56 protein-coding genes, 2 tRNA genes and 1 pseudogene (1 of these 59 cut by a window edge) are annotated in these 55,363 nt (G+C 70.5%); 35 read left to right on the top strand and 24 right to left on the bottom strand.

Annotated elements, in window-relative coordinates:
- A protein-coding gene (locus IC605_RS21615; protein WP_216328845.1) for a thiamine diphosphokinase crosses the window boundary here: on the top strand, positions 1-22 show its 3' portion. The gene continues 605 nt to the left of window position 1, outside the view; only the last 22 of its 627 coding nucleotides appear in the window; the start codon falls outside the window, past its left edge; the stop codon is at positions 20-22.
- Positions 23-77: 55 nt separating this feature from the next.
- On the opposite strand, the gene IC605_RS21610 is transcribed toward IC605_RS21615, so the two are convergent.
- Positions 78-1,472, bottom strand: coding sequence for an alpha/beta hydrolase family protein (locus IC605_RS21610; RefSeq protein ID WP_216328842.1), 1,395 nt, complete (start codon positions 1,470-1,472; stop codon positions 78-80).
- 440 nt (positions 1,473-1,912) lie between these two features.
- On the opposite strand from IC605_RS21610, the gene IC605_RS21605 reads away from it, so the two are divergent.
- The 4 genes from IC605_RS21605 (at position 1,913) to IC605_RS21590 (ending at position 5,671) form a co-directional block, all read left to right on the top strand.
- Positions 1,913-2,617: a hypothetical protein gene (locus IC605_RS21605; protein WP_216328840.1), complete on the top strand. Its 705-nt coding sequence runs from the start codon at positions 1,913-1,915 to the stop codon at positions 2,615-2,617.
- Between the two features lie 162 nt (positions 2,618-2,779).
- Positions 2,780-4,123, top strand: coding sequence for a glutamate-1-semialdehyde 2,1-aminomutase (gene hemL / locus IC605_RS21600; protein WP_216328838.1), 1,344 nt, complete (start codon positions 2,780-2,782; stop codon positions 4,121-4,123).
- Positions 4,120-4,548, top strand: coding sequence for a CoA-binding protein (locus IC605_RS21595; RefSeq protein WP_216328836.1), 429 nt, complete (start codon positions 4,120-4,122; stop codon positions 4,546-4,548). The genes hemL and IC605_RS21595 overlap by 4 nt, the downstream gene beginning before the upstream one ends.
- 40 nt (positions 4,549-4,588) lie before the next feature.
- Complete coding sequence (locus IC605_RS21590; RefSeq protein WP_216328834.1) at positions 4,589-5,671, top strand: NAD(P)/FAD-dependent oxidoreductase; 1,083 nt, start codon at positions 4,589-4,591, stop codon at positions 5,669-5,671.
- A gap of 131 nt (positions 5,672-5,802) precedes the next feature.
- On the opposite strand, the gene IC605_RS21585 is transcribed toward IC605_RS21590, so the two are convergent.
- Positions 5,803-6,999, bottom strand: a complete 1,197-nt coding sequence (locus tag IC605_RS21585; protein ID WP_216328832.1) for a molybdopterin molybdotransferase MoeA — start codon at positions 6,997-6,999, stop codon at positions 5,803-5,805.
- A 149-nt stretch (positions 7,000-7,148) separates the two neighbouring features.
- On the opposite strand from IC605_RS21585, the gene IC605_RS21580 reads away from it, so the two are divergent.
- Positions 7,149-7,628: an FKBP-type peptidyl-prolyl cis-trans isomerase gene (locus IC605_RS21580; protein ID WP_216328830.1), complete on the top strand. Its 480-nt coding sequence runs from the start codon at positions 7,149-7,151 to the stop codon at positions 7,626-7,628.
- 180 nt (positions 7,629-7,808) lie between these two features.
- Here the strand turns inward: IC605_RS21580 and IC605_RS21575 are convergent, their stop codons facing one another.
- The 3 genes from IC605_RS21575 to IC605_RS21565 form a co-directional block, all read right to left on the bottom strand.
- Positions 7,809-8,600: an FAD binding domain-containing protein gene (locus IC605_RS21575; protein WP_216328828.1), complete on the bottom strand. Its 792-nt coding sequence runs from the start codon at positions 8,598-8,600 to the stop codon at positions 7,809-7,811.
- A gap of 76 nt (positions 8,601-8,676) precedes the next feature.
- Positions 8,677-11,070, bottom strand: coding sequence for a xanthine dehydrogenase family protein molybdopterin-binding subunit (locus tag IC605_RS21570; protein WP_216328826.1), 2,394 nt, complete (start codon positions 11,068-11,070; stop codon positions 8,677-8,679).
- Positions 11,071-11,148: 78 nt separating this feature from the next.
- On the bottom strand, positions 11,149-11,649 hold the full coding sequence (locus IC605_RS21565) for a (2Fe-2S)-binding protein (protein ID WP_216328824.1): 501 nt from the start codon (positions 11,647-11,649) through the stop codon (positions 11,149-11,151).
- 350 nt (positions 11,650-11,999) lie between these two features.
- Between IC605_RS21565 and IC605_RS21560 the strand changes: the two genes are divergently transcribed.
- The 4 genes from IC605_RS21560 (at position 12,000) to IC605_RS21545 (ending at position 17,441) form a co-directional block, all read left to right on the top strand.
- Positions 12,000-13,139 carry an NAD(P)/FAD-dependent oxidoreductase gene (locus tag IC605_RS21560; RefSeq protein WP_216328822.1) on the top strand — a complete coding sequence of 380 codons (1,140 nt, stop codon included), beginning with the start codon at positions 12,000-12,002 and terminating at the stop codon, positions 13,137-13,139.
- A gap of 113 nt (positions 13,140-13,252) precedes the next feature.
- Positions 13,253-13,774: a DUF4388 domain-containing protein gene (locus IC605_RS21555; protein ID WP_216328820.1), complete on the top strand. Its 522-nt coding sequence runs from the start codon at positions 13,253-13,255 to the stop codon at positions 13,772-13,774.
- A 375-nt stretch (positions 13,775-14,149) separates the two neighbouring features.
- Positions 14,150-14,674: an NUDIX hydrolase gene (locus IC605_RS25285; RefSeq protein ID WP_216328818.1), complete on the top strand. Its 525-nt coding sequence runs from the start codon at positions 14,150-14,152 to the stop codon at positions 14,672-14,674.
- Entirely contained in the window at positions 14,667-17,441 is a 2,775-nt protein-coding gene (locus IC605_RS21545; RefSeq protein ID WP_216328816.1) for a valine--tRNA ligase, read from the top strand. The genes IC605_RS25285 and IC605_RS21545 overlap by 8 nt, the downstream gene beginning before the upstream one ends.
- Before the next feature lie 53 nt (positions 17,442-17,494).
- Here the strand turns inward: IC605_RS21545 and IC605_RS21540 are convergent, their stop codons facing one another.
- Entirely contained in the window at positions 17,495-17,851 is a 357-nt protein-coding gene (locus tag IC605_RS21540) for a hypothetical protein (RefSeq protein WP_216328814.1), read from the bottom strand.
- 72 nt (positions 17,852-17,923) lie between these two features.
- On the opposite strand from IC605_RS21540, the pseudogene IC605_RS25620 reads away from it, so the two are divergent.
- Together IC605_RS25620 and IC605_RS21535 are read left to right on the top strand one after the other, a co-directional pair.
- Positions 17,924-18,025: pseudogene (locus IC605_RS25620) on the top strand (AAA family ATPase); the annotation flags it as partial.
- A gap of 202 nt (positions 18,026-18,227) precedes the next feature.
- Positions 18,228-19,628, top strand: a complete 1,401-nt coding sequence (locus IC605_RS21535; protein WP_246581152.1) for a S1C family serine protease — start codon at positions 18,228-18,230, stop codon at positions 19,626-19,628.
- Positions 19,629-19,656: 28 nt separating this feature from the next.
- On the opposite strand, the gene IC605_RS21530 is transcribed toward IC605_RS21535, so the two are convergent.
- A complete protein-coding gene (locus IC605_RS21530) occupies positions 19,657-20,790 on the bottom strand; it encodes a cysteine desulfurase family protein (RefSeq protein ID WP_216328812.1) in 1,134 nt (377 codons plus the stop codon).
- A gap of 159 nt (positions 20,791-20,949) precedes the next feature.
- On the bottom strand, positions 20,950-22,608 hold the full coding sequence (locus tag IC605_RS21525; protein ID WP_216328811.1) for a PASTA domain-containing protein: 1,659 nt from the start codon (positions 22,606-22,608) through the stop codon (positions 20,950-20,952).
- A 225-nt stretch (positions 22,609-22,833) separates the two neighbouring features.
- Between IC605_RS21525 and IC605_RS21520 the strand changes: the two genes are divergently transcribed.
- The gene (locus IC605_RS21520) at positions 22,834-23,055 is read left to right on the top strand and encodes a hypothetical protein (protein WP_216328810.1); all 222 of its coding nucleotides are present in this window, start codon (positions 22,834-22,836) and stop codon (positions 23,053-23,055) included.
- A gap of 10 nt (positions 23,056-23,065) precedes the next feature.
- Here IC605_RS21520 and IC605_RS21515 read toward each other — a convergent pair whose 3' ends face one another.
- The 5 genes from IC605_RS21515 to IC605_RS21495 all read right to left on the bottom strand — a co-directional run bounded on the left by IC605_RS21515 (position 23,066) and on the right by IC605_RS21495 (position 26,889).
- Positions 23,066-23,362: an AzlD domain-containing protein gene (locus IC605_RS21515; RefSeq protein WP_216328809.1), complete on the bottom strand. Its 297-nt coding sequence runs from the start codon at positions 23,360-23,362 to the stop codon at positions 23,066-23,068.
- A complete protein-coding gene (locus IC605_RS21510; protein ID WP_216328808.1) occupies positions 23,359-24,087 on the bottom strand; it encodes an AzlC family ABC transporter permease in 729 nt (242 codons plus the stop codon). Before IC605_RS21510 ends, IC605_RS21515 begins: the two co-directional genes overlap by 4 nt.
- A complete protein-coding gene (locus tag IC605_RS21505; RefSeq protein WP_343216686.1) occupies positions 24,084-24,941 on the bottom strand; it encodes a zinc-binding dehydrogenase in 858 nt (285 codons plus the stop codon). The genes IC605_RS21510 and IC605_RS21505 overlap by 4 nt, the downstream gene beginning before the upstream one ends.
- 53 nt (positions 24,942-24,994) lie before the next feature.
- Positions 24,995-25,690, bottom strand: coding sequence for an amino acid ABC transporter permease (locus tag IC605_RS21500; protein WP_216328806.1), 696 nt, complete (start codon positions 25,688-25,690; stop codon positions 24,995-24,997).
- A 437-nt stretch (positions 25,691-26,127) separates the two neighbouring features.
- Entirely contained in the window at positions 26,128-26,889 is a 762-nt protein-coding gene (locus IC605_RS21495; protein WP_216328805.1) for an ABC transporter substrate-binding protein, read from the bottom strand.
- Between the two features lie 38 nt (positions 26,890-26,927).
- On the opposite strand from IC605_RS21495, the gene IC605_RS21490 reads away from it, so the two are divergent.
- From IC605_RS21490 to IC605_RS21475, 4 genes are read left to right on the top strand one after another with little or no spacing between them, the layout of a single operon-like run.
- Positions 26,928-27,377 (top strand): peroxiredoxin family protein, encoded by a 450-nt coding sequence (locus IC605_RS21490; protein ID WP_216328804.1) that lies wholly within the window; start codon positions 26,928-26,930, stop codon positions 27,375-27,377.
- 3 nt (positions 27,378-27,380) lie between these two features.
- Positions 27,381-28,049 (top strand): hypothetical protein, encoded by a 669-nt coding sequence (locus IC605_RS21485; RefSeq protein WP_343216685.1) that lies wholly within the window; start codon positions 27,381-27,383, stop codon positions 28,047-28,049.
- A gap of 4 nt (positions 28,050-28,053) precedes the next feature.
- Positions 28,054-29,046 (top strand): ADP-ribosylglycohydrolase family protein, encoded by a 993-nt coding sequence (locus tag IC605_RS21480; protein ID WP_216328802.1) that lies wholly within the window; start codon positions 28,054-28,056, stop codon positions 29,044-29,046.
- Positions 29,043-29,609 (top strand): nucleotidyltransferase family protein, encoded by a 567-nt coding sequence (locus IC605_RS21475; RefSeq protein ID WP_216328801.1) that lies wholly within the window; start codon positions 29,043-29,045, stop codon positions 29,607-29,609. Before IC605_RS21480 ends, IC605_RS21475 begins: the two co-directional genes overlap by 4 nt.
- A 426-nt stretch (positions 29,610-30,035) precedes the next feature.
- Here the strand turns inward: IC605_RS21475 and IC605_RS21470 are convergent, their stop codons facing one another.
- Entirely contained in the window at positions 30,036-30,422 is a 387-nt protein-coding gene (locus tag IC605_RS21470; RefSeq protein WP_343216684.1) for a hypothetical protein, read from the bottom strand.
- Between the two features lie 5 nt (positions 30,423-30,427).
- A complete protein-coding gene (locus IC605_RS21465) occupies positions 30,428-30,928 on the bottom strand; it encodes a hypothetical protein (protein ID WP_216328799.1) in 501 nt (166 codons plus the stop codon).
- 80 nt (positions 30,929-31,008) lie between these two features.
- On the opposite strand from IC605_RS21465, the gene IC605_RS21460 reads away from it, so the two are divergent.
- The 5 genes from IC605_RS21460 (at position 31,009) to glmU (ending at position 35,561) form a co-directional block, all read left to right on the top strand.
- Positions 31,009-31,746, top strand: coding sequence for an SDR family oxidoreductase (locus IC605_RS21460; RefSeq protein WP_216328798.1), 738 nt, complete (start codon positions 31,009-31,011; stop codon positions 31,744-31,746).
- Between the two features lie 162 nt (positions 31,747-31,908).
- Complete coding sequence (locus IC605_RS21455; RefSeq protein ID WP_216328797.1) at positions 31,909-32,166, top strand: twin-arginine translocase TatA/TatE family subunit; 258 nt, start codon at positions 31,909-31,911, stop codon at positions 32,164-32,166.
- An 18-nt stretch (positions 32,167-32,184) separates the two neighbouring features.
- Entirely contained in the window at positions 32,185-32,970 is a 786-nt protein-coding gene (gene tatC, locus IC605_RS21450; RefSeq protein WP_216328796.1) for a twin-arginine translocase subunit TatC, read from the top strand.
- A 94-nt stretch (positions 32,971-33,064) separates the two neighbouring features.
- On the top strand, positions 33,065-33,958 hold the full coding sequence (gene lgt / locus IC605_RS21445) for a prolipoprotein diacylglyceryl transferase (protein WP_216328795.1): 894 nt from the start codon (positions 33,065-33,067) through the stop codon (positions 33,956-33,958).
- 157 nt (positions 33,959-34,115) lie between these two features.
- Positions 34,116-35,561, top strand: a complete 1,446-nt coding sequence (gene glmU / locus IC605_RS21440; RefSeq protein WP_216328793.1) for a bifunctional UDP-N-acetylglucosamine diphosphorylase/glucosamine-1-phosphate N-acetyltransferase GlmU — start codon at positions 34,116-34,118, stop codon at positions 35,559-35,561.
- A 99-nt stretch (positions 35,562-35,660) separates the two neighbouring features.
- Here glmU and IC605_RS21435 read toward each other — a convergent pair whose 3' ends face one another.
- The 3 genes from IC605_RS21435 to rnhA all read right to left on the bottom strand — a co-directional run bounded on the left by IC605_RS21435 (position 35,661) and on the right by rnhA (position 38,415).
- Entirely contained in the window at positions 35,661-35,987 is a 327-nt protein-coding gene (locus IC605_RS21435) for a barstar family protein (RefSeq protein ID WP_216328791.1), read from the bottom strand.
- A 74-nt stretch (positions 35,988-36,061) separates the two neighbouring features.
- Positions 36,062-37,435: an MFS transporter gene (locus IC605_RS21430; protein WP_216328789.1), complete on the bottom strand. Its 1,374-nt coding sequence runs from the start codon at positions 37,433-37,435 to the stop codon at positions 36,062-36,064.
- Positions 37,436-37,854: 419 nt separating this feature from the next.
- The gene (gene rnhA, locus IC605_RS21425) at positions 37,855-38,415 is read right to left on the bottom strand and encodes a ribonuclease HI (RefSeq protein ID WP_216328787.1); all 561 of its coding nucleotides are present in this window, start codon (positions 38,413-38,415) and stop codon (positions 37,855-37,857) included.
- A gap of 43 nt (positions 38,416-38,458) precedes the next feature.
- On the opposite strand from rnhA, the gene IC605_RS21420 reads away from it, so the two are divergent.
- From IC605_RS21420 to IC605_RS21360, 13 genes are all read left to right on the top strand, one after another.
- On the top strand, positions 38,459-38,941 hold the full coding sequence (locus IC605_RS21420; RefSeq protein ID WP_216328785.1) for a DUF4870 domain-containing protein: 483 nt from the start codon (positions 38,459-38,461) through the stop codon (positions 38,939-38,941).
- A 79-nt stretch (positions 38,942-39,020) separates the two neighbouring features.
- Positions 39,021-39,776, top strand: coding sequence for a PIG-L deacetylase family protein (locus tag IC605_RS21415; RefSeq protein ID WP_216328783.1), 756 nt, complete (start codon positions 39,021-39,023; stop codon positions 39,774-39,776).
- Positions 39,777-39,862: 86 nt separating this feature from the next.
- Complete coding sequence (locus IC605_RS21410) at positions 39,863-40,414, top strand: SRPBCC family protein (protein WP_216328781.1); 552 nt, start codon at positions 39,863-39,865, stop codon at positions 40,412-40,414.
- A 17-nt stretch (positions 40,415-40,431) separates the two neighbouring features.
- Complete coding sequence (locus IC605_RS21405) at positions 40,432-40,686, top strand: hypothetical protein (protein WP_216328779.1); 255 nt, start codon at positions 40,432-40,434, stop codon at positions 40,684-40,686.
- 151 nt (positions 40,687-40,837) lie between these two features.
- Complete coding sequence (gnd, locus tag IC605_RS21400; RefSeq protein ID WP_216328777.1) at positions 40,838-41,917, top strand: phosphogluconate dehydrogenase (NAD(+)-dependent, decarboxylating); 1,080 nt, start codon at positions 40,838-40,840, stop codon at positions 41,915-41,917.
- The gene (gene zwf, locus IC605_RS21395; RefSeq protein WP_216328775.1) at positions 41,914-43,605 is read left to right on the top strand and encodes a glucose-6-phosphate dehydrogenase; all 1,692 of its coding nucleotides are present in this window, start codon (positions 41,914-41,916) and stop codon (positions 43,603-43,605) included. Before gnd ends, zwf begins: the two co-directional genes overlap by 4 nt.
- 115 nt (positions 43,606-43,720) lie before the next feature.
- Positions 43,721-44,677: a glucose-6-phosphate dehydrogenase assembly protein OpcA gene (locus IC605_RS21390; protein WP_216328773.1), complete on the top strand. Its 957-nt coding sequence runs from the start codon at positions 43,721-43,723 to the stop codon at positions 44,675-44,677.
- A gap of 19 nt (positions 44,678-44,696) precedes the next feature.
- The gene (gene pgl, locus IC605_RS21385) at positions 44,697-45,371 is read left to right on the top strand and encodes a 6-phosphogluconolactonase (RefSeq protein ID WP_216328771.1); all 675 of its coding nucleotides are present in this window, start codon (positions 44,697-44,699) and stop codon (positions 45,369-45,371) included.
- A gap of 201 nt (positions 45,372-45,572) precedes the next feature.
- Positions 45,573-48,356 carry a M16 family metallopeptidase gene (locus IC605_RS21380; RefSeq protein WP_216328769.1) on the top strand — a complete coding sequence of 928 codons (2,784 nt, stop codon included), beginning with the start codon at positions 45,573-45,575 and terminating at the stop codon, positions 48,354-48,356.
- Positions 48,357-48,631: 275 nt separating this feature from the next.
- Positions 48,632-49,735 (top strand): tRNA epoxyqueuosine(34) reductase QueG, encoded by a 1,104-nt coding sequence (queG, locus tag IC605_RS21375; RefSeq protein ID WP_216328767.1) that lies wholly within the window; start codon positions 48,632-48,634, stop codon positions 49,733-49,735.
- A 60-nt stretch (positions 49,736-49,795) separates the two neighbouring features.
- Positions 49,796-50,176 carry a nuclear transport factor 2 family protein gene (locus IC605_RS21370; protein WP_216328765.1) on the top strand — a complete coding sequence of 127 codons (381 nt, stop codon included), beginning with the start codon at positions 49,796-49,798 and terminating at the stop codon, positions 50,174-50,176.
- A gap of 147 nt (positions 50,177-50,323) precedes the next feature.
- Positions 50,324-51,187: a glutaminyl-peptide cyclotransferase gene (locus tag IC605_RS21365; RefSeq protein ID WP_425514236.1), complete on the top strand. Its 864-nt coding sequence runs from the start codon at positions 50,324-50,326 to the stop codon at positions 51,185-51,187.
- Positions 51,188-51,194: 7 nt separating this feature from the next.
- Positions 51,195-51,740, top strand: a complete 546-nt coding sequence (locus tag IC605_RS21360; RefSeq protein ID WP_343216687.1) for a kinase — start codon at positions 51,195-51,197, stop codon at positions 51,738-51,740.
- Positions 51,741-51,746: 6 nt separating this feature from the next.
- Here IC605_RS21360 and tmk read toward each other — a convergent pair whose 3' ends face one another.
- The 6 genes from tmk to IC605_RS21330 form a co-directional block, all read right to left on the bottom strand.
- Positions 51,747-52,376 (bottom strand): dTMP kinase, encoded by a 630-nt coding sequence (gene tmk, locus IC605_RS21355; RefSeq protein WP_216328758.1) that lies wholly within the window; start codon positions 52,374-52,376, stop codon positions 51,747-51,749.
- Positions 52,377-52,476: 100 nt separating this feature from the next.
- Positions 52,477-53,268 (bottom strand): Nif3-like dinuclear metal center hexameric protein, encoded by a 792-nt coding sequence (locus tag IC605_RS21350; RefSeq protein WP_216328756.1) that lies wholly within the window; start codon positions 53,266-53,268, stop codon positions 52,477-52,479.
- Between the two features lie 14 nt (positions 53,269-53,282).
- A complete protein-coding gene (locus IC605_RS21345) occupies positions 53,283-53,681 on the bottom strand; it encodes a VOC family protein (protein ID WP_216328754.1) in 399 nt (132 codons plus the stop codon).
- Positions 53,682-53,769: 88 nt separating this feature from the next.
- Positions 53,770-53,846 (bottom strand) — tRNA-Met (locus tag IC605_RS21340).
- 35 nt (positions 53,847-53,881) lie between these two features.
- Positions 53,882-53,957: transfer RNA gene (locus tag IC605_RS21335), tRNA-Ala, on the bottom strand.
- Positions 53,958-53,994: 37 nt separating this feature from the next.
- Positions 53,995-54,681 carry a TrmB family transcriptional regulator gene (locus IC605_RS21330; protein WP_216328753.1) on the bottom strand — a complete coding sequence of 229 codons (687 nt, stop codon included), beginning with the start codon at positions 54,679-54,681 and terminating at the stop codon, positions 53,995-53,997.
- Positions 54,682-55,363: the final 682 nt, after the last annotated feature.

Raw genomic sequence — 55,363 nt, 5'->3', positions numbered from 1 at the left:
GCTGTGGACCGGGGCCAGATAAGGGCGGAGGGGCCGGAACCGCTCGCCCCTCCGTTCTCTCGATTGCCCGCTGTAGCTCAGGGAGTCGCGGGGCAGGCCTCGACCCCCGCGCGCACCCCGCGCGTGAAGCGGCAGCCGTAGGCCGGGTCGGCGACGACGGCGGGGGTGAGCACGTCGTCCCCGGCGGGCTTCTGCCCGGTCTGCTCCCACCGCACGAGGTCGTTGAACGCCTCGACGATCTCCGGGCCGGTGAAGTCGCAGTGTCCGGGGGCGCGGATGGCCCGCTGGACGAGGCGGTCGCCGTTGCCGCTCGCCTGCGCCGCGAGGCGGTAGAGCTGCTCATGCCGGAAGGGCACATAGAAGTCGCCCAGCGTGTGCAGGGTGAGCACGGGCACGCTGAATTCGCCGTTCACGCGCGGCAGCCAGCGCAGACCGCCCGGGCGGGCCCGGTTGGCCTCCGGGTCAGCCTTCACCCGCAGGATGGAGGCGTTGAAGGCGACCTCGGCGGGGGTGATGTCGCCCGTCGTCCAGCGGTAGGTCACGCCCTCGTTGCCGTAGAGGTTCTTGTTCAGGATGCCGCTCAACGTGCCGTCCGAGCCCCCGGTGCCGAAGACGGCGTTTTGCAGGCTGCCCACCCGGAAGCCCAAGTTGAAGACGGGACGGTCCCCGCCCGTGAGGTTGCGGGCGATCTCGCGCAGCTTGGCCCCCTGCACCGCGTTCTCCTGCCAGAGCGTGCCCGAGGTGCTGTCGAACAGCGCCGCCTTGATGTCGGGCAGCAGCGTCTGGTAGTCACTCTGCGGGAAGGTGCGGGGCCCGAAGCCCGCGAGCTGCGCGGCGGCGAGGGTGTAGTCGCCGAGCCAGCGGAACTCGTACTCCTCGTCCATCACGCCGCACATGGGCAGGGCGGCGGCATAGTTCACCCTGTTGCGCGCGGTGGCGAGCGTTTCCTGCTCCACGGCGGCCCCGGCGACGTGCCCGCCCATCGAGAAGCCCATGATCAGGTACTTGTCCGGCGTCTTGTACTTGCCGCCCGTGAGGCTGCCGAAGGCCAGCGCCAGCGCGTTCGTGTCCTCCACCCCGGCCCGCACGTCGTAGTAGTTGGCCGAGTAGCTGCTCGCCGCCCAGGCGTACCCCTGCGCAATCAGGGCCTGCCGGATGGAGGGCGGATCGACCGTCAGCTCCTTGCCGGTGCCCCGGTAGCCGTGGGTGTACATCACCAGCGTGCCGTTCCAGTTGTCGGGCACCTCGATCAGGTAGCTCGCCGGTCCCTGGATTCCCGCGTGCTGCCCCCTGTAGAGCGTGGCCCCCGCGACGGGGACGGTGGTGGCCTCGACCGGCGTGAAGGTGCGCTCGTCGTGCGCGCGGGTCTCGGCGACCGGGGTGGTCTGGCCGCAGGCGGCGAGCGCGAGCCCGCAGGCGAGGGCGGCCAGCAGGCGGGACGTACGGATCAGGGGGGTGGGGTGGGCGGACATGGGACCTCCAGGGGGTGAGGACACGGGCGTCCACGGGTGGGGGTGGACGGGAGGGAACAGCGGGGCGCCACGGGGCCACACCGTCACAGGCTGAGAAAGGAATGAGCGCCCGTATTTAAGAGCGCCCACCCGGCGCCTGTCAACCGAAGCCCCAGGGCGACCGCAAAATCCGGATGTTGGAAGGAGGGGCCTCGGCTTACCCCGCTGCAAGCAATCGGCTTGGCTGACAGTTCCCCCGAGAGGGGAGCCGGGAACGCTGGGGAGAACCTCTCTGTTGTCACCTCCCCCTGAGGGGATTTGAAAAGCCGCGAAGCAGAGGTGGCCGGAGGGATCGAGCAGGCGGGACACACCTTGCGACCACGCGGCAGTCCTCACCGAGCCCCGCCCGAAACGCGCCTCCGGCCGGGAACCGGGCTCATGCGGGGCCCGTATCCTGGGGCATGAGACGAAGTGGGCCGGGATGCGGATGCTTGGGCTGTGGGGGCGGCACGCTCCTCGTGCTCGCGGTGCTGGGGGCGCTGGCGTGGTTTCTGGTGATCCAGCCCGTGCGGGGCTTCCTCGCCTCGTGGCAGCTCCCCACCACGGCGCAGACGCAGACCCAGACGCCGCAGGGGGACGGCACGGGGGTTCAGGTGCCCAGCCTGCCGGGGAACGGCGACGGCACCACCACGCCGGGCACGGCGCCTGTCCCGCCGGTGAACACGAACGCCCCCGTGACGGCCACCGACATCGGGCGCTTTCTGCGGGTGCGTCAGGACGTGAGCACGGCCCTGGGCGGCAGCTTCACGAATCTCCAGAACGTCTGGACAGACATCCAGAACGGGCAGACGCCGAACATCCTCACCATCGTGAACGTGCTCAGGGACGTGGGGAACAGCATCGGCCGCGCCCGTCAGGCCCAGGCGACCGCCCTGGCCCGCGAGGGCCTGAGTCCCGAGCGATACGCCACCGTCCGCACCACCGTGAACCGCGCCCTGGGCGTGCCCAACATCGACTTCGCCCGCGCCGCCGAGGCCATCCAGGCGGGCCGTCTCCCCGACCTGAACACGACCGTGCAGACCGCCACCCCGCAGGAACGCGCCGTGGTCGAGCCCTACCGCCAGCAACTGACGCAGACGGCGGCGCTGGGGCTCCTGGGGCTGTAGGAGGCGGTCAGCCGTCGGAGGGGGCGGGCCGGGAAGGGCCGCCCTCCGCGTCGGATCGCCGGACCTGGGCCCTCCAAAATTAACGAATTCCCGCTCTCACCGCCCCTTCAACTGTCTTTTCCCTCTCCTCCGCCCTCGTCAGCTTGCCGTAAGGTGACTGGCATGACGACCGAGACCCTTCCTTCAGTGGCGGCCCGCAGCGAGGCGCTCTTCGCGCGGGCGCGGGCGGTGACGCCGGGCGGCGTGAACAGCCCGGTGCGCGCCTTCCGCTCCGTGGGCGGCACCCCGCGCTTCATCCGCGAGGCGCACGGGGCCTCCCTGACCGACGTGGACGGCACCCGGTACGTCGACTACATCGGCTCGTGGGGACCGATGATCCTGGGCCACGATCACCCGGCGGTGCGGGAGGCGATCCTGGAGGCCCTTGCTGGCGGCACGAGCTTCGGCGCCCCCGGCGAGCGCGAGGTGCTGCTGGCGGAGGCGGTCACCCGCCTTACCGGGGCCGAGCGCGTCCGCTTCGTGAACAGCGGCACCGAGGCGACGATGAGCGCCCTGCGGCTGGCGCGCGGCTTCACCGGCCGCAAGTACATCGTCAAGTTCCGGGGCAATTACCACGGCCACGCCGACGGCCTGCTGGTGGAGGCGGGCAGCGGCCTAATGACGAACGCCGAGGGCGGGCTCGGCCAGGCCGCTCCCAGCAGCGCGGGCGTGCCCGAGGAGTACGCCCGGTTGACCCTGGTGAGCGAGTACAACGACCCGGCGGCGCTGAACACCCTGATGCGGGAACGCGGGCACGAGATCGCCGCCGTGATCTTCGAGCCGGTGGTGGGCAACGCGGGCGTCCTGATTCCGACGCCGGAGTTCCTGACGGCCCTGCACCGTGTCCGCGACGCCGGGGCCCTCCTGGTCGCCGACGAGGTGATGACGGGCTTCCGCCTTTCGCTGAACGGGGCAACCGGGATGCTGAGCCTCTCCCCCGACCTCACCTGCTGGGGCAAGGTGATCGGCGGTGGGCTGCCGGTGGGCGCCTACGGCGGGCGGGCGGACGTGATGGACCGCGTGAGCCCCCAGGGGCCCGTCTATCAGGCGGGGACGCTGAGCGGCAATCCGCTGGCGATGGCGGCGGGCCTCGCCACGTTGGGAGTGCTGGAGGCAGACCCGGGGGTATATGACCGGCTGGAGACGTACACCTCGCGGCTCGCGGAGGGGCTGAAGTCTGCCGCCGCCGAGGCGGGCGTACCACTGAGCGTGAACCACATCGGCTCGATGCTGACGGCCTTTCACCAGGACGCGCCGGACGGGTCGGTGAGGACGTACACGGACGCGGCGCGCAGCGACACGGCGGCCTTCGCCCGCTGGTTCCAGGCGATGCTGGCGCGCGGGGTGTACTGGGCGCCTTCGCAGTTCGAGAGCATCTTCGTCGGGGCGGCCCACACCGCGGCGGAGCTGGACCTCACGCTGGAGGCGGCGCGCGCGGCCTACGCGGGGCTGGGGGAGAGGGCATGACGCAGCTTCAGAGCATCCCGGACGTGATCCGCGTCCTCACCGAGAACAGGGTCGTGGCCGTCGTGGGCTTCCACCGCGACCCCATGAAGCCCGCCTATTACGTCCCCGAGTACCTCCACCGCCAGGGCTACACGATCATCCCCGTCAACCCGGCCCTCGCGGGGCGCGGCGAGAGCTTTTTCGGCCACCGGGCGGTCGCCACCCTCGCCGAGATCACCACGCCCGTGGACGTGGTGGAAGTCTTTCGCCGCAGCGACAAGGTGCACGAACATCTTCCGGATATTCTGGGCATGTCTCCCCCGCCCCGCGTGGTGTGGATGCAACAGGGCATCCGCGACGACCGGACGGCGCAGGCCCTCACGGGGCGCGGCATCGACGTGATTCAGGACCGCTGCATGTTGGCGGATCACCGGGCGCTGTTGTGAGGGCCATCAGCGGTCAGCTTTCAGCCGTCAGCCGGGACCCATGAGCCCCGACCTCCTCATCGTCGGGGCGGGGCTCGCGGGGTTGGCGCTGGCGGGGGACGCCGTGCGGGCGGGGATGGATGTGCAGGTGCTCGACAAGTCGCGCGGGGTGAGCGGACGGGCCTCGACGCGGCGGGTCGCGCTGGACGACGGGCGGGAGGCGCGGCTCGACCACGGGGCGCGGTTTTTCACCGCCCGGCAGGAGCGCACCCGCGCGCTGGCGGAGGAGGGCGTGCAAGGCGGCTGGCTGCGGGTGTGGACGCGCTCGGTGAGCGAGTGGCGGGACGGGACCGTGACCACCCCGCCCCCCGAACATCCCCGCTACGTGCCGCCCGCCGGGATGAGTGCGCTGGGACGGCACCTCGCGCGCGGCCTGTCCGTCACGACGGGCGCCGAGGTGACGAGCCTCGAACGTCGGGCGGGCGGTTGGCGGGTCCACACCCGCGACGGGGCGAGCTGGGAGGCGCCGCGTCTCGTCCTCAACCTCCCCGGCCCGCAGGTCGCCCCGCTTCTCGACGATCTGGTCGGCGACGTTCCGGGGCTCGCCGAGGCCGCGCGGGAGGTCGGGCGCGTCCGGTACGACCCCTACTGGGCGACGGGCGCCGTGCTGGAGCGGGATGTGGAGGCCGGGTGGCTCGCCCTGCGGCTCTTCGGCCACCCCGTCCTCGAATGGATCGCGCGTGAACACACCAAGCGGGAGCCGGGGCACCCGCCCGCCCTGATGCTGCACGCCACGCCGGACTGGACGCGGGCGCACCTCGAACGCCGCCCGGAGGAGGTGCGGCCCGAACTGCTGGAAGCGGCGCGCGACGTGCTGGGCGATTTCACGCCCCTCCACGCCTTCGCCCACCGCTGGCGCCACGCCACGCCCACCGAGCGCGCGCCCGGTCCCGCCCACTGGGACCCGGCCCTGCGCATCGGCTGGTGTGGCGACGGGCACACCCCCGACCCCCACGGCCCGAGGGTGGAGGCCGCGCTCCTCAGCGGCTGGGCGCTGGCACGGCGGGTGCTGGGACAGGGGGAGGACGAACGGGAACGCGCGTCCCTTCCTCCACGTACCCCCGAGCAGGAACCCAACCTCTGACGGGAAGGACGGCCTTCGCCTCGGTCCCGGCCTCGCAGTCGGCGGTGCCACGGCCAATCCCGTGACCGGGTTCGGCGTCGGGCTCGCCTTGGCGGTGGCCCTGCGCCGCCGACCGACTTCCGGCCAGACCCTTACAGCAGCACCACGTCCACGTCGTCCCCTGCCTCCACCCGCACCCTCTCGGGCACGACGACGAGGGCGCCCGTGTCGCTCAGTGACCGCAGGACACCGCTGCCCTGCTTGGGGTAGTCGTGCACCTGCCCGCCCTGGATCGTCGCGCGCCAGAAGGCCGTCTTGTCGGGCAGGGTGCGAAAGGGGGTGCCCGCCCGCAGCCGGAGGGTCTGCACGGGCTGCCCGGTCAGCGCGGGCCGCACGATGACGTGGAAGACGACCAGACTGCTCACCGGGTTGCCCGGCAGTCCGAAGACGGGAAGGCCGTTCCAACCCCCCAGGAGGGCCGGGCCACCCGGGCGCATCCGCACCTTCCAAAAGGCCACCCGCCCGTGCTCGATCAGGAGGTCGCGCATGAAGTCGTACCGCCCCATGCTGACCCCGCCGCTCGTGAGGAGCACGTCCGCCCCCCCCGCCCGCGTGATGCTGCCCTGAAGGGCTTCCGGGCTGTCGGGCGCGTGGCCGAGCGGCACGACCTCGCAGCCGCATTCCTCCAGCATGGCGTGCAGGCCGTAGCGGTTGCTGTCGTACACCTGCCCGGGAGACAGCGGCTCGCCGGGCTCGATCACCTCGTCCCCGGTGGAGAGCAGCGCCACCCGCAGGCGGCGGCGGACGGGCACCCGGGCATGGCCGAGCGCGGCGGCGAGCGCCACCCGTGGGGGCGTCAGCACGGCGCCCGCCTCCAGCACCGTCTCGCCTGACCGGAAGTCCCCCCCCTCGGGCCGCACGTCGCCGGGACTGGCGGGCCGGGCGAGGAGAACGTGCTCGTCGCCGTCATCCGTCAGTTGCTCGACGGGGCAGATCGCGTCGGCGCCCGCCGGAAGCGGAGCGCCCGTATAGATGCGGACGCATTCCCCGGAGCCGACCGCCCCCGCGAAGGGGACTCCGGCTCGGCTCTCCCCGACCACCCGCAGCCGGACGGGCGAAGCGGGGGCAGCACCCAGCGTGTCCGCCTCCCGGGCGGCGATGCCGTCGAGGGCACTCTCGGTCGCGCTGGGGTGGCTGACGAGGGCGCACAGGGGCGCGGCGAGCGTGCGGCCCCGGGCCCCGGCGAGCGGCACGTCCTCACGTCCGGGCTCGGGGAGGAGGGCGGCGAGCATCTCCCGCGCCCCCTGCACGCTGACGAACATGGGGAAGTCGGGGCGGTGGGGGGTCATGGGAGCAGGATAGGCCGGGGACGGCCGCCCCCTACCCCCTCCCCACTATTTCGATTCCGTTAAGGCCGATTCTCCGGGAGAGGCCGGGAGGTTACACTCCGGGGGCAAGTCGGCCAGCCTGCGCCGTCCTTCGAGAAACGGAGATCAACATGAACATCACGCAAGACAAGGTTGTCGAACTCGACTACGTGCTCAAGGTAGACGGCGAGGTCGTGGACCAGAGCGAAGCCGGCGAGCCCCTGACCTACCTGCACGGCCACAGCAACATCATCCCCGGCCTGGAGCGGGCGCTGGAGGGCAAGAAGGCCGGAGACAGCCTGCACGTCACCGTCCAGCCGGAAGACGGCTACGGCGAGCGCGACGAGGACAACGTGGAGGACCTCGACCGTGCCGACTTCGACGACGAGGTGGAGGTGGGCGCCACCTACTACGCCCAGGCCGAGGACGGCAGCGTCCTTCCCTTCACGGTGGTCGGTGTCGAGGGCGACACCGTGCAGGTGGACTTCAACCCGCCCCTCGCCGGAATGGTGCTGAACTTCGACGTGACCGTCAAGAACGTCCGCGACGCCACGGGCGAGGAACTGGAGCACGGGCACGCCCACACGGCGGGGATGCACGAGCACGAGTGAGGAGTGAGTGGTTAGGCGTTAGTGGTTAGTGGGAAAAGAGGAAGGTGGGCTCTCCCGGTTGGGGCGGCCCACCTTCCTCTTTTTGCTCCCTCTCCCCTTGCGGGTGACTCGTGGAGCTGCGTAGCAGAGGGTTGGGGAGAGGGGTGGCGAGCAACGCTCGCCCAGCGTCCCTCCTGCCGCCTAAACCCGCGCCGCCGCCCGTGCTGCCAGCACGTCCACCAGATGTGCCCGGTACTCGGGGCTGGCGAAGCGGTCGCCGAGGAGGCCGGATGCATCCACGAGCCCCGTGCCGACGGGCTGGCCGCCGTTCAGCCGCTCCTCCAGGACCGTCAGACGCTGGGCCTTCTCCCCCGCCCCGGTGTACGCGGCCCGAACCTGACCGTCCGCGTGCCGGGCCAGGGCGACGCCCACGATGGCGTAGTGGCTCGCCGGGTGCTTGAACTTCTCGTAGGCGCTCGCCTGGACGCTCCCGGGAATGCGGATGTGCGTCAGCAGTTCGCCGGGCTGCACCGAACTCTCGAACATCCCCACGAACATCTCGTCGGCGGGCACCACACGCTCACCGCCCATCCCCCGGATCACGAACTCCACCCCCAGGGCGAGGGCCGCCGCAGGGTAGTCCGCGCTGGGATCGGCGTGCGCCAAGGAGCCGCCGATGGTGCCCCGGTTGCGGACCATCGGGTCGCCGACGTACCCGGCCACCTCGGGGAAGAGCGGAAGCTGTGAGCGCTGAATCTGCGCGTGCGTGGTCATCGCGCCTACCACGTACATGTCCCCCTCCTCGCGGACGCCGCGCAGCTCCTCGATCCCGAACACGTCGAGCACCGCGGGCGGCTGGGCGAGCCGCAGCTTCATCGCGGGCAGAAGCGAGTGCCCCCCCGCCATCACCTTGAGGTCGGGGTTGGCCGCCATCGCGGCGAGCGCCTCGTCGACGCTGTGGGCCTTCTGGTAGTCGAAGTTGGTTGGGTACATGTTTTCCCTCCGGGAGGGTTGTGGGATGTGGGAAGGGCTCTTTCCTACAACCCACATCCCACACCCCACAACCTCCTCAGTCGTCCGCCGCCTGCCCCATCCCCGCCGTGCGCGCCGCCTGAATAGCCCGCCACACCTTCTCGCTCGTGTAGGGCATGTCGAGGTGCTTGATGCCGCACTCGTGCCACAGGGCGTCCATCACCGCGTTCGCCACGGCGGCGGTGCTGGCAATCGTGCCCGCCTCGCCGATGCCCTTCACGCCCAGGGGGTTGTGGGGGCTGGGAGTCACGGTGTGGTCGATCTTGAAGGCAGGAAGGTCGTCGGCGCGCGGCACGGCGTACTCCATGAAGGTCCCAGCCAGGAAGTTGCCCTCCTCGTCGTAGGCGGCGTCCTCCCAGAGAGCCTGCCCAGCGCCCTGCGCGATGCCGCCGTGGACCTGCCCTTCCGCGATCAGGGGGTTAATCAGCGGCCCGCAGTCGTCCACGCAGCCGTAGCCGCGCAGGTCCACCTTGCCGGTGTCCGTGTCGATCTCGACGACCGCGACGTGGGTGCCGAAGGGGTACACGAAGTTCTTGGGGTCGTAGAAGGCGGTCGCCTCCAGCCCCGGCTCCATGCCTTCCGGCAGGTTGTGGGCGAGGTGGGCCATCAGGGCGATGTCGAAGAAGGTCTTGCTCCTGTCCGGCGCCCCCTTGATGCGGAAGACGCCGCCTTCATGTTCCACGTCCTCCTCGGACGCTTCGAGGAGGTGCGCGGCGATCTTGCGCGCCTTGGCGGTGACCTTTTGCAGGGCCATCTTCAGGGCGCTGCCGCCCACCGCCGCGCTGCGGGAGCCGTAGGTGCCCCACCCGTAGGGCATCCGGCCCGTGTCGCCGTGGATCAGTTCGATGTCGTCGATGGGGATTTGCAGCTCGTCGGCGGCGATCTGCGGAAAGGCCGTCTCGTGCCCCTGCCCGTGGCTGTGCGAGCCGGTGTACAGCTCGACCTTGCCGGTGGGATGCACCCGCACCAGGCTGCTCTCCCACTGCCCCGCCTGTGCCCCGAGCTGGCCGACGAGCGCCGACGGGGCCAGGCCGCACGCCTCCAGGTAAGAGATCACGCCCACACCCAGAATCTTGTTCGTGCCCTTCATCCGATCCTGCTCGGCGCGGAGGTCCTGATAGTTCATCATGTCCAGCGCCATGTCGAGCGCGGGCTCGTAGTTGCCGCTGTCGTACACGAGGGCGACCGGCGTCTGGTACGGGAACTCGTCGGGCTGGATGAAGTTCATCCGCCGGAACTCGGCGGGGTCCATTCCCAGCTCGTGCGCCATCACGTCCACGGTGCGCTCGATCAGGTAGGTCGCTTCGGGACGACCGGCGCCACGGTAGGCGTCCACCGGCACGGTGTTCGTCACCACGCCCGTCACCTTCGCGTGAACGGCGGGGAACTTGTACACCCCGTTGAGCAGCGTCCCGTACAGGTAGGTGGGCACCGCGGGCGCGAAGAGGGTCAGGTACGCACCCAGGTTGGCGACCGTGTTCACCCGCAGGCCGAGCATCTTGCCGTTCTCGTCCACGGCGAGTTCGGCCTCGGACTCGTGGTCGCGGCCCTGCATGTCGCTGACGAAGGACTCGCTGCGGCGGGCGGCCCACTTCACCGGGCGACCGAGCTTCTGCGCGGCCATCAGGACGATGACCTCTTCCTGATACTGGAAGATCTTGGAGCCGAAGCCGCCGCCCACGTCGGGGCTGATCACGCGGAGCTTGTGTTCAGGAATCCCCATCACGAAGGCCGCCAGGATCAGGCGGTGGATGTGCGGGTTCTGTGAGGTCGTGTGCAGCGTGTACTCGCCGCTGGCGGGCGCGAACTGGGCCAGCGAGGCGCGCGGCTCGATGGCGTTGGGCACGAGGCGGTGGTTGCGCAACTTGACCTTGACCGTCTTGTGCGCCCGGTTGAACGCCTCGTTGAGCGCGGTCTCGTCGCCGATCTCCCAGCGGAAGGCCACGTTGCCCGGCACGTCGTCGTGGACCTGCGGGGCGCCTTCCTCCAGCGCGGCACTGCCCAGCGACACGGCGGGCAGCGCCTCGTACTCCACGTCGAGCAGGGCGGCGGCGTCCTCGGCCTGCACCCGCGTCTCGGCGACCACCACCGCCACGATGTCGCCGACGTGGTTGACCTCACCCTGGGCGATGGCGTGGTGGCCCGGCACCTTGAGTTCGGGCAGCAGCCACCCCACCGGGATGCTCCCGATTCCGGCGGCCTTCACGTCGTCGCCCGTGTAGACGGCGACCACGCCCGGCATTCCCTCCACGCCCGACTTGTCGATGTTGCCGATGCGGGCGTGCGCGTAGGGGCTGCGGACCATCGCGGCGTGCAGCATCCCGTGCACCACGAAGTCGTCGGTGTACTGCCCGGCCCCCGTGATGAAGCGCGGGTCCTCCTTGCGCTTGAGGGCCTGGCCCATGTACTTTTCCGGCCTGGATTCAGTCATATGTGTGCCTCCCTTCATTGGAGGTCGAGGAGTCGAGACAACGAAGGTCGCCCAACTTCTCGACCCCTCGACTGCCGTTCAATCGTCCGCCGCCTGCTCCTGCCGCTGCCCCTGGGCCGCACTCATCGCCCCGGCGGCGTGCTGGACCGCCTTGACGATGTTGTGGTAGCCGGTGCAGCGACAGTAGTTGCCTTCGAGGTGATAACGGATCTCTTCCTCGCTGGGGCTGGGGTTGTGCCTCAGCAGTTCGGCGGAGGCCATGATCATGCCGGGGGTGCAAAAGCCGCACTGGAGGCCGTGTTCCGCCCAGAAGCCCGCCTGGAGGGGGTGCAGGTCGGCGGCCGTGCCGATTCCCTCGATGGTGGTCACGTCCAGGCCGTCCGCCTGCACGGCGAGGACGGTGCAGCTCTTGATGGCGTCGCCGCCGAGGTGCACGGTGCAGGCCCCGCACTGGGAGGTGTCGCAGCCCACGTGGGTGCCGGTGAGGGCGAGTTCGTCGCGCAGGAAGTGGACGAGGAGCATCCGGGGCTCCACGTCGCGGGTGTAGGGCTTGCCGTTCACGTTGACGGTCACGTTCATGGGTGGCCTCCGGGGGGCGGGCAGGCGGCGCGGCGGCGAGGCGTCTGCGGCAGGGTGGACCTCGGGAAACGGCCGGCAGAGGGGCGAATGGGCCAGGACCCGTGCGCCGTGGGCGAGCGGGCGGGGCGGACTTGTGTGTACCCCTGCATTCAAGCATGAACCGGGGCCCCACGGTGTGGCCCCGCGTGCGGTTGTTCCCCAGACATCCTCCCCGGATATGAAGGTCGTCTTACAGGTCCGTTGCGCGCGGCGTGTACACTGGAGCCGGACCGGAGGACGCCTCCGGCCGGTTCCTTGGGGTGAGTTCTGCCTTGGAGCCGACTCGTGAATTCATTCACAGGAGTGATCGCATGAAGACCCTGATCCTCGGCGCCGGTTACGCGGGCCTTGCGGCGGCCACCAAAATGAAGCCCCTGCCCGACCTGGAAGCGCTTCTCGTCGAGCAAAACGCCTATCACACCTTCGAGACCCGGCTGCACGAGGCCGCCGCGCACAACACGCCGGTGACCCTGCCGCTCGCTCCGCTGCTGAGGGGCACGGGTGTGCACCTGGAGCAGGCGCAGGTCGAGGGCGTCGATGTGGACGAGAAGGAAGTCACCCTCAAGGACGGGCGGGTCCTGACCTACGACACGCTGGTGGTGGGGCTGGGCTCGGTGACGAACTTCTACCGCATCCCGGGCCTGGCCGAGAACGCCGCCGAACTCAAGCAGCTCACCGACGCGGACGAGATCTACAGCTTCGTCAACCGGGCCTTTGCCAGCGACTACCAGGGCAACCGCGACATCGTGGTGGGCGGCGCGGGCCTGACGGGCGTGGAACTCGTGACCGAACTCGCCCAGCGGGCGGAGGTGCTCAGCCGTGAGCGCGGCCTTCCCCCCTTCCAGATCTACCTCGTGGAGGCCGGGCCCAAGATTTTGCCGATCCTCGACGAGGCCCTGCGCCAGAAGGCGGAGAACACGCTGCGCGAGTACGGCATCCAGATTCTGGTGGGCCACCGCATCATGAGCGCGACCCCCGACAGCGTGACCGTGCAGACGCAAGACGGCGAGCAGAACGTACTCCAGGCGGGCAAGATCATCTGGACGGGCGGCATCCAGGCGCGCGACATCGTGAAGGGCGAGCGGCTGGAAAAGGGCCCCGGCGGGCGCATCGCCGTGGACGAGTACCTGCGCGCCAAGCACTACCCCGACGTGTTCATCATCGGCGACATGGGCCTGGCGCTCAACCAGGAGGGCAAGCCGGTGCCCACCACGGCCCAGCACGCGGGACAGCAGGGCCGCCTGACCGGCAAGAACCTGATGCGGCTGGCGCGCGGCGAGGAGCCCGAGGCCTACGAGCCCACCACCCTGGGCGAGTTCGTAAGCTTAGGCGGCCTGATGGCGGTCGGCTGGATGAAGCTGCCCTGGAACCAGAAGCTCGCCATCACCGGCGGCCTCGCCCACGTGATGAAGCGGGCCTCCGAGTGGCGCTGGCGGGCCAGCATCGACTGAGCCTGGCGCCGAGCGGGAGCCCCGGACCAGCGGCGAGCGTGCCGCGCCCGGGGCTCCCTCCATTGGGCGGGGGCAGACAACCCCCCACCCCCTGGGCTTAAACTGGCCTTCATATGGTTCGCGGTGACCTCGCGGTATTTCCGTTCCTCTCCGTCGTGCAGATGCTGCTCTCCAGCGGGCGGGGCGGGCGGCTGAGCATCGCGCACGCGCGGGGGGGCGAGCTGTGGTTCGAGCCCGGCGAACTCGTCCACGCGCGTGCGGGGGCGCTGGCCGGACAGGACGCCCTCCAACTGCTGAGCAGCCTCGACGCGGGCACCTTCACCTTCGAGCCCGGGGGCACGGCACCCGAGCACACGCTCTCCTTGCGCCGCGACCCGGCCCTGCGCCAGATGATCGGGGAGTCGGACGCCTGGGGGCCCCTGCTGCGGGTCTTTCCCGACTGGGAGCGGCCCCTGCGCTTCACGCCGCGCTGGACGGAGGCCCAGCCCGTCACCCGGGCGCAATACGCCGCGCTGAGCCACGTCTCGGAGGGCCTGCCCCTGCGCGCCGTGCTGGAGCGGGCCGGAGGTTCTCCCCGGGCCACGCTGGAGACCCTGCGTCCCTTCCTCACGGCGGGCCTGATCGAGCTGGGGTGAGGACGGCCCGCCTCCCCGGACGATGCGCCATGTGACGCATCCCTTCCCCGTTCGTCGTCCGTATACTGTGCGCAGCAGTGACCGGGAGGAGTACCCGGAGGGTGCGCCCACAGGGAGGTTCCGCCGCGACTGAGAGCGGGGCCGGGAGGGCCGCCGGGGAAAGTCGCCCGCGAGCTAGGGGGAAGAAGCCGCCCGTTCGGGTGGTGTGTAGACCCCTCCGGGAGCGCCCGTCAACGCGCGTCAGGAGTGCCGCGCCCGCAAACGGGCCGGAACGGCGGTGGTACCGCGGGATCAGAGCAGCAGCCTCGTCTCGTCCGCATTCGGAGCGAAAGTTCCGGCGGACGAGGCGTTTTCGTTTTCCCAGGAGGACAACCGGTGACCCAGCCCCTGCCCCCCCTGATCGGCTCCCCGCTTCCCGCCGAGGAGGCCCGTGCCCTGGCCCGGCATGACGGACTGCGTGAGCGCGTCCTCGCCTACGTCACGCGCGGGACAGGTGCACTGCTGGTCTTCGAACACACCCCCGAAGACCCGGATGCGGGTGTCCAGGTTCCGGCGGGCGGGCTGGAGCCGGGCGAGACTCCCGAACAGGCCGCCCTGCGCGAGACGTGGGAGGAGACGGGCTTGAGCCTGAGCGGCCCGGTTCACCTGGGCTCCTTTCCGTGGTCGAAGGGGAAGCTTGCGGAGGTCTGGCACTTTTTCCACCTGTCGGTCCCGACCACCACCCCGGACGCCTGGGCGCACAGGGTCACACACGGCGAGGACGACGCCGGGCTCACCTTCCTCTGCCGCTTCGCCCCTTTCCACGCCTGCGGCCTGACTCCCGGCGACGGCTATGATGCCGCCCTTCCCAATCTGACCCGGCACCCTCACCTCTTCCCGATGGAGCTTTCCCATGACTGACACGACCTTCGACCCCACCGAGGCGGGCTCCGGCGCCCTCGCCAAGGCCTTCGACCCCGCCGCCATCGAGCCCGCGTGGGCCGCGCGCTGGAGAAGCGAGCCCTTCCGCGCGGACGCGAGCAGCGGCAAGCCGCCCTTCACCATCGTGATTCCGCCGCCCAACGTGACGGGCAACCTGCACCTGGGGCACGCGCTCGACAACACCCTGATCGACACGCTGATCCGCTTCAAACGGATGCAGGGCTTTGAGGCGCTGTATCTGCCGGGCATGGACCACGCGGGCATCAGCACACAGGTGGTCGTGGAAAGGCAATTGAAGAACGAGGGCCTGAGCCGCTTCGACCTGGGGCGCGAGGGCTTCGTGAGCCGCGTCTGGGAGTGGAAGGCACAGTCCGGCGGCATGATCCTCGACCAGCTCACCCGCCTGGGCGTGAGCGTGGACTGGACGCGCGAGAAGTTCACGATGGACGAGGAGTTGAGCAAGGCCGTGCGTGCCCAGTTCGTGCGGCTGTACCACGAGGGGCTGGCCTACCGCGGCGAGCGCATCGTGAACTGGGACCCGGCCTCGCAGACGACCCTCTCCGAGCTGGAAATCGACCGGGAGGTGCGCAAGGGCAAGATGTCCACCCTGAGCTACCGGCTGGAGGACGCCGCCCTCCCCGCCAGCAACGGCGAAAGCGGCGAAATCCGCATCGCCACCGTGCGCCCGGAGACGATCTTCGCGGACCAGGCCATCGCCGTGCATCCCGAGGACGAGCGGTTCCGGCCCCTGATCGGCCAGCGGGCGCGCATCCCTCTCACCGACCGCTTTATCCCCATCATCGCGGATGAGGCGGTGGAGCGGGAGTTCGGCGTGGGCGCCCTGAAGATCACCCCCGCCCACGACCCCACCGACTTCGAGATCGGGGAGCGGCATGGGCTCACGCGGCCCAGCGTGATCGACCTCGACGGCCACCTGACTTCAGACCTCGTGCCCGAACAGTTCAGAGGGATGGAGCGGTTCACAGCCCGCAAGGCTGTGGTGGCGGCGCTGGCCGAGTCGGGCGACCTGATCGAGGAGAAGGACCACGACACCGCCATCGGCCTGAGCGAGCGGACGAAGGTGCCGGTGGAGCCCATCGTGTCCACGCAGTGGTTCGTGACCATGAAGCCGATGGCCGAGCGGGTGCTCGCCGGGCTGGACGCGGGCGAGATTCGCCTTACCCCCGAGCGTTACACCAAGGTCAACCGCGACTGGCTGGAGAACATCCGCGACTGGAATATCAGCCGCCAGCTCTGGTGGGGCCACCAGATTCCCGCGTGGTACGACGACGAGGGCAACGTGTACGTGCCCGACCCGGAAAACCCCGACCTCGACTGCGATCAAGACCCCCGGTACGCCCACCTCAACCTGCGGCGCGACCCGGACGTGTTCGACACCTGGTTTTCCTCCAACCTCTGGCCCTTCTCGACGCTGGGCTGGCCGGACACCGACTGCGAGGACTTCCGCAAGTTCTACCCGACCCAGGTGCTCGTGACCGGGTACGACATCCTGTTCTTCTGGGTGGCGCGGATGGAGATGGCGGGGTATCACTTCACCGGCCAGGCGCCCTTCTCGACGGTGATGCTCCACGGCCTGTACCTCGACGCCAAGGGCCAGAAGATGTCCAAGAGCAAGGGGAACGGCCTCGATCCCCTCGAACTCTTCGACACCTACGGGGTGGACGCCTGCCGCTTCGCCTTCACCAGCCTGTCGACGGGCGGGCAGGACATCCGGCACGACCCCCGCCGCTTCGAGCAGGGACGCAACTTCGCCAACAAGCTCTGGAACGCGGCCCGCTTCGCCCGGCTGCGGCTGGCGGAGGGGGCACCGAACCTCACAGGGGACGACGCCCTCACCCGTTACGTGCGGAGTGCGGTGGAGGCGCCGGACGCGCACGGCAGCGATCCCCTGCGGAGTCGGGACGCCCTCGCCGCGCTTCGCACCCGGCCCGACCTCACCCTCGCCGACCGCTGGATCATCAGCCGCCTGAACGCCGTGACGGCGGAGGTGACGGCCCTCCTTGACGAGTACGACATCGGGGCCGCCATCCGCGCCCTGTACGCTTTTACCTGGGACGAGTTCTGCGACTGGTACATCGAGGCGGCCAAGCCCGCGCTGGCGGAGGGGCATCTCGGCACGCTGGGCACCCTCAAGGCGGTGCTGGAGCACATCCTCAAGCTGCTGCACCCCTTCATGCCCTTCATCACGTCCGAGCTGTACGTGGCGCTGGGACACCGCCGCCAGATCGCGCTCCACTCCTGGCCGCAGCCCGACGAGACCCTGCACGACGCGGAGGCCACCCGCGCCTTCGGCGCCCTGCGCGCCGCCGTGAGCGCCGCCCGCAGCCTCAAGAACGAACTCGGCCTTTCTCCGCAAGACCGCCTGAACGTGGCGGTGGAGGGAGACCTCGCCCCTCTCGTGCATGAGAACGCGCGGGTGGTGGAGGGCATCGCCCGGGTGACGCTGGTGCCGGAGCTTTCGGGCCGCACCCTCAGCGCCGTGGAGGCGGGCGTGACGGTGCGCGCGCCGCTGGAGGGCACGGTGGACGTGCAGGACTGGCTCGCCAAGCAGCGCAAACGCCTCGCCGAGTTCGACAAGCAGATCAAGCAGGCGCAGGGCAAGCTGGGGAACGAGGGCTTCGTGGCCCGCGCCCCCGCCGAGGTGATTGAGGAGGAGCGGCGCCGCGTGGCCGACTTCGGGGCGCAAAAGGAGAGGCTGGAGCAGGTGCTGGCGCAGTTCGCATAGGCCATCCTTCGTGTGCGTGGGCCCCTCTTCCCAAGCAGGAATATGGGGCCCGCTTAGTTCTCCCAGTGCCTTTCGCCCCACAGGGCTTCAGACTCCTGGACGTACAGAGGACGCAGTTCTGTGACCAGCTTTGACGGTGTGAGGATGAAGTAGAACCAGGGCAATCCAGCGACATCCAAAACTGGCTCATAAGGCTCATAAAAGTCCACTGTGCTGTCCGAAAACCAGCGATGACAACGGCCCAGTTCCCAACCACAGCCGCTCTCTTCAACGGATTGCGAGGCACCCAAAGCCTCCTCGCGGCTGCCGTGAATTCCTCTCGTCGTCAGCCAGCCCCTTTCTTCCCAGTTGAAGCAAAACTCACGTGGGCAGATATTCGGATTGGGTTTGCTCTTTGGGTCGTATTGCAAGTCTAAAGTAACGTACCACCTCTCCACCCTCTTCACCTCGCGGGAGCAATCGCACTCCTCTACTTGGAAACCGTGCCTCCCACCTTCCACCTCCTCGTCGGTCTGCCCGGCTCCGGCAAGACCACGCTGATGCGGCGGCTGGAGGCGGAACACGCCGCCTTGTGCCTCAGCCTCGACGAGTGGAGAGGCCCCTCTTCGGCGTGGTCGATGTGGACGGCAAGCGGGCTGAGCCGGACGAGTGGACCCGCTAGTCTGAGCTGCCGAGCAAGGAGGAGCGGGTGGGCGCCGAACCGCAGGGATAGACCCATCTCCCTTTCCGAGCCCTTGCTCAAGGTGCCCTGTCACGTGCCACATCCGGCAGGGGGAATAATTGGTCATGACCGCATCCGAAGGCCACCGGGAACCCCCTGCCCTGCGCCCACCGCGACGGGCGTTGTCCACGGCGCCGCTGCTCGTGCTGCTCGGCCTGATGCTGGGCAGTTGCGACAACAAGACCGGCAACGCCGACACCTCCAGTTCCGCCCAGGAGGGCGCGAGCGCCCCGGCCCAGGGCACGCCGCAGAGCCAGAGCACCGCCCCAGCGGTCACGGCCCCGAGCGAGCCCCGGGCCACGGCTCCGGCGCAGACAGCTCCGGCCCAGGCGGCGCAGGCCCCGGCCGCGTCGGGAGCGGCCACCCCCACCGCCTCCACGGAGCGGATCGACCGGCTGAACTACGAGGAGAACACCATCGAGGTGGTCGAGCAGCGCCAGGACGGGGTGGTGTTCGTCACCCGCTTCGACGCGCCGCAGACGGACCTGCTCTCCAACCCCTTCGGCGGCCAGGCGCCCACCCCGGGCCCGAGCGCGGGCGGGGGCATCGAGCCGACGGGCTCGGGCTCGGGCTTTTTTATCGACGAGCAGGGCTACATCATCACCAACAACCATGTCGTCAGCGGGGCGAGCCGGGTCACCGTGCGCCTGCACGAGAGCCAGCGCGAGTACCCCGCCCGCGTGATCGCCACCGCCCCCGACTACGACCTCGCCCTGCTTCAGGCCCAGAACGTCCCCCAAAACGCCTACGACCCGATGGTCCTGGGCAACAGCGACCAGGTACGGGTCGGCCAGAAGGCCATCGCGATGGGCGCTCCCTTCGGGCTGGAGTTCACCGTCACCCAGGGCATCGTCTCGGCGAAGAACCGGGTGGTGCCCATCGGCGTGAACGACATCCCGCAAAACACCATCCAGACCGACGCGGCGATCAACCCCGGCAACTCGGGCGGGCCGCTGGTGAGCAGCCGGGGCGAGGTGATCGGGGTGAACACCCAGATTCTCTCGCCCGCCGGGGCGGCGACCGGGGTGGGGCAGAGCGCGGGGGTGGGCTTCGCGGTGCCCATCAACGTCGCCAAGGCGATCTTGCCCCGGCTGCGCGCCGGGCGCGAGGTGGGGGCGCCGCGCATCGGGATCGTGGGCTTCCCGCTCCAGGCGCTCAGCCCGCAGGCGCGGCAGGGACTCGACCTTCCCGACAACGGCGTGCTCGTGCAGGAGGTGACCCCGGGCAGCCCGGCGGCCCAGGCGGGGCTGCGGGGCGGCAGCCGCGAGGTGGCGGTGCCGGGCGGCAGCCTGCGGGTGGGCGGGGACATCATCACCCGGATCGGGGACCAGGAGGTCTCCACCGTGCAGGACCTGCAAAGTGCCCTGATCGTCCGCCAGCCCGGCGACAAGGTGACGCTCGCCGTGCGGCGCGGCGGCCAGACCCGCCAGCAGACCCTGACCCTGGCCGAGCCCGGCAAGCCCTGAGGCCGGCGGGGAGGCGCCCGCCGACGCGCTAGGCCCGGCTCCACCCCGCCGCCTGCCCCAGCGCGTCGGCGGCGGCGTCCACCTCGGCCTCCGTGGTCGCCCGCCCGAAGCTGAAGCGCAGCGAGGCGCGGGCGTCCCCCTCGCTCAGGCCGATGGCCGTCAGGACGTGGCTGGGCTGCATCGTCCCGGCGGCGCAGGCACTCCCGGCGCTCACACACACCCCCAGCAGGTCGAGGTTCATCAGGAGTGCCTCGCCGTCCGCCCCGGGAACCGTCACCGAGGCGATCTTGGGGCTGGCACCCTGGGGGTGGTTGACCCGCAGACCGGGGATGCCCGCCGCCCGCGTCAGAAACCGCGCCCGCAGCCCGGTCAGGTGCGCGAAGGTGGCTTCCCGCTCCGCCTCCGCGTGGGTCAGGGCCACCCCCGCCGCGTATACGCCCGCCGTGTTCTGGGTCCCGGCCCGCAGCCCTCCCTCCTGCCCGCCGCCGAGGGTGACGGGGGGCAGGGCCGTTTCGCGCCGCACGTACAGGAAGCCCACCCCACGCGGCCCACCCCACTTGTGGGCGCTGAAGGTGGCGTAACTGACTCCCCAGCCGGGGAGGTCGAGGGGCAGCACCCCGGGCGCCTGCACCGCGTCGGTGTGATAGGGGACGCCCCGCTCCGCCGCCACGGCGCAGAGGGCGGGCGTGTCCTGCACGGTGCCGATCTCGTTGTTCGCGTGGTGGATGGAGACGAGGGCGGTGTCGTCCCGCAGGGCTTCCGTGAGCTGGGCCGGGTCGTAGCGCCCCCGCGCGCCGGGCGTCAGAAAGGTCACGTCCCACCCCTGCGCAGCGAGCCACCGGGCGGGCGCGAGGACGGCGGAGTGCTCGGTGAGGGTGGTGACGAGGTGGCCGGGCCGACCGTGGGCCGCCCGCCACGCCTGGGCCACGCCGAGCAGGACGTGGTTGTCTCCCTCGGTGCCGCCGCCGTTGGCGACCACGGTGCGGGCGTCCACCCGCAGGGCGGCGGCGACGCGGGCACGGCCCTCCTCCAGCCGCTCGCGGGCGGCCTGCCCCGCCGCGTGGACGGAGGCGGGGTTACCGGGCAGCGCGGCAGCCTCGGCGTAGGCGGCGAGGGCCTGCGGCGTCATGGGGTGGGTGGCGGCGTAGTCGAGGTAGATCATGGGGTGGGGGTGGGGGGTGGAGCACACCACCCGGCCTGGGCGGCGGCCCGTCAAGGGAACTGGGACGGACGGAAGGAGGCGTGCGGGTGGCCCTGTCGAGACCCGCCACCCCTCTGACTTCCGGCGGGAGGGGAGGCGGCACCACCCTCCCCACGGCCCCTACGGCGTGACCGTCGTGTACTCCGCCCCGTTTTGCCGGATCACGAACACGGCGTCGCCCGTGACCTGAATGTCGCGCTGCTCGGCGGTGGCGCCCGCGAGCTGGGCGCTGTCGGTGGCGCCCAGAATCTCGCGTTCCCCGTTCGCGTCGCGCACGGCGATGGTGTAAGTCCCGGCGGGAAGGTCACTGGGGAAGACGTAACGGAAGTTCACGGCGCGCCCCTCCCCGGTGGTGCCTTCCCCGGGGGCGGGGAGCGGTGTGGCGGGGATGTTCTCGGGCGCGAGGGGCTCGGCGTCGATCCGCCCGGCGTCCGTGCCGGTCGAAGGTGCGGTGGGTTCACCCGGCACGGCCTCGGGGGTCTCGGGCCGCTGGGGGGTGGGCGGCGGCGGGGGCAGCGGCAGGCCCTCCGCCGGGCGGCTGGGAGCGCTGTAGCGGGCCACGGCGACCGTCAGGGTGACCGGGCTGCCCACCGGAACGCGCACGTAGGGGGCGGGCGTCTGCTCCAGCACGGTGTTCTCGGGGGCGTCGCTCGTGCGCTCCACCACCCGGTTGACGACCAGCCCGGCGGTGCGGGCGTGTTCGCGGGCGGCGTCGAAGGGCATCCCCGTCAGGTCGGCGATCCAGGTGTCCTCGCCGCGCACGCCCGTCGAGACGAGAAGCTGCACGGGCTGGCCGCGTTGCAGGTTCGCGCCCGCCTCGGGCACCTGGGCGACGATCCGGCCCTCCGGCGTGTTCGTGAGCGTGCCGTCCACCCGGTCCACCTGCCCCAGGCTCAGGGACGAGTCGCGCAGCGCCGCGCGGGCCTGGGCCACCGTGAGTTCCTCCAGGCGCGGCACGCTGAGGCTGGGCGGGTTGTTCACGGTCAGGGTCACCAATCGGCCCACCGGAAGCTGGGTGCCCGCCGCCGGGTCCTGCCGGATCACGGCGCCGATGGGCACGTTGTTCGCGTCCCCCAGCGTGTACTCCACCCGGAAGCCCGAGCCCGTGAGGCTCTCGGCGGCGGCCTGGGCGGGCTGACCCGCCACCGCCGCGACCTCGCGCACGGGGGGATTGAGGTAGATCTGCGCGGCCTGGGCCCCCAGGTACGCGGCCCCGCCCAGCAGCAGCAGCCCGGGCACAAAGGAGAGCCAGGCGTCGGGCTGCCGCTGGCGTTTGCGGCGCATCCGCCCCCCGGCCAGGGCGGAGAGGGCCACCTCGCTCAACCGGACGACCTCCTCGGGGGAGCGCCCCTCGGGGGCGGGCCGCAGGTACGCGACGCGGGGCTCGCGGCCCTCGATCACCACGTCCGCGTCGGGCAGGGCGTACCCGTGCTCGGCGAGCCGGGCGGCGAGCGAGCGCACGGCATCGACCGTCTCCTCCTGCTTGACGGGCTGGGTGGCGAAGTCGGCAAGCGGCGTTCCCGCCACCGGCTGCCACACCGCGTAGTAGGCGCCGGGCCGGGCCACCACGTCGGTGAGCCCGGCGGGCTCGATGGCGCGCAGGGCCGAGCGGTAGGCGTGAAAGCCCTGCCGCCCCTCGGGGGTGGACACCTCGAACCACGCGAGGCGGCGGGTCACGCCCGCTCCCGAGCGCACCTCGCTGAGGGTCACGTTGCCCTCCCGCCCGAGTTCGCGGACGACCTCGTACTTTCCGTCGATGACCCCTGCCTGTGCCGTCATTCACCCTCAGGATAGCGCGGCCGGGTGAGGGGGAGGTGTCGGGGTGCAGCTTTCAGCGGTCTGCCGTCAGCTCCCGGTCAGAATGGGAGGGACGCGGCCGGTGCCGGGTCAGATCGTCCCCAGCCTTCTCTCCACCCTGTGCCACGCGAGGCAGATCACCGTCCTTCCTGGCAGGAATCGTTCGCCGTCTGGCGCGAACGGCGGTACCCACCCTGTCCTCCCGAAATGGGGGACGTGGACCTCGTGGGGCTGGACGCGGAGACGGCGGGGCTGCTCCTGCGCCTGACCCGGAGGGAGGGGGTCGCGGACGCGCCGACCCTCCACCTGCTGCGAGAAAGCCAGGGAAGGCTCGCCGGGGTGGTCGGGCGGCTGTCCGGCGAGTGCCGCGAATATTTCGAGGCGTTGGAGGACATCGTTTCCCGGGTATTTGAACAGGGCCGGGTGTAGTCCCTTCCCCTCACAGCCCCAGCAGCCTTGCCGCCCAGTACGCCGCGAAGCCGCCCAGGATGCCCAGCGCGAGGTTGAGGGTGCGCCAGATCAGCAGGCCGCCGACCGCGCAGCCCACCAGACGGCGGGGCCACTCGGGACTGCCGAGCACGTCGGGGACGATCAGGGCCGCGAAGACACTCACGGGCACGAAGCGCAGGAAGGCGAGCCAGAAGGGCGGCAGGCGCAGGCGACCCAGGCTGAGCCCGAGCAGCCGCACCGGGTAGGTGACCGCCCACATCAGCAGGATGACGACCGGGATGCTCACGCGCCCTCCCCTGCCCCGCCGGCCTCCGCCTGCCCTCTCCCGGTGACCAGGAAGGCGCCGAGCAGGGCCCCGCCCACCCCGGCGAGGAGCACGACGAGCCCGCCCGGCAAGACGCGGGACAAGCCCCAGGCGCCCAGACCGGAGAGCAGCGCCACGAGGACGGTCACCCGGTCACGCAACATCGGCACGAGCAGGCCGAGGAAGGCGAGCGGGAAGACCACCCCCACCCCCAGCGCCCCGGGGTCGGGCAGCACCGCATCCGCGAGGGCTCCGGCAAATGTCGCGGCGTTCCACACGACGTACAGGCTGAGTTCGGCACCCAGCAGGAACCCGAAGCTCAGCCCACCCGGCTCCCCCGGCCCGCGCACGACCGCCACCCCGTACGCCTCGTCGGTGAGGAACTGGGCGGCGACCAGCCGCTCTCCCCGCCGCAGGGGAAGCTGCCGCGCGAGGCTCAGGCCGTACAGGACGTGCCGGGCGTTGAGCAAGAAGGTGGTCGCCACGATGCCCCACCCGGAGGCCCCGGCCCCGAAGAGCCCCGCCGCCGCGAACTGCGACGCCCCCGCGAAGACGGTCAGGCTGAGCAGTTGCGTCTCCCAGACACTCAGCCCTGCCGCCCGCGCCGTGACGGCGTACGCGACCGCGAAGGGGATCAGGCCCAGCCACAGCGGCGTCAGGGCCCGGAAGCCGCGCCAGAAGGCGGGTCTGAAGGGGGCCGGGCTCAAGCCTCCCCCCTCCAATCGGCGACGAGCGAGACGGGGCGCGGCGAGATGCCCAGCCCCGCGAACGCGGTGGGGAGATCATCCGGCGTCACGGTGACCTCGAACAACCTCTCCAGCACGGGGTCGGCATGTGTCCACAGCCAACGGGCATAGGCGACGTGATCCTCGCCGTCACTCGACGCCGTGACCGTCAGTTCCCGGGTGTGGAAAGCCGGAGGCAGGGTCAGTGCCCCCCAGTTCCCGTCCGAGAGGACGCAGGCCCGCCCGCCGGGGCGCAGGTGGGAGAGCAGGTCCACGAAAGCCTCCGGGGAGGCGCTGCACTCGAAGCCCACATCGAAGTCATCGCGGCCCACTGTAGCGGGCGGCAGGACTTCCCGCGCCCCGAAGGCCAGGGCCAGCTTACGCCGCGCTGGGTCCGGCTCGGTCACGGTGACCCCGGTGATGCCCCGCCGCGTCAGATTGAAGACGGTCAGCAGTCCCAGCAGGCCCGCTCCGGTCACCAGGACACGCTCGCCGGGGCCAGGAAAAACCTTGCGGACGCCCTTGTGCGTCTCCTCCCCCAGGATCGCGGCGAGGGCCACCCGGTCGGGCACCTCGCCGGGAATGGGCAGGACGTTCTCTTCCCGGTGAACTCCGCCGCTCGCGTGGCCCAGCGTCGTGACCACCCGCGTGCCGAGCGCCAGATCAACGCCCTCCCCCACCGACTCGACCACCCCAAGCGTCTGGTAGCCGAGCGGGCACGGGTACGGCCAGCCGGGAAGGCGGCCCTCCACCACGCCGAGTTCTGACCCCACGCTCACGGCACTCAGGTGCGTGCGGACGAGGACCTCGCCGGGGCCGGGCGGGGGCAGGGTCACCTCCTCCCACCGGAAAACGCGCGGAGCCGTCAGGACGAGGCGGCGCACCCGCATCAGATCACCCGCCGCGCAGGCAACGTCTGCCCGCGGCTCAGGCGCCGCTCCAGCGCGCGCACGAGCCGGGTCAGGGTGAAGGTGAGGACGAAGTACACGGCGGCGAGGACGGCATAGACCTCGAACTGGCGGTAGGTCACCCCCGTGATGTACTTGCCCTGCGCGAAGAGTTCTTGCAAGGTGACGGCGCTGGCGAGGCTGCTCCCCAGGATCAGGCTGACGAACTCGTTCCCGAGCGCGGGCAGCGCCACCCGCCAAGCCTGCGGGAGAATCACGAACCTCAGCGCCTGCGCCCGGCTCAGCCCCAGGCTGCGGGCGGCCTCCACCTGACCGTGCGGCACGCCCGTGAGCCCCCCGCGCACGATCTCGCTCGTGTATGCCGCCGAGTACAGCCCGAGCGCGATCACCGCCGCCGGGAAGCCCTCCAGCGTGACCCCCAGCGCGGGCAACCCGTAGTACACGACGCTCAGGAGCACGATCAGGGGAATCCCGCGCACGACCTCCACATAGGCGTTGCCGAACCCGCCGAGGACGGGCACCCGGAACACCCGCGCCACCCCCAGCGCCGTCCCCAGCACCACCGACACACCGAGCGCGCACAGGCTCACCGCGAGCGTGAGACCCAGGCCGGAGAGCAGGAGCGCCGGGTAATCCCCCGAGATGACGGTGCGGAAGCCGGTCAGGAGGTCGGCCATGCCGGGCCAGTCTAGTGCCGCCACCAAAGAAAAAACCGCCCAGCGAGGGCGGCAGGCAAGTCAGGCGGGGCGCGAGAGGCTCAAACCCAGTTCAGAGCAGCTAGGGGCTGCCCCGATGACCATGCTCCCAAAAGAACCGGAAGACGCTCCAGCCCAGCGAGGAGAGGCCGATCAACTCCTTCCACGGGGTGACCCGCTTTCGTTGCTTCCTGGCTTTCCTGCGTGGCTTGGTGCGCTTTCTGGTATACTTTGTTTGGGACATAAGCATGACCGGGCCGGACACACCCTCTTCCCAGGGCGTCCGGCCACTTCCTTTCCTGGTGAGAGGTTTGGTCGTGGGCTGACGTGACGCCCCAGCGTTCCCCGCGTTGTCATGCTGCCCGCCCATCGCCAGGCGCCCCAAGTCTACTTCAAACCCAACCTCGTGCTTCAAGCGCCTACTTCTGAACGATCCACTTGTTCAGGAGCTTCTGATACTCCCCGCTCGACCGCAGCCGCGCCAGCGTCCGGTTCGCGGCGGCGGCGAGGTCACTGCCCCTGGCGAAGACCATGCCGTAGTCCTCGGCGGCGAGGTCCTGGCCCGCCTGCGCGAACTGGCCCGGCAGCCGCTTCCCGAGGTCGGCGACGGTGGGGGCGTCCCCGATCAATGCGGCGATGCGGCCCGCGCGCACGTCGGCGAGCCCGGCGGCGAAATCGTCGTAGACCTTGAGGGTGGCGCCCTTGGGTTTGAGGACGTCGCCCGCCACGTACTGCCCGGTCGTGTTCGCCTGCACGCCGACCGTCTTGCCCTTCACGTCGCCGGGCCACGCGAACTTGCCCGGGTTGCCGCCCCGGACGATGAAGACCTGCGCGCTGCGGTAGTAGGGCTGGCTGAAGCTCACGACCTTTGCCCGCTCGGGGGTGATCGTGATGCCGCTCATCGCCATGTCCACCCGGCCCGAGGTGACCGCCTGGGGCATCAGGGCGCCGAAGCCCACCGGGCGGACCTCCAGCCGCACCCCGAGGTCTTTCGCCACCGCACGGGCGATGTCGATGTCGAAGCCCTGTACCTCGCCGCCGGGGCCCTTGAACTCGAAGGGGGCGAAGGTGGGGTCAGTGCCCAGCACGAGGACGCCCCTGTTCTTCACGTCGGCGACGGTGGCGGCGAGCGAGGCGGACGACAGGGCCAGGGCCGACAGAAGGACGAAGGCGCGCTTCATGGGCCCAGGATAGGGGCACGGCGGGTAGACTCCTCCGTATGGACTGGCCCGCCCCCGCCGAGTTCGTGCACGGGGGGCCGCTGCCGCCGCCCGGCGAGTGGGAGAGGCCGGGGCTGGTCATGGTTTTCAACCTGGAGTGCCCGGCGTGCGTGTCGCGCGGGCTTCCCTTCCTCAAACGGCTGCACGCCGAGTTCGGCGACCGGGTGGGGTTGATGGCGCTGCACACCAGCCGGGGCCACCGTCTCCTCCCGCGCGAGGATGTGGAACCGACGCTCGCGCGGTTTGCAAAGGACTTCGCCCGGCTCCCCTTCCCCGTCGCCCTCGACGTGAGCGGTGACCTCGCCCGCGCGTGGGGGACGGAGGGCACGCCCCACTGGTTCGCCTTCGCGCCGGGGGGCGAACTCGTCCGCAGCGTGTACGGCAGCCAGGAGAACGCGCAGACGCGGCTGGAATATCTGCTGGAGGAACTGGCAGGGGGCAAGACCTAGCCCGTGCGGCCCTGGATGCTCGAAGCCCCGGCCCTCGACCTGCCGGAAGGGGGGGTGAAGGAGTTTCGCGCGGCTCTGGGCGGGCGGGACCTCTCGCGCCTTCACGCAGCCGCGTCCCGCTGGGCCTTCCTCGCGTGGCTGGCCGGGGAGGGCTGGCTGCTGCACGGCTCTGCGCGGGGCGACCTCACCCTCTTCGAGCCGCGCACGCCGCACGACCTGAGCCCGGACGAGTTCAGCAAGCGCACGGGCGTCTTCGCCACGTCGGACGGCCTGTGGGCGATGATGTACGCCTTGCTCGACCGGGACCGCGTGGCCCGGATGCTGAACGCGGCGGTGCAGGTGCGGGAGGCGGACGGCGGCTGGTCTCCGATGCGCTATTTCCTCTCTCTCGCGCCACGCGACCGGAGCATCACAGACGGGCGCTCCTTCCTCTCCCCCGGCTTCGTGTACGTGCTGCCCAGAGGTGGCTTCGAGCCCATGCCGCCCTACGAGTGGCCCGGGATGGGTGAGGTGCGGGAGCCCCACTGGGTTAGCCCGAACCCCGTCCGGCCCCTCCTGTGCGTTCCCGTCTCGCCCGCCGACTTTCCCCTCCCCGTCCGCACACATGACGCGGCGCGGGTGGACGCACTCTCGCAGCTCGACCCCTGGGGCTTCCCGTGGCTGGAAGAATGAGGGCGTGACCGACCCGCATCTGCACACTCTCCTCTCGCTGACCGCCGCCGACGCGCTGGGGGCCGCGACCGAGTTCAAGACCCCGGGGGCGATCCGCGCCCGCTACGGCGACCACATCACCGACTACCAGCCCGGCAGCGTCTTCGGTTTCGCACCCGGCGAGGGCACCGACGACAGCCAGATGACGGTGGCGACCCTGATCGGCTCTGCGCGGGGGGAGGGGCCGGAGGGCGTCCGGGCTGCCCTGCGCGAGTGGCTGGACGCCGGACCACCCGACGTGGGCAGTCTGACCCGCGCGGCCCTGCGCTACGGAACACTGGACGGCGGCGCCCGGGCCTGGACGGCGAGCGGCTTCGAGAGTGCCGGAAACGGCGGTCTGATGCGCGTTTCCGCCGTGTGGATCGCGGGCTTCACCGGTGGAGCGCTCGCCCACGAGTCGGCGGTGGTCACGGCCCTCACGCACGCGGACGCGCGCTGCATTCACGCCTCCGTGTTCCTGACGGCCTTTCTGGAGGCGCTGCATGGGGGAGCCCCGTACCGGGACGGAGCGGAGGTGGCCCTGGCCGCGATGGACGGCCTCGACGCACGGACCGCCCTGCTCGACGCGGCCATCTTCGGCCTGGGCACCCGCGAAGCCCACGCCGCCTTTCGGGAACGCGACCGCGCCGCCCGGGCCGGGGTCCGCGCCCGCGTCCGCTCGGGACTCGACGGACGCATCACGTCCCAGAGCGGCTTCGTGCTCGACACGCTGGAGGCCGCCGTCGCCCGCGCCCGCGCCGATACCTGGCCCGGCGGCGTCGAGCCCGCCGTCCTGGGTGGAGACGACAGCGACACGGTGGCCTGCGTGGTCGGGGCCATTGTTGGGGCACGCGGCCTGCCCGTTCCCGAACACCTATTACCTCCCCTGCGGCTGGGGCACTCCTGGCCCGGCTGGGAGCGCGGCTGGGCCTGCACCGAGCATTTCCCGGCGGTGGTGGCGGGGGCACGGCGGGCATGACCGAAGGAGAGTTCCTCCAGACCGTGCGGCTCAACCCCGTGAACGCCGCCCTTCTCGCCCGCCTGCCCGACCTCGGTGTTCCTCAAACCCACCTCGTCGCCGGGGCCCTCTTTCAGACCGTCTGGAACGTCCTGGGCGGTCAGCCTGCGAACGCCCATATTCGCGATTACGACGTCTTCTACTGGGACCCCGACCCGAGTTACGAGGCCGAGGACGCCGTGATCCGCCGCGCCGACGGCCTCTTCGCCGACCTGGGCGCCCGGGTCGAGGTCCGCAACCAGGCGAGGGTCCACCTGTGGTTCCCCGAAAAGCACGGCCTCCACCGCCCGCCCCTGCACAGCGCCCGGGAAGGCATCGACCAGTTTCTCGTCGAGTGCACCTGCGTCGGCCTTGACGCGCGGGGCCACCTCTACGCCCCCTTCGGCCTGGACGACCTCGCGGCGGGCCGCCTGCGCCCCAACCCGCGCAACCACACGCCGGGTCTGTACGCGGCCAAGGTGGCGGACTACCGGGCGAGGTGGCCGTGGCTGAGGGAGGTGGAGGAGGGCGGGGAGAACACTTGAACGGAGAAAGCAGCGGGTGTTAAGCATTCGAGGGCGCTGGGTGGCGTTTTGGCGCACCCCCTCCCAGCTTCCCCCCTTAAAGGTGGGGGTAGGGCGGTGGGCTGGTCACACGCCCCCTCACCCCGGCCCTCTCCCACAAGGGGAGAGGGAGTAAAGATGCTGGAGCTCTTGCTCTTTAAAACCGTCAATCGGGACGCCCGATGAGTACCCGGGACTGAACGCCCCTGGCCCACCACCACGTCGGCTCGCGCAGCGAGACGGTGGGCACGCCGATGGGACGCGACAAGATCAGACCTTGCGTTCAGAAGAACCCGACCACCCACGCCGTCCGTGTGTCCTTGCTCAGCGCAGCGCCGCTCCCCCTGCCCCCCCTGGGGGGAGGGGGCTGGGGGGTGGGGGCCAACCGTGGCAAGACACCCTGCCCCTTTACGCCATCCGAACCCCGTCCCCATACGTGGCAATCATCCCCGCCGTCCACACCACCTCGCGCAGATGGCCGAGCAGCAGATCCTCCACTGTCACACCCGGTTCCACCTCCACCCGGATCTGCTCAGCCGTGAGCCTCCGCACCGCCTCCCCCTCCCACTCCGCCAGCCGCGTGAGCCCCGCGTCATCCGGCGGCGGCCGGGTACCCGTCGCGTCCGCGATGCGCCCCCACAACGCCCGCTTGCTCGCCGTGAGCCGCGAGACGAGCGCCGCCACCCGGGGCGAGGGCTGCCCGTCGATGAGCGCCAGCGCCGCCCGAACGCTGTGGCGCGGCCCCCCCTGCGCCCCTTCGAGCAGCCAGGCGAGATCATCGGGCGACAGCGGCACCGAACTCACCGCACCAGCCGGAAGGTCTCGCCGTCGCGGGCGAGGCGGCCTTCCTCCTGCATCCGGCGCGTCACGTCCCGCGCCTGCTCCTCGGTGAGGGGCGAGGACACGGAGAGGTCGCCCAGGGTGAACTGCCCCCCCTTGCGGTACGCGAGCCGCAGCACCATCCGCTCCTGCACGTCCGTCCTCGGGGGGCGTTCCACCCGCGAGCCGAACAGCCGCCACACCCCCCACGCGACGAGGAGGCCGATCAGCAGGGCGACGGGCAGCGTCCGCGCGGCGAGGTCGGGCGCGGCGATCTGCTCGGCGAGCGCCGCGAGGTTCTGCCGGGCCGCCTCGACCTCCGCCGGCCCCGCCCCACTCGCCGCGAGGTCACGCACGTCCCCGCGCTCACGCAGGTAACGCATCACTCCGGCAGTGTCGCCCCGCACGTAAAAGGCGCTGTACGCGATCAGGGCGCTGCTCAGGCCCGCGAGCAGGGTGAGGGCGACACGCGGCAGGTTCATGCGCCCATGCTAGCGGCCCGCGCCCCCACCCTTGGCGCCCGGGGTCACGGTGACCCGGCGGCTGCGGTACGGTGTCCCCCATGACCCTCTTCAGGCTGGACGGACGGCACGCCCTCGTCACGGGCGGCAGCAAGGGCATCGGGCTCGCGGCGGCACACGCGCTCGTGCGGCTGGGTGCCCACGTGACCCTGGCGGCGCGCGGGGCGGAGGCCCTCAAGACGGCGGCGGACGCCCTCGGCGCCCACTGCGTCGTGGCGGACGTGGGGACCCCGGAGGGCGTGCGGGCGGCGGTCGAGGCGGCCCGGGCCGTCGGCCACATCGACATCCTCGTGAGCAACGCGGGCGGGCCGCCCCCCAGCCTCCCCAGCGAGGTGACCGGGGAGGGCTGGCAGCGCGGCTTCGAGGTCACCTTCCTCTCCACCGCGCGCCTCGCGGAGGCCGTGCTGCCGGGGATGCGGGAGCGCGGGTGGGGCCGGATCATCGCGGTCACCAGCCTCACCGTCGGGCGGCCCTCGCTGAACCTGCCCGTCAGCAACGCGATGCGCGCCGCCGTGACGAACCACCTGCGGACCCTCGCGCTGGAGGTCGCCGCCGACGGGGTGACCTGCAACACGGTCGCGCCCGGCTACACGGCCACCGACCGCCTGAGGGCCCTGCACGCCGACCCGGAGGCTGCCGAGCGTCTCGCGGGCCGCATTCCCGCCCGCCGCTTCGGCCAGCCCAACGAGGTCGGCGCGGCGGTCGCCTTCCTCGCCACGGTGGAGGCGGGCTACATCACCGGACAGGAACTGTTGGTGGACGGCGGCTGGAGCATCTGAGGAGGGGCAGCGCAGATTAAGAAACGGCCGGGTCATCCAGGGAGGCGGCGCGGGCATACATGCAGGTAGGACGGCCCAGGGATGCACAGGCCGTTCACACACGGGCGCTAGGCTGAAGCCACACGGGCCCACCGCCCGCTCACCCTTTCAGGAGGAATCCCCATGTCCCTCGGACCATTTGAAATCATTCTGATCGTCGCCGTGATCGCCCTGATCTTCGGGGCGCGCAAGTTGCCCGAACTCGGCAAGGGACTCGGGCAGGGCATCAAGGAGTTCAGGAAGGAGACGCGCGACCCCGCCTCCCCGGCCCAGCCCCCCGTGACGGACGTGGAGGCCCGCCCGCTCGACGCCGTGACGACCGTCCGTCCCGAGAGCCCGCGCGTGGTGGAGACGCCCGCCGACCGCGACCACCGCGCGTAGGGCCGGGGGCGAGGGCGCATGACCAAGCCGTCCGCCGAACTCCAGAGCGCGCCGCTGCTCGACCACCTCGAAGAACTCCGCAAGCGCATCATCCTCGGCCTGATCTTCCTGGCGGCCGGGATGGTGGTCGCCTTCCAGTACCGGCTGGAGCTCATCGAGCTGACCAAGGGGCCGCTGCGCTCCTCCCAGCAGTACCAGGCGGGCAACGTTCAGCTCGTCACGGTCAACCTCACCGACCAGTTCCTGCTCAGCATCAACCTGTCCTTCTGGGCGGGGCTGGCGCTGGCGCTGCCCTTGATCCTGTGGCAGGTCTGGGCCTTCATCGCGCCGGGGCTGTACCCCCACGAGCGGCGCTGGGCGCTGCCCTTCATCGTGGGGGCGGGGCTGTCCTTCGTGCTGGGGGCGGCCTTCGGGTACACGTTCGTGCTGCCCGCGATGGTGCGTTTCCTGCTCGACTTCCTGGGCGGCGCCGTCGAGCAGATGCAGAGCCTTTCGAACTACATCGGCACGGTGACGACCTTCCTCGTCGCCTTCGGGCTGGCCTTCGAGCTGCCCATCCTGGCGGTGATCCTGACGCGCATCGGGCTGGTCAACCACGTGATGCTGCGCCGGGCCTGGAGGATCGCCCTCGTCGGGGTGCTGCTGCTGGCCGCCGTCATCACGCCCACGCCCGACCCCATGAACATGCTGCTCGTGGCCCTGCCGCTCTACGCCCTTTACGAACTGGGGGTGCTCCTCTCCCGCGTGTTCCGTGTCCGGCCCGTGGAGGACCCCACCGACGGGGGCGCCCCGCTCGGCACCTGAGGCCACCGGCCCTCCCCCACCCGGCTCCCGTGGCCGGGTTTTTGCTGGCGAGAGGTCCGGGGAGGGTCCGGGGGCTTAGACTGCCTGACGGCTTATGGACCCAGTTTTCCTTCAGATCGGCAATTTCACGGTTGCCTGGTACGGCGTGCTGATCACGCTCGGCATCGTCGCAGGCGTGTGGGTGGGGACCCGGATGGCCCGGCAACGCGGCCTGAACGTCGACCTCTTCAACGACATGATCCTGTGGATGATCATCTGGGGCCTCGTCGGCGCCCGGCTGGTCTTCGTCCTCACCTCGTGGGAGCAGTTCGCGAACATCCCCTTCCCGCGCGTGCTCCTCGACATCATCAACCTCCGGCAGGGCGGTATCTCGATCCACGGCGGCCTCATCGGCGGCATCTTGGTCTTGATCTACTACACCCGGCGCTACCGGCTGAACTTCTACGAGTACGCCGACCTGTGCGTGCCCGGCGTGGCCTTCGGGATCATCGGCGGGCGCATCGGCAACATCATGAACGGCACGGACACGGTGGGCCGGGTGACCGGGTGGCCCATCGGCTACCGCTGGCCCGACTCGGCACGCGCCTTCCACGAGGGCATGTGCGTGCCCAATCCCAACCCCGACATGGACCTCTCACGCTACTGCCAGGAGATCGGCGGGCAGATCGTGATGACGGCCCCCGTCCACTTCACCCAGCTCTACGGGGTGTTCATCGGGATCATCCTGGCGGTCGCCTCGTACTTCTGGCTGCGCTCGCGCAAGGCGGGCTGGGCCTTCTGGCAGTTCTGGCTGTGGTACTCCATCCTGCGCGCCGGGTTCGAGGAGACCTTCCGCCTCAACCCCCTGGCGATCAAGTCCTACCTGAGTCAGGGCCTCCAGGCCCCCGGCATCGGCTTGTGGACGGACACGCACCTCATCAGCTTCCCGCTGATCATCGCCAGCATCGTGTTGCTGCTGAGGCTGCGGAATCGGCCGAATACGCGGTAGCACGGGAGCTTTCAGCCGTCAGCGGTCAGCTTTCAGCACAAAAGGGGGAAGGGCGGCGGGTCCGGGAAGAATCGGGGCGCCGCCCTCCTCCTTGCTGACGGCTGATCGCTGAAAGCTGACCGCTTGCCTTACACTGGCTCCCGACAGGTGACAAGGTATGACTGACAACAATCGTCCGCTGGACGTGGTGATTCTCGCGGCGGGGCAGGGCACCCGCATGAGGTCGGCGCTGCCCAAGGTGCTGCACCCGGTGGCGGGCCGCCCGATGGTGGCCTGGGCCGTGAAGGCCGCGCAGGAGCTGGGCGCGCGGAACGTGGTCGTGGTGACCGGGCACGGGGCCGGGCAGGTCGAGGCGGCGCTGGCGGACACGGGCGTGCGTTTCGCCCGGCAGGAGCGGCAACTCGGCACCGGGCACGCCTTTCTGTGCGGGGCGGAGGCGCTGCCGGGGGACGGGGCGGACCTCCTCGTGCTGTACGGCGACACACCGCTGCTGCGCACGGAGACGCTGCGTGACCTCCTCGCGGACCACCGCTCCCACGGCTCGGCCTTCACGATCCTGACGGGCGAGCTGCCCGACGCGACCGGGTACGGGCGGATCATCCGGGACGCGCAGGGCGACGTGGAGCGCATCGTGGAGGAGAAGGCGGCCACGCCACAGGAGAGGGCGGTCCGCGAGTTCAACTCCGGCGTGTACGTGATGGACGGCCGCGCCCCTGACCTCGCCCGGCGCATCACGGACGACAATGCGGCGGGCGAGTATTACCTCACCGACCTGCTGGAGCTGTACCGGGGCGAGGGTGCGCGGGTCCGCGCCTTCCGTCTGAGCGACCCCGACGAGGTGATGGGTGCGAACGACCGCACCGGGCTCGCCGGGGCCGAGGCCATCCTGCGCCGCCGCATCAACACCGCGCATATGCGGGCGGGGGTCACCCTACAAGACCCCGACACCACCCGCATTGAGGACACGGTGACCCTGGGCCGCGACGTGACGGTCGAGCCGGGCGTGATCCTGCGCGGGGGGACGCGGGTGGCCGACGGCGTGACCCTCGGCGCCTACAGCGTGGTGACCGACTCCGTGCTGGAGGCAGGCGTAGTCGTCAAACCTCACAGCGTTCTGGAGGGCGCGCGGGTCGGCGCGGGCAGCGACGTCGGCCCCTTCGCCCGGCTGCGGCCCGGCACGGTGCTGGCGGAGGGGGTCCACGTCGGCAACTTCGTGGAGACGAAGAACGCCCGGCTGGAGGGGGGCGTCAAGGCCGGGCACCTCGCCTACCTGGGCGACGTGACGGTCGGCGCGGAGACGAACATCGGGGCCGGGACCATCGTCGCCAACTTCGACGGGGTGAACAAGCACCAGACCCGGATCGGCGCGGGCGTCTTCATCGGCTCCAACTCGACGGTGATCGCCCCGCGCGAGGTCGGTGACGCCGCCTTCGTCGCGGCGGGCAGCACCCTTCACGAGGACGTGCCCGAGGGGGCGCTGGCCGTCGCGCGGGGCAAGCAGCGCACCCTGGAGGGCTGGTCGCGCCGCTACTGGGGCGGCATGAGGGAGAAGGTCAGCGAGAAACTGCCGTGGCTGGCGGGGTGGCTGGAGCGGCAGGGGTAGGAAGGGTCAATGGTGAGTGGGAAGTGGTCAGCGTTGGGCTTTTCCCCTCGACTGACCACTTGCTATCGACTCTTGCTCGGCAATGCTACAGAGCACTACTTACTGCAAGACGAGGGCCAGACGCGGCATCTCCTTCTGCTCCAGGTAGCGCCGGTTGACAAAGGCTGTGCAACTCAAGAGAGCTTCCGCAATATCCGGCACCCTTTGATTGAACGCCTCAAAATCTAAAAGAAGAACAAAAAGATGCTCTCCCTCGCCCAATATGAAGCGAGACATTCCATCTCCCTCATGCAGGTACGTGAGGCAATCGACCCAGGCACTCATGTTTTGACCGTAAAAGTCCGGAAATCCGAAGGCTTCGGCACATATTTTATGGAAGCTTGCCCAATTATAAATTTTTGTCGTATCTAGCGAGACGTAGGCCATGCAGACAGTATGCACAAGAAAAGCGACTGCACGCTTTCAAAAGCCGTCGCCAGAATTATATTCTCCTACCGTTCTCAGTCCCCCGCCCGTACCCCCGCCAGCCCCTCCAGGTACTCGCGGTCATCCAGGCGGCGCATCGCGGGGTTGAGCAGTTGCAGGGCGGCGAGGAGGGCGACGAGCACGCCGAGGGCGGCGATGACCGGGGCGGGCGGCAACCTCGTGGAGAGGAGGCTGATCAGGCCCATGCCGAGCGGGGCGGTGAAGCGCGCGACGAAGCGGCGCACGGCGAAGACCCGGCCCTGCATCTCGCGGGGCACCTGCGCCTGCCAGATGCCGCCGCTGTGGGCGGTCGCCACCGGCATCAGAAAGACGGTGAGGGCGAGGGCCGCCGCCGTGACGTACAGGTGGTTCGAGAGCCCCACCCCGAGCAGCCCCAGCCCCATCAGCCCGAGGGGGACGAAGATGCCGAGATACCTCTGCCGCCTCAGCCCCCCCCACGCAGAGATGGCGAGCCCGCCGAGGAACATGCCCGCGCTCGTGGCCGTCTGGATGATGGCGAGGGCGGCGGTGAAGCTCATGCCACGGGCCTCCAGGTCGGGCGCGAGGGTGAAGCGGGCCAGCAGGACCTGATAGCTCGGGATGGCGGCGAGCGCGAGGTTGAGCACCGCGAAGACGATCAGCAGGTGCAGCAGGGGTGGGCGGCGCAGCAGGTACGTCCAGCCCAGGCGGGTGTCGGCCCTCACGTTCGCGGCGGCGCCCCCGTGGCTCTCGGCGGGGGGCGGGCTGGGGATGTGCAGGCGGGTCAGCACGGCGGCGGCCACCAGGAAACTCAGGCCGTCCACGGCGAGCGCGAAGGGCACCCCGTCACGCAGCGAGGCGAGCCAGCCCCCCCCTCCCCCCCGCGCGAGCAGGGCCGGCAAGCCGATCAGGAGGGTGGCGAGGGCCGGGCCGATCAGGTAGCTCAGCGTGCGGGTGGTCTGCATCATGCCGTTGGCGCGCGTGAGGGTCTCGTCGGGCAGCAGCATCGCGTAGCTCGTCTCGAAGGCGGCCTCGTGCGTGATGTCGAGGGTCTGGGTGACGGCGACGTAGAGGAGCAGCGCCCACAGCGGCAGGACGGTGGTGAGCATCAGCGCGGCCACGGCGAGGGTCACCACGCCGGAGAGCGTGTCGCACACGAGCATCACCCGCCTGCGGTCGTGGCGGTCGGCGAGCGAGCCCGTGAGTGGCGCGAGAATCACGGCAAGCGACGTGGAGAGGATGAACACCGCGCCCGTCGCCAGGGCGAGCTGCGCCTTCTGAGCCTCGCCGGGATACAGGGTCTGCGCGAGATAGATGATCAGGGCGAAGTATGCCACCGCGCCGCCCACCCGGCTGACTGACTGCGAGCCCCACAACGCGAGAAAGGTTCTCCAGCCGGAGGCCGGAAGAGGTGAAGATGAGGGGGACATGGACAGTCAGTGTAGACCGGACGCTGTGAGGAGATGCCGGGAGGTCAGTTGGGCGCCCCGGTTCTGACAGGGTGACAGGCGGGAACGTGCTGGAGGGGCTTTTTCGTCCCGTTCGCACAGCAGTACGGCGGGGTCCGTGGGCGAGTCGCCCGGACGACAACAGCTCGGTCACAGCGGGGGCGCAGCCCGGGCGGCCGGGTCCTTGCGCGCCTGAACGTGTCTGCCGACTGAGGGAGGACGAGCGTGCCGACCGTGCCCATCGCGTCCTGGTCGGGCGGTCAGCAGACGGGAGGGGTGGAAGTTCACCGCCTCGACACCGCTCTAGTTGGGGAGGGACGCAGCAACGGACCCCCGACACGCCGAGGTCAGGGTGATGCCCGTTCGTTCCCGCCGGGACAGAGCGCGCTCCCGCTGCTTCCTCACCCGCCCCTGAGTTTCTTGCGCTCCCCCACGGCGAGTTTGTCCACCCGCTCATTCTCCTCGTGCCCGTCGTGGCCGCGCACCCAGACGAAGGTGAGGGCGTGCTTCCTCGCCTGCTCGATCAGCTCTTCCCACAGCTCACGGTTCTTGACGGGCTCGCCCCCCGCCGTTCGCCAGCCGTTGCGCTGCCACTTCAGAATCCAGCCGTCGGTGAAGGCCTTGCGGAGGTACTGGCTGTCGGTGACCACGCGGACCTGGCAGGGGCGCTTGAGGGACCGGAGCCCTTCGAGGAGGCCGCGCAGCTCCATGCGGTTGTTCGTCGTGTCCCGTTCGTGGCCGCTGAGGACGAGTTCCTGGCCCCGGTACTTCAGGATGGTGGCCCAGCCGCCGTGCCCTGCCGCCGTGTCGCAGGCGCCGTCGCTGTAGAGGTCCACGAGTTCCCCGGCGATGGGCTGGTCGGGCTGGATTCCGGCCTTGATGGGCAGCAGGTCCCGCGCCGCGTCCTGCGCCTTCTGGGCGGCGGACTTGCGGAAGGGGGGTTTGCCGCCGGGCCGGGTCATAACCCCGGAACTGTAGGGAGCCACGCCCCGTACTGTCAAGGATATGCACCTCCCCCCGGCGTCTCGTCCGCCGCCCGTCCCCCTGATCCCCGAGGCCGAGCGGACGCCCGCGCTGCTGATCCACCTCTCGCCGCTGCTGGGCTTCGTGCTGCCCGTGCTGGGCAACGTGCTGGGGCCGCTCGCGGCCTGGCTCGCCTACCGCGACCGCAGCCGGGTCCTCGACGACCAGGGCAAGGAGGCGCTGAACTTCCAGCTCAGCGTGTGGCTGTACTCGCTCGTGTTCGGGCTGCTGTTTTTCGCCCTGGTCAGCCTGGGGCTGATCGGCGGGGCCTTCGGCGCGGCGGCGGGCTCGCCCGACCTCGGCGTCTTCGCCCTCTTCGGCTCGCTGGCGGCGTTTTTCGCCCTCTTCATTCCGCTGGGGCTGGTGCTGTGGGCCTTTCCGCTGGTGGTGATGCTTTTCGCGGTGATCCGGGTGAATCAGGGGCGGGGGTACCGCTATCCGCTGCGGATTCGGTTCCTGAGGTAGCAGGATGTGGAAGTCGCTGAGGAGGCTGGTGCTCCGGCTCGTCCACACCTCACCACCGACAACCCCTATCCTTGGGCCCATGCGAATCATGGCCGTCTTTGCCCACCCCGACGACGAGATCGGATGCATCGGCACGTTGAGCAAACACGCGGCGCGCGGCGACGAGGTGCTGCTGGTGTGGACGACGCTGGGGGAACTCGCGTCGCAGTTTGGGGACGCCTCGCACGAGGAGGTCACGCGGGTGCGCCGCGAGCACGGGGCGTGGGTGGCGGACCGGATCGGGGCCCGGTACCACTTCTTCGACCTGGGGGACAGCCGCATGACGGGCGGGCGCACGGAGGCCCTGCAACTCGCCCGACTGTACGCGCAGTTCCGCCCCAACGCCGTGATCACCTGGAGCGACGACCACCCCCACCCCGACCACCGCATGACGGCCAAGATCGCCTTCGACGCGATCACGCTCGCCCGCATCCCCAAGATCGTCAACGAGTCGGGCGGCGGCGCCACCATGCCCCCCGCCCCCGACCTCAGCGGCGACGAGGCGGTCGAGAGCGGCGAGGACGTGACCCGGCTGGAGGCGTGGCGCGAGCCCGTGCGCTTCTACCAGTACTACGCCCCCGCCAGCCCCTACCCGGAAGTCTTTGTGGACACGACGGACACCTTCGAGGCCGCCGAGGACGTGGCGGGTTACTACCGCGACTTTTACAAGTGGGGCTGGACTGCCGAGCAGTTCCGCGAGGGCCGCGCGGGGGCCGGGCGCCTGGCGGGCGTGAAGTACGCCGAGAGATTCAACCTGCGGGCGAACCACCTGCGGGCGCGGGAGTACCTGGACTGAGGGGCTTGTGGCCCTTGGCCTATCGCCTGGAGAGAACCCCTCCACAAGCGACAGGCCAGGGGCCGCGCGCTACATTGACCCCCGACATGGCCGAACCCATCAACATCAGGCAGAGCATCGTGGTGCGGTCGCGCCCGGACGTGCTGTACCGGCTGGCGCTGGAGCCGAGGCGCCGGGTCAGGTGGGACCCCAACCTCGTGCGGGCGGAGTACCAGGGCGGGGACGGGCGGCTGGCGAACAACGTCCTCGTGCGCTTCAAGTTCTCGCGGCGGCTGCTGGGCCTCTCGTTCACGGCGAAGTACGGGCAGCTCCAAGCGCCCCTGCGCGGCGGCTGGGAGAGCGTCCGCAACGTCGGGCCGCTGGAAAAGCTCACCCAGGGCTGGAACTTCAAGGCGATGCCGGGGGGCACGGAGGTCACCCTCACCTTGAATGGCCGGGTTCGTTACAACTGGGTCCGGCGTCCCATCGAGCGCATCCTGCACAACATGGTCGCCTCCACCCTGCTCGAACTCCAGCGCCAGGTAGACGCCCAGGGCGCGCAACTGATGGAGGACATGGGCCGCGAGATGCAGAAGCGGCAGCAGGAGGAGAAGAAAGTGGCGCGTGAGGCGGCGAAGGCGGCGCGGCGCAAGAGGTAGCTGGAGGGGAGGCAACCGTGGACCTCTGGGACTTGCGGGACGAACTCAGCTTCCAGGACCTGCGCCTCACGCTGGGGCGGCATCCGCAGACGGGGCAGCCCTGCCTGCTCTTCATGGTGCAGTGCGGTATCGGGGAGTACCCCGCCCGGCTCCGGCTTGAAGAGGACGCCTTCCGGCACTACCGGCAAGACCCTCTCCTCGCCGCGCGCCTCACCGAGCGGTATCAGGGCCTGACACGTGAACAGGTGCGTGAGGCGGGGGGCGAGTGCTGAGCGAGCCGGGCTGAACGCGGGCGCCGGGCCGCATCTAAACCTCCCATTCAGGAAGGGAAACGCCGTGTGGGCCGCGCGTATGATGCCCCTCATCAGGTGCTGGGGGCTGGAAGCGCTTCCGGGCTCCCTCCCGGCGCCGGGGAGGTCTCCTATGAAGATCGGCATGATCGGCCTGGGCAAGATGGGCGGCAACATGGTGCTGCGCCTGACACGCGGCGGCCAGCAGGCGGTGGGCTACGACCGCAACGAGGAGAACGTGGCCCTGGTCGAGGCCGAAGGTGCGCAGGGCGCCCGCACGGTGGAGGAGCTGATCGCGGCCCTCGGCGAGCCGGGCCAAAGGGCCGTGTGGGTGATGGTGCCGTCGGGAATGATCACCCAGTCGGTCATCGACGACCTGGCGGGGCGGCTCTCTCCCGGAGACATCATCGTCGACGGGGGCAACTCCAACTTCAAGGACACCATGCGCCGGGGCGAGGAGCTGGCGCGCCGGGGCATCCATTTCGTGGACGTGGGCACCTCGGGCGGCGTGTGGGGCCTGACGGAGGGCTACGCGATGATGGTGGGCGGCCCGGAGGAGGCCGTCGAGCGGCTGCGGCCCGTGCTGGAAGTCCTCGCCCCAGCGCCGGATAGGGGCTGGGGCCGCATGGGACCCGTGGGCTCGGGCCACTACGTCAAGATGGTCCACAACGGGATCGAGTACGGGATGATGCAGGCCTACGCGGAGGGCTTCGAGCTGCTGCACGCCAAACAGGAGTTCGGGCTCGACATGGCGCAGATCGCCGAACTCTGGCGCCACGGCTCGGTGATCCGCTCGTGGCTGCTCGACCTCACCGCCGAGGCGCTGAAGAACCAGGCCGACTTCTCGCAGCTTTCGGACTACGTGGCCGACTCGGGCGAGGGGCGCTGGACGGTCATCGATTCCATCGAGCTGGGGGTGCCCACCCCGGTGATCACCCTCTCGACCCAGATGCGCTTCCGCTCGCAGCAGGAGGTCAGCTACGCGGGGCAGATGCTTTCCGCCATGCGGCGGGCCTTTGGCGGGCACGCGGTCAAGCTGCTCGAACAGACCCGCCAGGAGTCGGTCGTGCCCGAGGTGCAGCCCGGCGAGCACCCCACCGCCGCCGCGCCGCAGAACATCCCGGTGGAGACGGCCCAGCCGTCCACCGACAGCACGGGTGAGGCGCGGCAGCTCGGCGAGACCGGGCAGCAGCGCGTGACGGGGGACGCGTGACGCGCGGACGGAAAAAAACCGGGGCGCCGGAGGCGGCCGAACCCACGACCGGGAGCGTGCGCCGCGCCGTCCGGACAAAGGAGGCCGTGCGCAACGACGACCTCGACCAGAGCCAGCTCTCCGCCGCCCCGCCCGCCCGCAAGAGCCGCAAACGCACCCCCGGCGCGGGGGCGGGCGCCGACGGGCAAAACCCCTTCCGCGCCCTGATGCGCCGCAGCCGCGCGCCCGAACCCGCCACCCTGGTGATCTTCGGCGTGACGGGCGACCTCGCGCGGCGCAAGCTCCTCCCCGCCGTGTTCGGGCTGTGGCAAGACGGGCTGCTCGGGAGTGCCTTCAACATCGTCGGGGTGGGCCGCCAGGAGATGACGGACGAGGCCTTCAAGGACTTCGCCGTCGAGGCCCTCAAATCCAGCAAGGAGACGGACGCCCCGCAGCCCGGCGCGCTGGAGAAGTTCCGCGAGTTGCTGTACTACGAGTTCGGCGACTTCGGCGGCGACGAGGTGTACGACCTCGTGGGCCGGGAACTCGACCGGGCCGAGGAGGCGCACGGCGGGCGCAAGAACGCGCTCTTTTACCTCTCCACGCCGCCCAGCCTCTTCGAGCCGATCTCGAACGGGCTGGGGCGCCTCGGCCTGGCCGACCAGTCGGAGGGGTGGCGGCGCATCGTGATCGAGAAGCCGTTCGGGCGCGACCTGCAAAGCGCCCGCGAGCTGAACGACACCATCCACCGCGTCTGGGACGAGTCGCAGGTCTACCGCATCGACCACTACCTCGGCAAGGAGACGGTGCAGAACCTGATGGCGATCCGCTTCGGGAACTCGATCTTCGAGCCGCTGTGGAACCGCGGGTACGTGGACCACGTGCAGATCACCGCCGCCGAGGACCTGGGGTTGGAAGGCCGCGCCGGGTACTACGAGGAGGCCGGGGTGGTGCGCGACATGCTGCAAAACCACCTGATGCAGCTCTTCGCCCTGACCGCGATGGAGCCCCCCGCCGCCTTCGACGCCGACGCCATCCGCGACGAGAAGGTGAAGGTCTTGCGGGCGGTCAAGCCCATTCCGCGCGGCCGGGTGGGAAAGGTCGCCGTGCGCGGGCAGTACGGCCCCGGCACCCTCTACGGCGAGGAGGTTCCCGGCTACCGCGAGGAACCCAACGTGAAGCCGGGCAGCACCACGCCCACCTACGTCGCGGCCAAGCTGGAGATCGACAACTGGCGCTGGCAGGGAGTCCCCTTCTACCTGCGGACGGGCAAGCGGCTGCCGAAAAAGGTCACCGAGATCGCCGTCGTCTTCAAGCGCCCACCGCTGGGCATCTTCCCCGGCGGCCTGGAGCGCAACGTGCTCGCCTTCCGCATCCAGCCCGACGAGGGCGTGAGCCTCAAGTTCTCCTCCAAGTCGCCGGGGCAGGAGATGGTGCTGCGCGAGGTCGTGATGGACTTCCGCTACGACGCCTTCGGGGCGCAGCTCGAAAGCCCGTACTCCCGCCTGCTCCTCGATGCCATGCTCGGCGACGCGACCCTCTTCCCGCGCGAGGACGAGGTGGACCACGCCTGGCAGATCGTCTCGGGCATTCTGGAGGCCTGGGACGGCACGGCGGCCCCCGAATTCCCCAACTACCCGGCCGGAACCTGGGGCCCCGACGCGGCGGACGAGCAGATCGGGCCGGACCGGCGCTGGAGGAGGTTGTGAGGGGAGCTTTCAGCGGTCAGCCGTCAGCCGTCAGCAAAAACAGTCTGGCTGAAAGCTGTCTGCTGACGGCTGATGGCCTCACCAGAAGTGCAGGGCCCCAACCTGGAGGTGCGACATGACCACCGCCACCGACCTTCGTCCCCTCGGTCCCGTCGAGACCAAGGTCCAGCGGGCGCAGGCCACCCTGGACGAGCTGTGGGCGCAGACGGACGTGGAGACGCGGGCGTACACCGGCAACATCGTGGCGCTGACGGTAAGGCGTCACCGGGAGCGGGTGGAGGAGGCGCTGGCCGGGCTGGAGGGGCGCTACGCGGGGCGGCAGATCATCGGGGTGATGGACGGGCAGAAGGAGGTCGTCGTGCAGGCGAGCCTGGTGCCGCAGCGGGGCGGGCTGTACATCGAGCGGCTGACGCTGGAGGCGAGCCCCGAGCAGCTTCAGGGGGCGATCCTGCCCCTCTTGCGCCCGGCGACCGTCAACCACGTGTGGTGGGGGGCGGACACCAAGCCGGAGGGGGTGCTGTTGCGCGAGCTGACCGACATCGCCGATCAGGTCATCGCCGACAGCCTGACGCTCGACATTCCCCCGGCGCGGCACTACGCGCTGGCCGACCTGGGGTGGAGCCGTTCGGCGGGGTGGCGGGAGGCGCTGGCGCAGCTTTTCGACTCGCCCGACGCCGCGCGGCAACTGCCGAAGGTGGACCGCCTGGTCGTGCGCTACGCGGGGAGGAACGAGTTGCCCGCCCGCCTCTTCGCGGGGTGGGTGGCGAGCACGCTGGGCTGGCGCGACCTGAGCGGCGCCGACTTCCGCCCCGCCCGTTGCGGACGCGAGAACGGCGACCTGTGCAGCGTGGAACTCATCGGCGAGGGGGTGCATTTCTCGCTGGCGGCCTCGGAGGGCGACATCGCCCGCACCCGCTGCGAGTGGCCGGGCATGACCCGCGCGACCGAGATCAACGTACCGCGCATGACCCTCGCCGAGGGGCTGGCCCGCGTGATGGCCCGCCCCGAGCGCCGCGAGGTGTTCGAGCGCGCGTGGACCCTGGCGAAGGGGAGCCTGGAGGGGAGGGCATGAGGGGCGCGGGGAGGAGGCGATGAACCTCCGCGTCTTTCCCTCGCCCGAGGCCACCGCGCAGGCCGCCGCCGAAGCCTTCGCCGGGGCCGCGCGGGAGGCCGCGCAGGCACGCGGCGCCTTCCACGTTGCCCTCTCAGGGGGCAGCACGCCAAAGCTGATGTATCGCTCTCTGAGAGAGATGACGGATGTGCCCTGGGAGTTCGTCCACGTTTACTTCAGTGACGAGCGGAGCGTGGGGCCGGACAATTCGGAGAGCAACTTCCGCCTCGCGCACGACGAGCTGCTCCGTCATGTGCCCATCCCGAAACCCCAGATTCACCGCATGGAGGGCGAGCGCCGCCCGCTGGAGGAGGCCGCGAGCGCGTACGCGGCGTTGCTCCCCGAACGGCTCGACGTGGTGCTGCTGGGCATGGGGGACGACGGGCACACCGCGAGCCTCTTCCCCGGCACGGCGGCGCTGACGGCGGGCGGGCGGGTCGCGGCGAACTGGGTGCCGAGGCTCGACACCGGGCGGCTGACCTTCACCTATGACGAGATCAACGCGGCGCGGGAGCGCTGGCTCCTCGTGACCGGGGCGGGCAAGGCGGGCGTGCTGCGTCAGGTGACGGCGGGCGAGGTCGACTACCCGGTGGCGGGCGTGCGCGACCCGGTGTGGTTCGTGGACGAGGCGGCGGCGGGCGAGCTCACGCGGTAGCGGGACGGGGTCGGCGCTGGGGAGGCTCGGGCAGCGCGCTCCGGGCCTCCTCTCCTGTGGCGGGAGTGACTTCCTGTGGCGGGCGGGACTGGAGCCCACCCCACGCTCGACCCGTGGAACGTGCCTTCACCCGCGCAGCTCATCCGCCGAGGCGGTAGGCTCGTGGGCACAGTCCCGCCCCACCCCTGCCCCGGAGGACCCATGCGAACCCTGTCTCCTCGCCGTAGCCTGCTCCTCACCCTCGCGCTGCTGACGGGCCCAGTTGCCCTCGCGCAGACGGCTCCCCCGACCGCCACCCCCGCCGCACCGAGTACGCCCGCCGCCCGCCCGACCCTACCCGCGGGCGTGACCTTCGTGACCGAGGTCGAGGGTGTGCGCGAGTATCGCCTGAACAACGGGCTGCGGGTGCTCCTCTTCCCCGACACGTCGAAGACGACCTTCACGCTGAACGTGACGTACCTCGTGGGCAGCCGCCACGAGGGCTACGGCGAGACGGGTATGGCGCACCTGCTGGAGCACATGGTCTTCAAGGGCACGCAGAGGAGCGGCAACATCCTCGAACAGCTCGGCAAGCGCGGGGCCGACTTCAACGGCACGACGAGCCAGGACCGCACGAACTACTTCGAGACCATGACGAACACCGGCGACAACCTCGCCTGGGCCATCCGCATGGAGGCCGACCGCATGGTGAACTCGCGGGTGAGCGCCGAGGACCTCAAGACCGAGATGACGGTCGTGCGCAACGAGTTCGAGTCCGGCGAGAACAGCCCGCTGCGGCTCCTCCTCAAGCAGACGCAATCGGTCGCTTTCGACTGGCACAACTACGGCAATAGCACCATCGGCAACCGCTCGGACGTGGAGAACGTGCCGATCAACCGCCTCCAGGCCTTCTACCAGCGGTACTACCAGCCCGACAACGCGGTGGTGACGCTGGCCGGGAACTTCGAGCCGGATGCGGCACTGCGGCTGATCGCCGGGAGCTTCGGCAGCGTCCGCCGCCCGTGGCGCACCCTGCCGCCGCTGTACACGGCCGAGCCCCCGCAGGACGGCGAGCGCAGCGTCACTGTGCGCCGGGTGGGCGACGAGCAAATCCTGCTGGCGGCGTACCACATGCCCAGCATCCGCCACCCCGACATGCCCGCGCTGATGGTGCTCGACCAGATTCTCGCCGACGAGCCCGCCGGGCGGCTCTACCGCGCCCTGGTGCAGACCAAGCAGGCGACCGCCATCGGCAGCCTCACGAACAGCGCGACCGACCCGGGCCTGATGATGTACGGCGCCATCCTGGGCAAGGACGACAAATTGGCCCCCGCCCAGGCGACCCTGCTCGCCACGCTGGAGGGGGCCAGCAAGACGCCCTTCACGGAGGAAGATGTGGCGCGCGTCCGCACCCGGGTGGTGAGCGGCTACGAGCAGCTCCTCACCAAGCCGGAGGAGGTCGGCGTGACCCTCTCCGAGTACATCGCGGCGGGCGACTGGCGGCTGCTCTTCAAGCTGCGCGACGACATAGAGAAGGTGACGCCCGCCGACGTGCAGCGGGTGGCGGCGGCATACCTCAAGCCCACGAACCGCACCCTGGGCACCTTCTTGCCGACCGCGCAGCCCGACCGGGTGACGATCACCCCCGCGCCGAGCGCCGCCGAGGTCCTGAAGGGCTACCAGGGACGGCAGGGCCTCGCGGCGGGTGAGACGATTTCCCCCGAGCCCGCCGCGCTGGAGGCCCGGGTCACCCGCGAGAAGGTGGCGGGGGCGGACGTGGCCCTGCTGCCCAAGAAGACGCGCGGCGAGCGGGTGGAGTTCGTCCTCAGCCTGAACTTCGGCAACCCCGACACCGCCCGCACGGGCAAGGACGCGGCGGACTTCATCGCGCCCCTGCTCACGCGCGGCAGCACGGGCCTGACCCGGCAACAGCTCGCCGACCGCCTGGAGGCCATCCGCACCCGTCTGAGCGTGACGGGCAGCGCGACGGGCGCTACCGTGCGGGTGAGCACCGACCGCAAGAACCTGCCGGAAGCGCTCGCCCTCGCGCGCAAGGTGCTGCGCGAGCCCACCTTCCCGCAGGGCGAGTTCGAGGAGATCAAGAAGGCGAGCCTCGACAGCCTGGAGTCCGGGCGCAGCGACCCCGAGACCGTCGCCAGCCAGGCGCTCGGGCGGGCCTTCATGCCCGCGGGTGCCAAGCGGGGTGACCTGACCTACGTCCCCACCCTCGACGAGGAGATCGCGGACACCCGGGCCGTGACGCTGGCGCAGGTGCAGGATTACTACCGCCGGGTCTGGGGGGCGGCCAGGGCGCAGGTCTCCGTCGTGGGCGACTTCGACCCGGCGACGGTGCGGGCGGCGATTCCCGAGATGCTGGGCGGCTTCACGAGCGGCGTGCCCTATCAGCGGGTGATCCTGCCGCTGACGAACCCGAAGGCGCAGGATCTCGTGCTGAACGTGCTCGACAAGGCGAACGCGATCTACCTCGCGCGGCTGGCCTTCCCGCTGCGTGACGACAACCCCGATTACGCGGCCCTCACCGTCGCCATGCGGGTCTTCGGCTCGGGCACCGACTCGCGGCTCTTCAACCGGCTGCGGCAGAAGGAGGGCCTGAGCTACGGGGCGGGCGGCGGCGTCAGCGTCTCCAGCGAGGACGAGAAGGGGAACTTCACGACCTACGCGATCTTCAACCCGAACGTGACGGGGCAGGTCGCCACCGCCATGCGCGAGGAACTCGACCGCGCCCTGAAAGACGGCTTCACCGCGCAGGAGATCGAGGCCGCCAAGTCCGCCATCCTTCAGGAGACGCGCGTGGCCCGCAGCGACGACGGCAACCTCGCCTCCGGCCTCGCCCGCCAGCTCTACCTGGGCCGCACCTACGCCTTCAGCGCCGACTTCGAGACGAAGCTCAAGGCCGTCACTCCCGAGATGGCGCGGGATGCCCTGCGGAAATACGTGAACCCGGCGAACCTCGTGGTCGTGCGGGCGGGAACGTTCGGGAAGTAGGGGGCCGCCTCCTTTCAGCTCCTCTGCTACGCAGCTCTGCGAGTCCCCCTCGTGGGGGAGGTTGGGAGGGGGAAACGCAAACGGCCACCAGCGCGGCCCGAGGAAGACGGCCTGGACATCCCATTGGTCTTGGGCCGCCCGGCCCGCTTACCCCCACCTCACCTCCCCCCTCTGCTTCGCAGCTTTGCAAGTCAAGGGGGAGGGATTTTTTGCCCCGGGTATCCCGCCCGCCAACGCTCTCTTTTCCCCTCCCGTTGCCGCGCCATACTCCCCCCGTGAACGCTGCCGAACTCCTCTCCGACCTCGCCGTGTTCCTCGGGGCGGACGCGGTAGGGTGGGCTCCAGCGCAGGTTCCGGCGGCCTCGGTGGAGGAGTACGCCGGGTGGCTGGGGGCGGGGCGGCACGCGGGGATGGCTTACCTGGAACGGCAGCTCCCGGCCCGCTCGGACCCGTCCTCCCGGCTGGAGGGGGCGGGCAGCGTCCTCGTGCTCGGCGTCTCACACGCCTTTGAGGAACCGCCCGTCCCGGCTGGGGGAGTGCGGGTGGGGCGGGTCGCGCGTTACGCCTGGACGCCCGATTATCACGACCAGCTCCAGCCCGTGCTGACCCGGCTGGAGGAGGAGGCGGCCGGGCTGGGGGTGAAGGCACGCGGATACGTGGACCACGGCCCGGTGATGGAGCGCCTCTTTGCGGCGGGCGCTTTCCTGGGCTGGCGCGGCAAATCGGGGATGAACGTCAGCACGCGGCTGGGCGCTTTCGTGACGCTGGCGGTGCTGCTCACCGACCTGCCCTTCGGGGAAACGCACGTGGCCCACCCCGACCGCTGCGGGCGTTGCTTCCGCTGCGTGGCCGCCTGCCCGACGAACGCCATCGGGGACGACCGGGCCATCGACGCGCGGCGCTGCGTCTCGTACCTGACCATCGAACACCGGGGGCCGATCCCGGACGAATTCCGCGCTGGAGTCGGCGACTGGCTCTTCGGCTGCGACGTGTGCTCGGAGGTCTGCCCGTGGTCGCAGAAGGCGGGGCCCCTCGCCCGGTTGCTCCAGCCACAGGCCGAACTGGCCCACCCAGACCTGGGCGCCTTTTTCGGCATCGGCGAGCGTGAGTTCGAGCGGCGGTTCGCGGGCACGGCCTTCCTGCGCCCCCGCCGCAAGGGGATGGCCCGCAACGCCCTGACGGTGCTGGGCAATACCCGGGCTCCCGGGGGCTGGCCGCTTCTCCTCGCCGGGAAAGAGGACCCCGCCTGGGAGGTGCGCGAGGCCGCCGCCTGGGCGCTGGGCCGCTGGGGCGAGACAGCCCATGTCCAATTCCTCCTTGACGACCCGCACGAGACGGTGCGTGCCACCGCCACCCGAGCCTTGACCGAGGCTTCATGAGGAAAAACGGGCAGGATTTCCCCCTCGCATTTGGGACGGGAACGTGGTCAGGTGAAGGGCATGGCGAACCTGACTGAGACGTTCATGGAAAGACTTCAGACCATCGAGGCGAGCGGCGACCCCGCGCCCCTGGTGGAACTCTTCGCGGACGAGACGACGCTGCGCAACATGACGACTCAGGAGTGGAGCGGCGTGGACGGGGCGCAGGACTTCTGGACGCGCTACCTGGCGAACTTCGAGACCATCCGCAGCGAGTTCTTCCACCACGCCGACGACGGCCACACCGGCATGATGGAGTGGGAGGCGACCGGCAAACTCACGGACGGGGCGGACATCGCCTACCGGGGCATCAGCGTGATCGAGCACGACGGCCAGAAGGTGCAGGCCTTCCGCACGTACTACGACTCCGCCGCCTTCGTGAAGCCCGCCGTGGAATCCTGAATTCCCGCACGGAGACGACAGCCCGCCCGGCGTCTGGAGTTTCCTCCAGGCGCTTTCGCCTTGCCGCCGTCCCGGTCACCCGGCCGTCCACGCGGGTGAACGTGACCCCAAGACGTGGCCTCAGAGAGGGCGCATAGCATGGGGAGGATGCGCGCCCGACTTCCCCTTCCCGTCTGCCTGGCTGCCGCCGCCCTCACCCTAGGCCCCGTGCTGCCCCGGGTGGGGGCGACTCCGGCCCCGACCACGGCGGCCCAGCCCGCGCCCGCGCTTCTCACCCCGAGTGTCACGGCCCGCTACCGGCACGACCGCGCGGCGTTCACCCAGGGCTTGCAGTACGTGGGCCAGGGCACGCTCGTCGAGAGCACCGGGCAGGTCGGCGAGTCGGGGGTGCGGCGGGTCGAGCTGAGGACGGGCCGGGTGCTCGCCGGGGTGCCCACCCCCATCTCCACCGCCTTCGGGGAGGGCGTGACGGTGCTGGACGGCGTGGCCTACCACATCACGTGGCGCACGGGTGTGGCCTTCGCCCTCGACGCGGCGACCCTGCGCGAGGTGGGCCGCTACCGCTACCAGGGCGAGGGCTGGGGTCTGACTCACGACGGGAAGGCCCTCATCATGAGTGACGGCTCGAACGTCCTCTTCTGGCGCGACCCGAAGACCTTTGCCGTCACCCGCACCCTGCGCGTGACCGACGGCGGGCAGCCCGTCCGGAACCTCAACGAGCTGGAGTACGTGCAGGGCAGCGTCTACGCGAACGTCTGGCTCACCAACCGCATCGCCCGCATCGACCCGAAGACGGGCAACGTCACCGCCTGGATCGACGTGGGCGCCCTGACGCAGGAGGCCAGCGCCGCCGCGAGCCGGGCCGGGCAGCCCCTCACCTTCGACGACGTGCCCAACGGCATCGCCTTTGTCCCCGAGCGCGGCACCCTGCTCCTCACGGGCAAGCGCTGGCCCACAGTGTTCGAGGTGCGGCTCCCCGGCGTGACGGCGCAGGCGGCCAGACGACCCTGAGCGCGAACTGTCCAGGACGGCCACGGTAACGGCCCCGGCCCAGCTCATCGTCCTGCGCGGCAATTCGGGAAGCGGGAAGAGTTCGGTCGCCCGCGCCCTGCGGCAAAGGTACGGCTACGGCATGGCCTGGGTGGAGCAGGACTACCTGCGGCGTGTCCTGCTGCGTGAGCACGACGTTCCGCACGGCAAGAACATCGACCTGAACGTGCGCTACGCCATGGAGCAGGGGTACCACGTCGTCCTGGAAGGCATCCTGTCCACCCGGCACTACGGCCCGATGCTTCGGCGTCTCCGGCAAGGGTGTGGGACGGCAAGCCACTTTTACTTCTTCGACCTCCCCTTCGAGGAGACCGTCCGCCGTCATGCCACCCGGCCTCAGGCCCGCGAGTTCGGCGTGGAGACCATGCACGGCTGGTATCAGGAGTGCGATCTGCTCCCCTTCGTCGCCGAGCGGGTCATTCCCGCCGACAGCTCTCTGGAGGCGACCGTCGAACGGCTCTGGAACGAGGTCGGCCTCCAGCGCCGTCACGGTCCGGATGAGGACGGTCCCTGAGCCGCGCTAGCCGGTCTGAACGGTCAGCCTCTCCCCCACCGCCGCCCAGATGTCTTCCTCCAGCACGTCGGGGGCGCGGGTCGCGTCCAGCACCAGAAAGCGCCCCGGCTCCCGGGCGGCGAGGGCCAGAAACCCTTCCCGGACGTGGGTGTGGAAGGTCAGGTCGGCGCGTTCGAGGCGGTCGGGCTGCCCGCGCGAGGCCGCCCGCGCGAGCCCCACGGCGGGGTCGAGGTCGAGCAGCACCGTGAGGTCGGGGACGAGGTCCCCCGTCGCCTCCCGCGTCACCGTCTCCAGGAGCGAAGTCTCCAGCCCCCGCCCCGACCCCTGATACGCCCGACTGGAGTCCGCGTAGCGGTCGCAGAGCACGACCTCCCCACGTGAGAGGGCAGGCCGGATTACCTCCCGCACGAGCTGGGCGCGGCTCGCCGAGTACAGCAGGAATTCGGGCAGCGGATCGATGTCGAGCGCCGGGTCGAGCAGCACCTCCCGCACCCGTGACCCCAGCGCCGTGCCCCCCGGCTCCCGCGTGACGAGGTGCGCCGCCCCCACCCCCTTCAGCCGCGAGGCGAGCCGCCCGACCTGGGTGCTCTTGCCCGCACCCTCGGGTCCCTCGAAGGTGACGAAAAGGGAGGTCATGCAGCCTCGCCGCCGTGTGTGGCGTGTGGCGTGTGGCGTGTGGAGCAAGCCCGCTGCCCTCTTCTTCTCCAGGCCACGGGCCACGGGCGACCCGCCCCCCTCACAACCCCGTCGGATGGTGCAGGAAGTGCCACGGCAACCCGAACTCGTCCTCTATCCGGGCGGCGAGGGCGCGCACCCCGAAGACCTCGGTCTCGTAATGCCCGGCGAAGACGACGTTCACGCCGTACTCGAAGGCGTCGTGGAAGTGCTTGTGCTCGGGCTCGCCCGTGAGCAGGGTGTCGAGGCCCGCCGCCGCCGCCTCGGCGACCGTGCCCGCCCCACCGCCGCTGACGATGCCCAGGCGGCTCACGTTCGGCGCGCCGCCCCCGTGGACGAGGCAGATTTCGCCCGTCAGCTTCTGCACCCGGTCGGCGAAGTCCTGGAGACTCTGGGAGAAGGGCAGCTCGCCCGCCAGCCCGATCCGGTGCCCCCGCCAGTCGCCGAAGGGGCGGCGGTCTTGCAGGCTGAGGGCGGTTGCCATCATCGCGTTGTTGCCCACCTCCGGGTGCGCGTCGAGAGGGATGTGGGCGGCGTAGAGGTTCAGGTCGGCCATGATCGCTGTGCGGATTCGCTCGCGGTGCGGCCCGACAACCGGCAGGGGCCTGCCCCAGAACAGCCCGTGGTGGACGATCAGCAGGTCGGCCCCGCTGTCGGCCGCGTCCTGGAGGGTCTTGACGCTGGTGTCCACGCTCGCCGCGACCCGGCGGATGACCGGCGTGCCCTCGATCTGGAGGCCGTTGAGGCTGGGGTCGGGGTAGCCGCCGATGTTGAGGTACTCGTTCAGCCAGCGCACGAGCGTGTCACGTTCGACCTCGGCGCGGCGGGGGGGGGTCTCCGTCATGCGGCCCATTCTAGGCGGGCCCTTCAGGAGGCAGCGTCGGCGGGGACGCTTTCGTGCCCCCCGTGCACGACCTCCAGCCGGTTGCCGAAGGGGTCGCGCAGGAAAACGCGGGGCACGCCCGCCTCCTCGTCCGCCCGGTAAGGGACGCCGTGCGTCTCGCAGTGGGCCCGAAAGGCGGCGAGGTCCGCGCACCGCAGCGCCGGGTGCCCCTTCTCGCGCGGCACGAAGTCGGGGGTCACGCCCACATGGAGTTGCCGCCCGTCCGGCAACCCGAACCAGACGCCTCCTCGCGGTCTCAGCGCCTCGGGCTTGGCGAGTTCGGGCAACTCCAGGAACGCGCCAAAGAAAGCCCGCGCCTGCACCTCACACCCGGCGGGAGCTTCGACCTGCACGTGATCCAGACCGGACATCAGGGTCGGCATGGGGCGAGCATAGATCCGGCCAGGGCCCGAACGGCGTTCCTCCCCCGGAAACAAAAAGAAAGAACCCCGCGCAAAGCAGGATTCTCCTTGGTGGCGATGCCCGGACTTGAACCGGGGACCTAACGATTATGAGTCGTTCGCTCTAACCAGCTGAGCTACATCGCCTAGAAGTTTGCCCCGCGTCAACTGCGGGGCATCCCTGGTGGAGCTGAGGGGATTCGAACCCCTGACCTTCTGAATGCCATTCAGACGCGCTCCCAACTGCGCCACAGCCCCAAAGGCTCAGGTAGGTTAACAGCGCTTCCCATTCTTGTCAACGGCCCACCGGCGCCTCGGCGGGAGCGCGCTCTGCCGCCAGCCGCACGTACCCCTCGATCAGGTGAACGACCACCGGGTTGTGGGTGTGCACGCCGTGCGCCTCGCCCACCCCACCCTCCTCGATGAAGTGGGCGATCAGGGCCGCCTCGCCGTCGCGGGCGAGCAGGAAGGCGCGCTGGCCGTCGGCAGCGACGGTGGGCAGCCCAGCCAGGGCGGCGCGGTGCACCTCCACCCCGCGCGGGGTGAGTCGCTCCAGGCGGTCGGCGAGCGCAGGCTCCCCCGCGAGGAAGACGCTGCGCCGGGCATTGAGCGTCAGGTCCTCGCACAGGCTGCGGATGGCCGCCTCGCCGTAGAGGTGGTACACGGCCTCGGGCGCCGGGTCGGGGGCCAGACGCGAGAGGTCGCGGTCGAGGGCACCCAGGCGGTCGTCGAACGCGCGGCGGGCCCGGGCGAGGTACTCGCGGGCACTCAGGGGCGCGTACTCCAACGGGTTTTGCCCCACCCGCGCCGCCAGCCCCCGGCCCTCCAGCCGTTCGAGCGTCTCGTAGATCTTGGGGCGTGGAATGCCCGCCTGCCGCGCCACCCGGGCGGGCACGGCGCGCCCGAGGGCCAGCAGGGCCGTGTAAGCGCGGGCCTCGTACTCGGTCAGTCCCAGGGCTTGCAGGTGAATCACGGCGCTCATGTGCGCAAGCATACGGGAAAAGCCGTGATTGTGGGCCACACACCCAAGCCCCCGTCCCACCCGGGGAACACCCGACACCTCCCAGGGAACAGGGGATGACCGGGACGGCCCCGCTCCACCCCTGGAGATCAGGCCCTCCCGTGAACCGTACCGGGAGCACTTCAGAGCCACAACGAAAAAACCCCGGCAGAGCCGGGGCTTTCTTGGTGGGCGGTATAGGATTTGAACCTACGACCCTTCGCGTGTGAAGCGATCAGTGAGGGTTGTTCTGCCCCTCATCGCTCCTCACATCGTCGTGTTTATGGGAGTTCCTGATGAGGGCGCCCCGGCTCGCCCCGGTATTCGGCGGCGTGTTGTCTGTCAATTGTCTGTCACGGCAGGACGTGGGGCGGCACCCTCTCGGCAAATAGGACACCAGCAGGGCCAACACCGGTCAGCTCTCTCCCGGGAGCAGCGGGCCGCGCAGAAGCAGGCTGGCCGTGGGTGAAGGGCGCGCTGCTCCCCAGTGCCGGGCTCCCCTGTGTGTCCCAAGGGGGAGGTCACGCTGCGCTGGGCGGCGGTGCTGGGCGGCGGTGCTGGGCGGCGGTGCTGGGCGGCGGTGCTGGGCGGCGGTGCTGGGCGGCGGTGCTGGGCGGCGGTGCTGGGCGGCGGTGCTGGGCGGCGGTGCTGGGCGGCGGTGCTG

This window comes from Deinococcus aestuarii (assembly GCF_018863415.1).
In the GTDB taxonomy this organism is placed as follows: Bacteria; Deinococcota; Deinococci; order Deinococcales; family Deinococcaceae; genus Deinococcus; species Deinococcus aestuarii.
Note: the sequence above shows the minus strand (reverse complement) of the source record. Positions and strands in the feature narration are given on the sequence as shown.

Coding starts and splice junctions, on each gene's coding strand:
- IC605_RS21610 (WP_216328842.1), bottom strand. CDS start 1,472: ATGTCCGCCCACCCCACCCCCCTGATCCGTACGTCCCGCCTGCTGGCC.
- IC605_RS21605 (WP_216328840.1), top strand. CDS start 1,913: ATGAGACGAAGTGGGCCGGGATGCGGATGCTTGGGCTGTGGGGGCGGC.
- hemL (WP_216328838.1), top strand. CDS start 2,780: ATGACGACCGAGACCCTTCCTTCAGTGGCGGCCCGCAGCGAGGCGCTC.
- IC605_RS21595 (WP_216328836.1), top strand. CDS start 4,120: ATGACGCAGCTTCAGAGCATCCCGGACGTGATCCGCGTCCTCACCGAG.
- IC605_RS21590 (WP_216328834.1), top strand. CDS start 4,589: ATGAGCCCCGACCTCCTCATCGTCGGGGCGGGGCTCGCGGGGTTGGCG.
- IC605_RS21585 (WP_216328832.1), bottom strand. CDS start 6,999: ATGACCCCCCACCGCCCCGACTTCCCCATGTTCGTCAGCGTGCAGGGG.
- IC605_RS21580 (WP_216328830.1), top strand. CDS start 7,149: ATGAACATCACGCAAGACAAGGTTGTCGAACTCGACTACGTGCTCAAG.
- IC605_RS21575 (WP_216328828.1), bottom strand. CDS start 8,600: ATGTACCCAACCAACTTCGACTACCAGAAGGCCCACAGCGTCGACGAG.
- IC605_RS21570 (WP_216328826.1), bottom strand. CDS start 11,070: ATGACTGAATCCAGGCCGGAAAAGTACATGGGCCAGGCCCTCAAGCGC.
- IC605_RS21565 (WP_216328824.1), bottom strand. CDS start 11,649: ATGAACGTGACCGTCAACGTGAACGGCAAGCCCTACACCCGCGACGTG.
- IC605_RS21560 (WP_216328822.1), top strand. CDS start 12,000: ATGAAGACCCTGATCCTCGGCGCCGGTTACGCGGGCCTTGCGGCGGCC.
- IC605_RS21555 (WP_216328820.1), top strand. CDS start 13,253: ATGGTTCGCGGTGACCTCGCGGTATTTCCGTTCCTCTCCGTCGTGCAG.
- IC605_RS21545 (WP_216328816.1), top strand. CDS start 14,667: ATGACTGACACGACCTTCGACCCCACCGAGGCGGGCTCCGGCGCCCTC.
- IC605_RS21535 (WP_246581152.1), top strand. CDS start 18,228: ATGACCGCATCCGAAGGCCACCGGGAACCCCCTGCCCTGCGCCCACCG.
- IC605_RS21530 (WP_216328812.1), bottom strand. CDS start 20,790: ATGATCTACCTCGACTACGCCGCCACCCACCCCATGACGCCGCAGGCC.
- IC605_RS21525 (WP_216328811.1), bottom strand. CDS start 22,608: ATGACGGCACAGGCAGGGGTCATCGACGGAAAGTACGAGGTCGTCCGC.
- IC605_RS21520 (WP_216328810.1), top strand. CDS start 22,834: ATGGGGGACGTGGACCTCGTGGGGCTGGACGCGGAGACGGCGGGGCTG.
- IC605_RS21500 (WP_216328806.1), bottom strand. CDS start 25,690: ATGGCCGACCTCCTGACCGGCTTCCGCACCGTCATCTCGGGGGATTAC.
- IC605_RS21495 (WP_216328805.1), bottom strand. CDS start 26,889: ATGAAGCGCGCCTTCGTCCTTCTGTCGGCCCTGGCCCTGTCGTCCGCC.
- IC605_RS21490 (WP_216328804.1), top strand. CDS start 26,928: ATGGACTGGCCCGCCCCCGCCGAGTTCGTGCACGGGGGGCCGCTGCCG.
- IC605_RS21475 (WP_216328801.1), top strand. CDS start 29,043: ATGACCGAAGGAGAGTTCCTCCAGACCGTGCGGCTCAACCCCGTGAAC.
- IC605_RS21465 (WP_216328799.1), bottom strand. CDS start 30,928: ATGAACCTGCCGCGTGTCGCCCTCACCCTGCTCGCGGGCCTGAGCAGC.
- IC605_RS21460 (WP_216328798.1), top strand. CDS start 31,009: ATGACCCTCTTCAGGCTGGACGGACGGCACGCCCTCGTCACGGGCGGC.
- IC605_RS21455 (WP_216328797.1), top strand. CDS start 31,909: ATGTCCCTCGGACCATTTGAAATCATTCTGATCGTCGCCGTGATCGCC.
- tatC (WP_216328796.1), top strand. CDS start 32,185: ATGACCAAGCCGTCCGCCGAACTCCAGAGCGCGCCGCTGCTCGACCAC.
- lgt (WP_216328795.1), top strand. CDS start 33,065: ATGGACCCAGTTTTCCTTCAGATCGGCAATTTCACGGTTGCCTGGTAC.
- glmU (WP_216328793.1), top strand. CDS start 34,116: ATGACTGACAACAATCGTCCGCTGGACGTGGTGATTCTCGCGGCGGGG.
- IC605_RS21435 (WP_216328791.1), bottom strand. CDS start 35,987: ATGGCCTACGTCTCGCTAGATACGACAAAAATTTATAATTGGGCAAGC.
- IC605_RS21430 (WP_216328789.1), bottom strand. CDS start 37,435: ATGTCCCCCTCATCTTCACCTCTTCCGGCCTCCGGCTGGAGAACCTTT.
- rnhA (WP_216328787.1), bottom strand. CDS start 38,415: ATGACCCGGCCCGGCGGCAAACCCCCCTTCCGCAAGTCCGCCGCCCAG.
- IC605_RS21420 (WP_216328785.1), top strand. CDS start 38,459: ATGCACCTCCCCCCGGCGTCTCGTCCGCCGCCCGTCCCCCTGATCCCC.
- IC605_RS21415 (WP_216328783.1), top strand. CDS start 39,021: ATGCGAATCATGGCCGTCTTTGCCCACCCCGACGACGAGATCGGATGC.
- IC605_RS21410 (WP_216328781.1), top strand. CDS start 39,863: ATGGCCGAACCCATCAACATCAGGCAGAGCATCGTGGTGCGGTCGCGC.
- gnd (WP_216328777.1), top strand. CDS start 40,838: ATGAAGATCGGCATGATCGGCCTGGGCAAGATGGGCGGCAACATGGTG.
- IC605_RS21390 (WP_216328773.1), top strand. CDS start 43,721: ATGACCACCGCCACCGACCTTCGTCCCCTCGGTCCCGTCGAGACCAAG.
- pgl (WP_216328771.1), top strand. CDS start 44,697: ATGAACCTCCGCGTCTTTCCCTCGCCCGAGGCCACCGCGCAGGCCGCC.
- IC605_RS21380 (WP_216328769.1), top strand. CDS start 45,573: ATGCGAACCCTGTCTCCTCGCCGTAGCCTGCTCCTCACCCTCGCGCTG.
- IC605_RS21370 (WP_216328765.1), top strand. CDS start 49,796: ATGGCGAACCTGACTGAGACGTTCATGGAAAGACTTCAGACCATCGAG.
- IC605_RS21365 (WP_425514236.1), top strand. CDS start 50,324: ATGCGCGCCCGACTTCCCCTTCCCGTCTGCCTGGCTGCCGCCGCCCTC.
- tmk (WP_216328758.1), bottom strand. CDS start 52,376: ATGACCTCCCTTTTCGTCACCTTCGAGGGACCCGAGGGTGCGGGCAAG.
- IC605_RS21350 (WP_216328756.1), bottom strand. CDS start 53,268: ATGGGCCGCATGACGGAGACCCCCCCCCGCCGCGCCGAGGTCGAACGT.
- IC605_RS21345 (WP_216328754.1), bottom strand. CDS start 53,681: ATGCCGACCCTGATGTCCGGTCTGGATCACGTGCAGGTCGAAGCTCCC.
- IC605_RS21330 (WP_216328753.1), bottom strand. CDS start 54,681: ATGAGCGCCGTGATTCACCTGCAAGCCCTGGGACTGACCGAGTACGAG.